62 protein-coding genes, 1 tRNA gene and 5 pseudogenes (2 of these 68 running past the window's edge) are annotated in these 53,826 nt (G+C 58.9%); 29 read left to right on the forward strand and 39 right to left on the reverse strand.

Annotated features, from left to right (window positions below; genetic code table 11):
- From C9383_RS24640 to C9383_RS28485, 3 genes are all read right to left on the reverse strand, one after another.
- Positions 1–355, reverse strand: partial view of a DNA/RNA non-specific endonuclease gene (locus C9383_RS24640; protein WP_090370333.1) — the 5' portion only. The gene continues 497 nt to the left of window position 1, outside the view; only the first 355 of its 852 coding nucleotides appear in the window; it begins with the start codon at positions 353–355; the stop codon falls past the left edge of the window.
- Between the two features lie 203 nt (positions 356–558).
- On the reverse strand, positions 559–792 hold the full coding sequence (locus C9383_RS24645) for a hypothetical protein (protein ID WP_081087044.1): 234 nt from the start codon (positions 790–792) through the stop codon (positions 559–561).
- A gap of 69 nt (positions 793–861) precedes the next feature.
- On the reverse strand, positions 862–1,299 hold the full coding sequence (locus C9383_RS28485; protein WP_090372375.1) for a hypothetical protein: 438 nt from the start codon (positions 1,297–1,299) through the stop codon (positions 862–864).
- On the opposite strand from C9383_RS28485, the gene C9383_RS28255 reads away from it, so the two are divergent.
- Positions 1,208–1,444, forward strand: coding sequence for a hypothetical protein (locus C9383_RS28255; RefSeq protein ID WP_159438935.1), 237 nt, complete (start codon positions 1,208–1,210; stop codon positions 1,442–1,444). The genes C9383_RS28485 and C9383_RS28255 overlap by 92 nt on opposite strands.
- Positions 1,445–1,497: 53 nt before the next feature.
- Here the strand turns inward: C9383_RS28255 and C9383_RS24655 are convergent, their stop codons facing one another.
- The 5 genes from C9383_RS24655 to C9383_RS24675 all read right to left on the reverse strand — a co-directional run bounded on the left by C9383_RS24655 (position 1,498) and on the right by C9383_RS24675 (position 3,996).
- On the reverse strand, positions 1,498–1,785 hold the full coding sequence (locus C9383_RS24655) for a hypothetical protein (protein WP_090370330.1): 288 nt from the start codon (positions 1,783–1,785) through the stop codon (positions 1,498–1,500).
- 126 nt (positions 1,786–1,911) lie between these two features.
- A complete protein-coding gene (locus C9383_RS24660) occupies positions 1,912–2,319 on the reverse strand; it encodes a DUF3224 domain-containing protein (protein ID WP_090370328.1) in 408 nt (135 codons plus the stop codon).
- 123 nt (positions 2,320–2,442) lie between these two features.
- On the reverse strand, positions 2,443–2,835 hold the full coding sequence (locus tag C9383_RS24665) for a RidA family protein (RefSeq protein WP_090372373.1): 393 nt from the start codon (positions 2,833–2,835) through the stop codon (positions 2,443–2,445).
- A gap of 171 nt (positions 2,836–3,006) precedes the next feature.
- Complete coding sequence (locus C9383_RS24670; protein WP_081087045.1) at positions 3,007–3,489, reverse strand: DUF2867 domain-containing protein; 483 nt, start codon at positions 3,487–3,489, stop codon at positions 3,007–3,009.
- A 165-nt stretch (positions 3,490–3,654) separates the two neighbouring features.
- Positions 3,655–3,996 (reverse strand): hypothetical protein, encoded by a 342-nt coding sequence (locus C9383_RS24675; RefSeq protein WP_060755600.1) that lies wholly within the window; start codon positions 3,994–3,996, stop codon positions 3,655–3,657.
- A gap of 183 nt (positions 3,997–4,179) precedes the next feature.
- On the opposite strand from C9383_RS24675, the gene C9383_RS24680 reads away from it, so the two are divergent.
- Positions 4,180–4,605, forward strand: coding sequence for a hypothetical protein (locus tag C9383_RS24680; protein WP_090370325.1), 426 nt, complete (start codon positions 4,180–4,182; stop codon positions 4,603–4,605).
- Positions 4,606–4,654: 49 nt separating this feature from the next.
- Here C9383_RS24680 and C9383_RS24685 read toward each other — a convergent pair whose 3' ends face one another.
- The 3 genes from C9383_RS24685 to C9383_RS24695 form a co-directional block, all read right to left on the reverse strand.
- The gene (locus C9383_RS24685; RefSeq protein ID WP_060755602.1) at positions 4,655–5,059 is read right to left on the reverse strand and encodes a YybH family protein; all 405 of its coding nucleotides are present in this window, start codon (positions 5,057–5,059) and stop codon (positions 4,655–4,657) included.
- 384 nt (positions 5,060–5,443) lie between these two features.
- A complete protein-coding gene (locus C9383_RS24690) occupies positions 5,444–5,953 on the reverse strand; it encodes a GNAT family N-acetyltransferase (RefSeq protein WP_090370322.1) in 510 nt (169 codons plus the stop codon).
- A gap of 353 nt (positions 5,954–6,306) precedes the next feature.
- Positions 6,307–7,119, reverse strand: coding sequence for a hypothetical protein (locus tag C9383_RS24695; RefSeq protein WP_143038205.1), 813 nt, complete (start codon positions 7,117–7,119; stop codon positions 6,307–6,309).
- Between the two features lie 382 nt (positions 7,120–7,501).
- On the opposite strand from C9383_RS24695, the gene C9383_RS24700 reads away from it, so the two are divergent.
- Positions 7,502–7,744 carry a hypothetical protein gene (locus C9383_RS24700; protein WP_090370318.1) on the forward strand — a complete coding sequence of 81 codons (243 nt, stop codon included), beginning with the start codon at positions 7,502–7,504 and terminating at the stop codon, positions 7,742–7,744.
- 369 nt (positions 7,745–8,113) lie between these two features.
- On the opposite strand, the gene C9383_RS24705 is transcribed toward C9383_RS24700, so the two are convergent.
- Together C9383_RS24705 and C9383_RS24710 are read right to left on the reverse strand one after the other, a co-directional pair.
- On the reverse strand, positions 8,114–9,166 hold the full coding sequence (locus C9383_RS24705) for a DUF1176 domain-containing protein (protein ID WP_090370316.1): 1,053 nt from the start codon (positions 9,164–9,166) through the stop codon (positions 8,114–8,116).
- Between the two features lie 252 nt (positions 9,167–9,418).
- Complete coding sequence (locus tag C9383_RS24710) at positions 9,419–10,411, reverse strand: PAS domain-containing protein (protein ID WP_090370314.1); 993 nt, start codon at positions 10,409–10,411, stop codon at positions 9,419–9,421.
- Positions 10,412–10,950: 539 nt separating this feature from the next.
- On the opposite strand from C9383_RS24710, the gene C9383_RS24720 reads away from it, so the two are divergent.
- From C9383_RS24720 to C9383_RS28490, 3 genes and pseudogenes are all read left to right on the forward strand, one after another.
- Positions 10,951–11,190: a hypothetical protein gene (locus C9383_RS24720; protein ID WP_090370310.1), complete on the forward strand. Its 240-nt coding sequence runs from the start codon at positions 10,951–10,953 to the stop codon at positions 11,188–11,190.
- A gap of 287 nt (positions 11,191–11,477) precedes the next feature.
- Positions 11,478–11,618: pseudogene (locus C9383_RS28770) on the forward strand (HNH endonuclease signature motif containing protein); the annotation flags it as partial.
- A 15-nt stretch (positions 11,619–11,633) separates the two neighbouring features.
- A pseudogene (locus C9383_RS28490) lies at positions 11,634–11,929 on the forward strand (hypothetical protein).
- Positions 11,930–11,956: 27 nt separating this feature from the next.
- On the opposite strand, the gene C9383_RS24735 reads toward C9383_RS28490, so the two are convergent.
- A complete protein-coding gene (locus tag C9383_RS24735; RefSeq protein WP_090370308.1) occupies positions 11,957–12,163 on the reverse strand; it encodes a hypothetical protein in 207 nt (68 codons plus the stop codon).
- Between the two features lie 104 nt (positions 12,164–12,267).
- Here C9383_RS24735 and C9383_RS28325 point away from each other — a divergent pair.
- Positions 12,268–13,050, forward strand: a pseudogene (locus tag C9383_RS28325) (nucleoid-associated protein).
- Between the two features lie 13 nt (positions 13,051–13,063).
- On the opposite strand, the gene C9383_RS28070 reads toward C9383_RS28325, so the two are convergent.
- Positions 13,064–14,266 carry an HNH endonuclease gene (locus C9383_RS28070; protein WP_143038204.1) on the reverse strand — a complete coding sequence of 401 codons (1,203 nt, stop codon included), beginning with the start codon at positions 14,264–14,266 and terminating at the stop codon, positions 13,064–13,066.
- Positions 14,267–14,353: 87 nt separating this feature from the next.
- Positions 14,354–14,530 (reverse strand): annotated as a pseudogene (locus C9383_RS28775) (DUF7662 domain-containing protein); the annotation flags it as partial.
- Between C9383_RS28775 and C9383_RS28270 the strand changes: the two are divergent.
- The gene (locus C9383_RS28270) at positions 14,464–14,997 is read left to right on the forward strand and encodes a hypothetical protein (RefSeq protein WP_159438934.1); all 534 of its coding nucleotides are present in this window, start codon (positions 14,464–14,466) and stop codon (positions 14,995–14,997) included. The pseudogene C9383_RS28775 and the gene C9383_RS28270 sit on opposite strands and share 67 nt — an antisense overlap.
- A 77-nt stretch (positions 14,998–15,074) precedes the next feature.
- Here the strand turns inward: C9383_RS28270 and C9383_RS24750 are convergent, their stop codons facing one another.
- Positions 15,075–15,557 (reverse strand): hypothetical protein, encoded by a 483-nt coding sequence (locus C9383_RS24750; protein WP_143038203.1) that lies wholly within the window; start codon positions 15,555–15,557, stop codon positions 15,075–15,077.
- A 68-nt stretch (positions 15,558–15,625) separates the two neighbouring features.
- On the opposite strand from C9383_RS24750, the pseudogene C9383_RS24755 reads away from it, so the two are divergent.
- Positions 15,626–16,250 (forward strand): annotated as a pseudogene (locus tag C9383_RS24755) (tyrosine-type recombinase/integrase); the annotation flags it as partial.
- A gap of 115 nt (positions 16,251–16,365) precedes the next feature.
- Here C9383_RS24755 and C9383_RS24760 read toward each other — a convergent pair.
- Positions 16,366–16,456 (reverse strand) — tRNA-Ser (locus C9383_RS24760).
- 153 nt (positions 16,457–16,609) lie between these two features.
- Between C9383_RS24760 and C9383_RS24765 the strand changes: the two genes are divergently transcribed.
- A complete protein-coding gene (locus C9383_RS24765) occupies positions 16,610–17,281 on the forward strand; it encodes a Bax inhibitor-1/YccA family protein (protein ID WP_060755618.1) in 672 nt (223 codons plus the stop codon).
- 59 nt (positions 17,282–17,340) lie between these two features.
- Here the strand turns inward: C9383_RS24765 and murB are convergent, their stop codons facing one another.
- From murB to C9383_RS24805, 8 genes are all read right to left on the reverse strand, one after another.
- Positions 17,341–18,360, reverse strand: a complete 1,020-nt coding sequence (gene murB, locus C9383_RS24770; protein WP_090370303.1) for a UDP-N-acetylmuramate dehydrogenase — start codon at positions 18,358–18,360, stop codon at positions 17,341–17,343.
- A complete protein-coding gene (locus tag C9383_RS24775; RefSeq protein ID WP_060755620.1) occupies positions 18,357–18,821 on the reverse strand; it encodes a low molecular weight protein-tyrosine-phosphatase in 465 nt (154 codons plus the stop codon). The genes murB and C9383_RS24775 overlap by 4 nt, the downstream gene beginning before the upstream one ends.
- Positions 18,821–19,585, reverse strand: a complete 765-nt coding sequence (kdsB, locus tag C9383_RS24780; protein WP_090370301.1) for a 3-deoxy-manno-octulosonate cytidylyltransferase — start codon at positions 19,583–19,585, stop codon at positions 18,821–18,823. Before kdsB ends, C9383_RS24775 begins: the two co-directional genes overlap by 1 nt.
- Complete coding sequence (locus tag C9383_RS24785; RefSeq protein WP_003174668.1) at positions 19,582–19,767, reverse strand: Trm112 family protein; 186 nt, start codon at positions 19,765–19,767, stop codon at positions 19,582–19,584. Before C9383_RS24785 ends, kdsB begins: the two co-directional genes overlap by 4 nt.
- Before the next feature lie 24 nt (positions 19,768–19,791).
- The gene (gene lpxK, locus C9383_RS24790) at positions 19,792–20,802 is read right to left on the reverse strand and encodes a tetraacyldisaccharide 4'-kinase (protein WP_090370299.1); all 1,011 of its coding nucleotides are present in this window, start codon (positions 20,800–20,802) and stop codon (positions 19,792–19,794) included.
- Positions 20,802–21,230 (reverse strand): ExbD/TolR family protein, encoded by a 429-nt coding sequence (locus tag C9383_RS24795; RefSeq protein WP_060755623.1) that lies wholly within the window; start codon positions 21,228–21,230, stop codon positions 20,802–20,804. Before C9383_RS24795 ends, lpxK begins: the two co-directional genes overlap by 1 nt.
- Positions 21,227–21,862 carry a MotA/TolQ/ExbB proton channel family protein gene (locus C9383_RS24800; protein ID WP_090370297.1) on the reverse strand — a complete coding sequence of 212 codons (636 nt, stop codon included), beginning with the start codon at positions 21,860–21,862 and terminating at the stop codon, positions 21,227–21,229. Before C9383_RS24800 ends, C9383_RS24795 begins: the two co-directional genes overlap by 4 nt.
- 109 nt (positions 21,863–21,971) lie before the next feature.
- The gene (locus tag C9383_RS24805) at positions 21,972–24,197 is read right to left on the reverse strand and encodes a DNA internalization-related competence protein ComEC/Rec2 (RefSeq protein ID WP_090370295.1); all 2,226 of its coding nucleotides are present in this window, start codon (positions 24,195–24,197) and stop codon (positions 21,972–21,974) included.
- 135 nt (positions 24,198–24,332) lie between these two features.
- Here C9383_RS24805 and C9383_RS24810 point away from each other — a divergent pair, with 135 nt between their 5' ends.
- Positions 24,333–24,848 carry a DUF2062 domain-containing protein gene (locus C9383_RS24810; RefSeq protein WP_090370293.1) on the forward strand — a complete coding sequence of 172 codons (516 nt, stop codon included), beginning with the start codon at positions 24,333–24,335 and terminating at the stop codon, positions 24,846–24,848.
- A 3-nt stretch (positions 24,849–24,851) separates the two neighbouring features.
- Here C9383_RS24810 and C9383_RS24815 read toward each other — a convergent pair whose 3' ends face one another.
- Positions 24,852–26,210, reverse strand: a complete 1,359-nt coding sequence (locus C9383_RS24815) for a sensor histidine kinase (RefSeq protein ID WP_090370291.1) — start codon at positions 26,208–26,210, stop codon at positions 24,852–24,854.
- Positions 26,197–26,925 (reverse strand): response regulator transcription factor, encoded by a 729-nt coding sequence (locus C9383_RS24820; RefSeq protein WP_090370289.1) that lies wholly within the window; start codon positions 26,923–26,925, stop codon positions 26,197–26,199. Before C9383_RS24820 ends, C9383_RS24815 begins: the two co-directional genes overlap by 14 nt.
- A gap of 205 nt (positions 26,926–27,130) precedes the next feature.
- Between C9383_RS24820 and C9383_RS24825 the strand changes: the two genes are divergently transcribed.
- The 4 genes from C9383_RS24825 to C9383_RS24840 all read left to right on the forward strand — a co-directional run bounded on the left by C9383_RS24825 (position 27,131) and on the right by C9383_RS24840 (position 31,846).
- Positions 27,131–29,884 (forward strand): response regulator, encoded by a 2,754-nt coding sequence (locus tag C9383_RS24825; RefSeq protein ID WP_060755629.1) that lies wholly within the window; start codon positions 27,131–27,133, stop codon positions 29,882–29,884.
- A gap of 59 nt (positions 29,885–29,943) precedes the next feature.
- Positions 29,944–30,933 (forward strand): 2-hydroxyacid dehydrogenase, encoded by a 990-nt coding sequence (locus C9383_RS24830; RefSeq protein WP_090370287.1) that lies wholly within the window; start codon positions 29,944–29,946, stop codon positions 30,931–30,933.
- 71 nt (positions 30,934–31,004) lie between these two features.
- The gene (locus C9383_RS24835; RefSeq protein ID WP_060755631.1) at positions 31,005–31,445 is read left to right on the forward strand and encodes a hypothetical protein; all 441 of its coding nucleotides are present in this window, start codon (positions 31,005–31,007) and stop codon (positions 31,443–31,445) included.
- A complete protein-coding gene (locus C9383_RS24840) occupies positions 31,442–31,846 on the forward strand; it encodes an META domain-containing protein (protein WP_060755632.1) in 405 nt (134 codons plus the stop codon). The genes C9383_RS24835 and C9383_RS24840 overlap by 4 nt, the downstream gene beginning before the upstream one ends.
- A gap of 151 nt (positions 31,847–31,997) precedes the next feature.
- Here the strand turns inward: C9383_RS24840 and C9383_RS24845 are convergent, their stop codons facing one another.
- Positions 31,998–32,459 (reverse strand): TlpA disulfide reductase family protein, encoded by a 462-nt coding sequence (locus tag C9383_RS24845; RefSeq protein ID WP_060755633.1) that lies wholly within the window; start codon positions 32,457–32,459, stop codon positions 31,998–32,000.
- 114 nt (positions 32,460–32,573) lie between these two features.
- Here C9383_RS24845 and arsC point away from each other — a divergent pair, with 114 nt between their 5' ends.
- The 3 genes from arsC to C9383_RS24860 are packed head-to-tail and all read left to right on the forward strand — an operon-like array spanning position 32,574 to position 33,932.
- Positions 32,574–32,927, forward strand: coding sequence for an arsenate reductase (glutaredoxin) (arsC, locus tag C9383_RS24850; RefSeq protein WP_060755634.1), 354 nt, complete (start codon positions 32,574–32,576; stop codon positions 32,925–32,927).
- Positions 32,924–33,538 carry an NAD(P)H:quinone oxidoreductase gene (gene wrbA / locus C9383_RS24855; RefSeq protein ID WP_060755635.1) on the forward strand — a complete coding sequence of 205 codons (615 nt, stop codon included), beginning with the start codon at positions 32,924–32,926 and terminating at the stop codon, positions 33,536–33,538. Before arsC ends, wrbA begins: the two co-directional genes overlap by 4 nt.
- Entirely contained in the window at positions 33,522–33,932 is a 411-nt protein-coding gene (locus C9383_RS24860; RefSeq protein WP_090370285.1) for a DUF2069 domain-containing protein, read from the forward strand. The genes wrbA and C9383_RS24860 overlap by 17 nt, the downstream gene beginning before the upstream one ends.
- Here the strand turns inward: C9383_RS24860 and C9383_RS24865 are convergent.
- Both C9383_RS24865 and ttcA read right to left on the reverse strand, forming a co-directional pair.
- The gene (locus C9383_RS24865; RefSeq protein ID WP_060755637.1) at positions 33,922–34,593 is read right to left on the reverse strand and encodes a DNA-3-methyladenine glycosylase I; all 672 of its coding nucleotides are present in this window, start codon (positions 34,591–34,593) and stop codon (positions 33,922–33,924) included. The genes C9383_RS24860 and C9383_RS24865 overlap by 11 nt on opposite strands.
- Positions 34,594–34,660: 67 nt before the next feature.
- Entirely contained in the window at positions 34,661–35,485 is an 825-nt protein-coding gene (ttcA, locus tag C9383_RS24870) for a tRNA 2-thiocytidine(32) synthetase TtcA (protein WP_060755638.1), read from the reverse strand.
- Between the two features lie 280 nt (positions 35,486–35,765).
- On the opposite strand from ttcA, the gene C9383_RS24875 reads away from it, so the two are divergent.
- Positions 35,766–36,368 (forward strand): Yip1 family protein, encoded by a 603-nt coding sequence (locus tag C9383_RS24875; protein ID WP_090370282.1) that lies wholly within the window; start codon positions 35,766–35,768, stop codon positions 36,366–36,368.
- Positions 36,369–36,497: 129 nt separating this feature from the next.
- The gene (locus C9383_RS24880) at positions 36,498–36,992 is read left to right on the forward strand and encodes a SprT family zinc-dependent metalloprotease (RefSeq protein ID WP_010567929.1); all 495 of its coding nucleotides are present in this window, start codon (positions 36,498–36,500) and stop codon (positions 36,990–36,992) included.
- A 94-nt stretch (positions 36,993–37,086) separates the two neighbouring features.
- Here C9383_RS24880 and C9383_RS24885 read toward each other — a convergent pair whose 3' ends face one another.
- Positions 37,087–38,268: a CaiB/BaiF CoA transferase family protein gene (locus tag C9383_RS24885; protein WP_090370280.1), complete on the reverse strand. Its 1,182-nt coding sequence runs from the start codon at positions 38,266–38,268 to the stop codon at positions 37,087–37,089.
- A 157-nt stretch (positions 38,269–38,425) separates the two neighbouring features.
- Between C9383_RS24885 and tusD the strand changes: the two genes are divergently transcribed.
- The 6 genes from tusD (at position 38,426) to C9383_RS24915 (ending at position 41,866) form a co-directional block, all read left to right on the forward strand.
- Entirely contained in the window at positions 38,426–38,818 is a 393-nt protein-coding gene (tusD, locus tag C9383_RS24890; protein ID WP_060755641.1) for a sulfurtransferase complex subunit TusD, read from the forward strand.
- A 1-nt stretch (position 38,819) separates the two neighbouring features.
- Entirely contained in the window at positions 38,820–39,170 is a 351-nt protein-coding gene (gene tusC / locus C9383_RS24895) for a sulfurtransferase complex subunit TusC (RefSeq protein ID WP_090370278.1), read from the forward strand.
- A complete protein-coding gene (tusB, locus tag C9383_RS24900) occupies positions 39,170–39,448 on the forward strand; it encodes a sulfurtransferase complex subunit TusB (RefSeq protein ID WP_060755643.1) in 279 nt (92 codons plus the stop codon). The genes tusC and tusB overlap by 1 nt, the downstream gene beginning before the upstream one ends.
- Entirely contained in the window at positions 39,445–39,780 is a 336-nt protein-coding gene (locus C9383_RS24905; RefSeq protein WP_060755644.1) for a TusE/DsrC/DsvC family sulfur relay protein, read from the forward strand. Before tusB ends, C9383_RS24905 begins: the two co-directional genes overlap by 4 nt.
- Positions 39,777–40,778: a glycosyl transferase family protein gene (locus C9383_RS24910; protein ID WP_090370276.1), complete on the forward strand. Its 1,002-nt coding sequence runs from the start codon at positions 39,777–39,779 to the stop codon at positions 40,776–40,778. Before C9383_RS24905 ends, C9383_RS24910 begins: the two co-directional genes overlap by 4 nt.
- 92 nt (positions 40,779–40,870) lie before the next feature.
- Positions 40,871–41,866, forward strand: coding sequence for a glutathione S-transferase family protein (locus C9383_RS24915; protein WP_060755646.1), 996 nt, complete (start codon positions 40,871–40,873; stop codon positions 41,864–41,866).
- Positions 41,867–41,973: 107 nt separating this feature from the next.
- Here the strand turns inward: C9383_RS24915 and cysG are convergent, their stop codons facing one another.
- From cysG to C9383_RS24945, 6 genes are read right to left on the reverse strand one after another with little or no spacing between them, the layout of a single operon-like run.
- Positions 41,974–43,368, reverse strand: coding sequence for a siroheme synthase CysG (gene cysG, locus C9383_RS24920; RefSeq protein WP_090370274.1), 1,395 nt, complete (start codon positions 43,366–43,368; stop codon positions 41,974–41,976).
- Positions 43,369–44,649, reverse strand: coding sequence for a serine--tRNA ligase (gene serS, locus C9383_RS24925; RefSeq protein WP_060755648.1), 1,281 nt, complete (start codon positions 44,647–44,649; stop codon positions 43,369–43,371). It abuts the gene before it with no gap.
- Between the two features lie 16 nt (positions 44,650–44,665).
- Positions 44,666–45,040 carry a fluoride efflux transporter CrcB gene (crcB, locus tag C9383_RS24930; RefSeq protein ID WP_060755649.1) on the reverse strand — a complete coding sequence of 125 codons (375 nt, stop codon included), beginning with the start codon at positions 45,038–45,040 and terminating at the stop codon, positions 44,666–44,668.
- Positions 45,040–46,362: a replication-associated recombination protein A gene (locus C9383_RS24935; RefSeq protein WP_060755650.1), complete on the reverse strand. Its 1,323-nt coding sequence runs from the start codon at positions 46,360–46,362 to the stop codon at positions 45,040–45,042. The genes crcB and C9383_RS24935 overlap by 1 nt, the downstream gene beginning before the upstream one ends.
- Before the next feature lie 27 nt (positions 46,363–46,389).
- Positions 46,390–47,013 (reverse strand): outer membrane lipoprotein periplasmic chaperone LolA, encoded by a 624-nt coding sequence (gene lolA / locus C9383_RS24940; protein WP_060755651.1) that lies wholly within the window; start codon positions 47,011–47,013, stop codon positions 46,390–46,392.
- 53 nt (positions 47,014–47,066) lie between these two features.
- Complete coding sequence (locus C9383_RS24945) at positions 47,067–49,475, reverse strand: DNA translocase FtsK (protein ID WP_060755652.1); 2,409 nt, start codon at positions 49,473–49,475, stop codon at positions 47,067–47,069.
- Between the two features lie 496 nt (positions 49,476–49,971).
- Between C9383_RS24945 and aat the strand changes: the two genes are divergently transcribed.
- From aat to infA, 3 genes are all read left to right on the forward strand, one after another.
- Positions 49,972–50,652 (forward strand): leucyl/phenylalanyl-tRNA--protein transferase, encoded by a 681-nt coding sequence (aat, locus tag C9383_RS24950; protein ID WP_090370272.1) that lies wholly within the window; start codon positions 49,972–49,974, stop codon positions 50,650–50,652.
- A gap of 56 nt (positions 50,653–50,708) precedes the next feature.
- Positions 50,709–51,416 (forward strand): arginyltransferase, encoded by a 708-nt coding sequence (locus C9383_RS24955; RefSeq protein ID WP_090370270.1) that lies wholly within the window; start codon positions 50,709–50,711, stop codon positions 51,414–51,416.
- A 100-nt stretch (positions 51,417–51,516) separates the two neighbouring features.
- Positions 51,517–51,735 carry a translation initiation factor IF-1 gene (gene infA, locus C9383_RS24960; protein WP_002553999.1) on the forward strand — a complete coding sequence of 73 codons (219 nt, stop codon included), beginning with the start codon at positions 51,517–51,519 and terminating at the stop codon, positions 51,733–51,735.
- Between the two features lie 193 nt (positions 51,736–51,928).
- Here infA and clpA read toward each other — a convergent pair whose 3' ends face one another.
- On the reverse strand, positions 51,929–53,826 hold the 3' portion of the coding sequence (clpA, locus tag C9383_RS24965; protein ID WP_060755655.1) for an ATP-dependent Clp protease ATP-binding subunit ClpA. It continues 373 nt past the right edge of the window; only the last 1,898 of its 2,271 coding nucleotides appear in the window; its start codon lies beyond the right edge, outside the window; its stop codon occupies positions 51,929–51,931.

A 53,826-nucleotide genomic window follows, 5' to 3' on the forward strand; every position in this document is an offset into this window, starting at 1 on the left:
CGACATTGGCGCCGTTGTAATCCACGGGGTCGAGGGTTTCTCCGGGCGGAATATCCGGGTCCGTCGCCCAATTGCGCGCCCGGCCGCTCGCCGGTGTGTTCTTGGTGATTCGGTACGACACCCAGTTGGCGAACTTGGTCGAGCCGTTGTTGTTCAGGGTGTATGCCTGGCGATTCAGCGTCAGCGGACTGCCGCCGGTGGGGCAGCCTACGCCACAGTTATCGAACGCCGGCACCTGCCCCGGCATCGCCTGGATGGCAACCGCAGGCTCGCGTGTTCTATCGGTGGTGGTACAGGCGGCAATCAGCGGGATCAACAAAAACGGCAGGTGCTTGAACTGCAGACTTCCTTGCATGGTGTAACTCCTTGTGGGTGAAGCAATCGTACCGATCATTCGGAAATCAGCTACAACGGTTCCTCCGTTGTCTGACGCACGCATTCAACCACAAGAAGGTTTCAATGTAAGGACTGTGACTGTCTCGGGGAGGGTATTTTCTTCGATAGTGCGTAGGAAATGGCAGCCTGTAACGCTACAGGCTGCCATCGACTGTTCAGGCGTCAGTCATCCCGATCATCGCGATCACGGCCGTGATTGCGGTCATACCGACGATCATCGTAGCGACGGCCTCGCCCCTGATCGTTGTCATCGCCCTGGTCGTAGTACCTGCGGTCATGATCGTAGTGCCTGTAATGATCACGGCCATACCCGCCGCCGTCGTCCCACACAGGCACACAGCCCCCCAGCAGGAGAAGGCCGGTGGTGGCCAAGAGTATTACTGCTGCGCGCTTCATTCTGAATGTCCTGAAAGCTGGATTCACAAACCCCACCCAACCTGCGGTCCGGTGAGTTGCGAACGCCAATTAGTGGGAAGTTGAGGTGCCGGCCTGACTCAGTCCCTTCAGGTTGTGATCCCCGGGCGTAGTCGCCGAGATCGCCGTGGCCTTGGATAGTCCCTGGGTTGTTTTGGAGTGCGCTACACCGGATGTGGCAAGCCCATGGCCCCGATCATTTTTGAGAGCGCGCCCAACATGATTGCCACTCACGCCGTGATCTCGAACCGCCCTGCCTTGATGGTCGGCTTCGTGACCTTCAGCGAGACCTTTACCCTCGGAGCCCGCCGCGTGCCCCGTGCCCGCATGCCCAGCCCCGCCGCCGTTACCGCCGCCACCGCCATGCCCGCCACCGTCTTTGGCATAGGCAGAGGCCATGACTGACAGTCCCGCAGGCAGCAGCGGTGCAGCCGCAAACAACATTGCGCACGACACAACGGCAACTAAGGATTTCTTTTTAAAACGCATGGAGGAGTCCATCGGGCTGGGGTTGAACTGCATGTCATATCTGACACACATTGTTACATCCAGTTCAATTCAAGCGACAAATGGATACGCAACAATCAATGCTGGCAATCGGGCAGGTCTGGGGCTAAACGGGGAGCGCTTTTAAGGTAAAAGCCAGTCATCAATGACTGGCTCGAGAGAAGACGCAGGGCAGCAAGCTCAGGTTGAGCGCCCTTCACTGCGGTTTTGTTGTTTTTTAACGCCTTTTCCGGTCTTTCGTTCGTATTGATGGTGAATGAACCAGGCGACCAGAAGCACGCCAGCCAAGGAAAATATGAAAAGCAACAGCTCTATTGCGGTACCTTCATGTGAAAACATGCTTCGTTCCTCGTCCTGAAGTCGCACGACCTGAAATTGATCGCGCCCTAAGCTGTTCGTAATATTTCGAACATTTTCAGGGTAGTCGGCAAAAGCGGGTGTGGCAACCCTGAATTGCTTCGCAACCATTGATCTAGACGGGTTGACGATTGAATCCGGGGATAAGGAGCGGTGGCATGGGTATGCATATGCGTCCGGCGTCAAACCTTGCTTGCAACTTATTCGGCAGAGGCCGGGACGCATCCAGCCGATATCTCAGGACTCAGGTTCAAACGAGTATTCAAATGACACTTGTGCCGGCTCCCCATGGCCTGCGACGTAGCTGCCATTACCGCCAAGCGCTACCAAGCCGCCGGTGCCCGCCCCCTTCACCACACTCCAAGTGCTGCGCGCCTGGCCCTGCGAAAACGATCCAAAATGCCGAACGACAAATGTCCCACTCTTACCTGCAACCACCGCACAGATTCGCTCAAACCCCACAAAACTAGCGGTACCATCATCGCTATAAGACATGAGGTAATCGACGCTGCTGGTTCCCTCGATGGCGCCGGCATAGGACTGCGTGACTTTGGCGTGAGAAAGTTTCGGAGAGCCCTCAAGTTCCTGGGACGGCTTTTCGTCCCAGCCAGTGATCTGAAACGTGCAGTTGACAGTGTTTTTCATGGGTATTTGGCTCTGCTTACGGGTTGTTAGTGAGAGTGATGTAGCGGTCTATGCGGAGCGAATAAAAGTCCATCGGCCGAACAAGCAATGAACTCGATCAACGACCGTACGAGACCTGAAAAATTATCGCTGCACCGCGATGCATTTGATCTCCACGAGAAGCCCCGGTCGAGCCAGCTCACTGATGCCTACGCATGTCCATGCACAAGTCCCTCTAGGAAAGACTTGATCCTTGACCCGTCTAAAGACAGGCATATGGCGTTGCATATCGACGTGATAAGTCGTCATATCGACGACATCCTCAAATTCGCAACCGCCCGCAGCCAAGACGAGCCTTAGATTCTCCCATGCCGCCAGGAACTGCTGCTCAGGATCCTCGATAACGGATAACTCCGGCGTCCGGCCCACCTGCCCAGCGCAGTAGAGCGTTTTTCCTACCTTTACCGCTGGCGCATAACCAGCTTGCTCGCAGAGCAGTTTCATGTCGCCTGGAACGATGATCTGACGATCAGTCATGGTGGTGGAGCCCAAGATATTAACGAATACGAAACCTAACCCGAGTGGCGAAGCGTCGTCCAATCGGGTCACCCTATTATCGACAAGTGTGCTAGACGCACACTTACTGCTCACGGCAATCCCGGCGACGTGGGTGATCGCATCCTTTGAAATCACCCTTAATGCAATACATCAGCCCTCTTCAAGCTTGCGCCTGAGCCGCTTCATATCGCTATTGATGATCAGCTTATGGACCGGACCTACCGGGAGCATATAAATGCGTCCAAACAGGTTATGCGTTACGACTGAAGAAGTAATCGTGAGAACGCGGTCAACTATGGAGAGGCAGATCATGACATCCAGGTGCCGGTCACGCTCAGTCAAAACCAGCATGTCTGGCGCACTATGCTCTACCAGGAAGAAATCCAGGTAATCCCCCTCAAGCACCGCCTCTCGACTTCGCCCTGAAAATCCGCCTATGCGCCTCACACCAAACAGCGAGGAGATCCTGTCTCGAATTCGAAAGGCCAGTTGCATTAGAGCCCCATGCCCTGCCGTAACGATGTTCCAAACCTCGAGGGCCGTGACTTCGCGAGGTAGTGGGGTCGACCTGACGTCGTAGTAATCAAGATCGGGTGGTGGGCGTAGCGTATGCACTGCGGATATAGCTACCAAGCGTTTCTCCCTGAATTGCCTCGACCGGCCACTCCGATTAGATGGGGTCGACCATCTGCTTTCATGCTGGTGATACGACCGCTATCAAAATCTGCATGTCGCTCCATCCCAGGTTTGGCGAAATAGCAGCATCGCCACGCACAGTGACTGCGATCCAATCAAAAATCAGCGTTGATCTATTTCAATCTTTTGCGTTGGGTCAGGGCTGTATCTTTGGCGCTTAAGTTGCGGGTCGCCCTTTGCCATGCAGAAGAAAAAAATCTCCGCCTCGCCGCAACCACCGTGCAATGCGCATTCACTCGCTTGCATATGATCCAGAAGAATCTCACGACCTTGCGACTCGCAGAACACGTTCGCCTCTTTAAGCGCCTGACCTTTTGCAGACGCCGGACCGCCCAACGCCACTCGGGTTGAAATCGTATAGGTATCAGGACCGACCTTTATCGGTCCGCTATCCGCACAACCGACGAGCATGATTGCCGCGATCAAAGGCAGCCAGACTTTCATTGTTATCCTCCCCAGGAAAACATCGACTGTAGCGCGTACCTGACCAGCCATCCAGCGTGGATGGAATGCCAGTCACAGGGGAACGGGTTTAGTCTTCCTAGTCTTGATTACACTGAACGGTTTATATTTTTCGCAAAGCCCATGGACACCCGGCAGCTTTCAGCCCGCGACAAGGATCAAGGAATGAGTTTGGCGAAAAAAAACGCACCACGATCCACTGACACATCCGTGGCCCTAATGGGTATTGCGCTGGGCCTCGCCGTTGCAGCCTACATAAGCCCTAAAAACGAGTATTTCCTGGATAATTTCGCGGGTTACTGGTTACCACAGGCGGCAGTTCTTTGCATCACGCTGCTATGCAAAGCGTCACGGGGGACGCTGGGCGGTATAGCTATCACCATGGCGCTGTACTTGTACCTTTTCGACATCTGGGCTACGGAAGCCATGGCTTGGCTTTTTTACCTCTTCAGCTTTCCGGGCATCCTCATCGGAGCATTGCTCGCCATAGCGACATCGTCGAGAAAAGCATATGAGGCGCCAATCGCTTTTGCTTGGGTGACGCTAGGCACAGCGCTTGGTCTGGTAGCCATTTGGCTTTGGGTTCGCTGAGATTTCGAAATACCAGACACAGAAAGCCCAGCGTGGGGATGCCCTACGATCAGACGACGCTATCCAGTAGCGCCGTCCCATAAGAATTGTCCACTACGCATAGCCACTGTTCCGAGAATTGTCGAAACACGTAGGTTGCCCTGCGCGAGATCTCGGTTTTCACACCGGCCTTATCCGTGGCCTGTAACAGGGTCTCCATGATAACGAGAGCGACGTCACCTCCCTGTATAACCTGCATTTCCCCCTGCGTGACAACGATACTGTGATTGAAGTGCTCCGCAATGGCGACAAATGCTCGGCGGATGCTGTCTTTGCCTGTGACTGTCAGCCCTGGTTTAACCACGAGACTTGCGTCATCCGCATAAAACTTCATCAGCTCTTCGAAGTCTTCGGCAGTGATGGCTCGATCAGCGGCTTCGATAGTTTCCTTGAGAGTTCGGGTCAGTGCGTCCATTCCTGTGCTCCTGAGTGAGCCTCGGAAGCAGGCATGAAAAACCCCGCATCTGAGGCGGGGTTCGGCAATCGTGCGCAGTCCCACCACCTAGGTGAAGGTGGTAATAATTGGGTTGGCGCAACGGAAACGGTGTCTGTTCATGGCATGAATTTGCCGTGTAAGACCGAAAAAATCAACCGATACGGCCTGATCGGAGTTTCCAAAGACTGGTAACGTCATTCACGGCGATAGGCATCAAGCTCTCGCCAGCAACCAAAGGCCTCACCCGATAACTCTGATTATTGTGCGCCCGCGCTCGAAACCCATACAGTGCATGAAGTTGCAGCCTGGGCAATCAGCCAGTCATGCTCGCCTTTTGCGAAGGGTTGAATCGCCCCGGATTCTCTAGACACCTTGCAGCGCTTTAAACACCAAACTCGGCGCTTTGCCAGGGACATCATCCAACCGCTCAAAGAGTTGCATCCCAATTTTCTCTAACACCCGGATAGACGCAAAATGATCTGGCCTGACTAGCCCGAAAACTTCGGGCAAACAAAGCTCTTCAAATGCATATTTCAATGAATCTCTTCCGAGTTGGGTTGCATAGCCCTTACCCCAGGCTTCGACAGCGAAGCGATAACCCAAGTTGACGCGCTGTTCAGCCAGGTAATCGTGGATGGAAATGCCACCAAACCCTATGACGTGCTCCGGCGCAGCAGCTCTTGCAATAGCCCAGGTACCGTACGAATGCTTGTCCCAATGCCTGATCCAGCGACTCAGTAAGTCCTGTGCTTCGACAAGGTCCTTCATTGGTCCCGCCGGGTTGAAAAGATGGGTTTGTGGGTCACCATAAATTGTGAAAAGCCGAGGTACATCAGAGGGTTGCGGCACTCTATAAATCAGGCGGTCCATCATGCTGAAACTCTCCAATACCGATCAAAATCTTCGCGACTTAAATTTTAAATAAGTCAGGTGGACACTAGAGCTACATCCCAGCTGCCAAACCAGCGCGACAGCGCAACGCTATTTTAAAAATCCAGTTTCATCCTGAAATGACGACTGTATCCCTTGCCTAGCCAGGCATCCAGCCCTATGAGGGGTAATGCAAAAAGCCCAGCGCGGGGCTGGCCTCTTTCACGATCGGTTTGATGGCAAACCAGCCTGGTTATCGGCGAAGGACAGCTGTCCCCCCCTGAAAGCTAACCAGAAAACCTGCAGTTGCATCTGTTTCAGGTGCTAGCGTTATTATGGGTGGGCCAAGACTGAGCTCAATGGCTTTTTCGATCCATGTGCTCGAACATGATATTGAGATTGACTGGATCGAGGCAGTCCGGCGCCTGATCTTTCACCTGCTTGAAATAGCTTCGTGCTGCCGAATTCTCGATATCACCCTTGAGCGCTAGCAGATAATAACCATCGGCACGAAACTGTTCCTGGCTCAGCAACACAGGGGTGTAGAGATCCCTCAGCGAGGTCAGCGGCTGCTGACGGTTGACCTGGGGTTCCTTCGACTCTTTGAAACAGTACGAATTTAACACTGGCAACGGGTAATGGTCGGAGTACGGATCTTGCCGCTCCAACGCCTTGAGTAGTTGTCCCCGAAGCCGCAGAAGTTCAGGGTCATTGAACTTGAAACGCTGATACGCTACGTCACAGTCGCGCAACTGCATTACCGCGCTGGCCAGCAGGCCTTGATCTGTGGCGCGCTGATACAGCGCACAGGCCTCTGTATGCTTCATTGCGTAGTCTTGGCCAATTGTCTTTCGGCCTTCTGTTAGGGTTGCCAGCAGGTAAGTGGCTACGCCATGACCCTCGCTGCTAGCTTTACGCAGTTCGCTCTCGAATGTCTCAGCTTTTTTAGCCGCTTCCTGGATTGCTTCAGTTAGCGCACGTTTGTCGATTTTGCCCTGTTGCTCCTGCTCGACAATCAGATCCATCTGTCGCTTGTTGTCTTCAGCAATATGCAGCGCATGCTGAAAGGTTGCTTCAGTCTCAGCCGTCGGCGCGGCCTGTACAGCGGCGCATAAGGCAAGACTGAGCAACAGTGTTGAATGACACAGTTTCAATCGTACTTCCTTCATGAATGTCCGGGCAGAATACGCAGACCGACCGGCCTTATCCTTCGGTTTGTGGAGCCTGTCAAGATGTCAGCGGGCAGTGGCATCTTGCGTTTTTATCTGGTCACTCGCAGCTCCAGAGCTAGTGTACTGGATCGTTGCAATGGACCACCTCCTGCGCCATTCCCGCATGACTCACCAACCGACCTCGAAGCCTCGCGTAGTGATAGTACGCCCTACTCCTTCGCCAGATGCAAAAAGCCCAGCGCGGGGCTGGGCTAGTTCAAAGACAGCTATCGGCCAGAGGAGGAAGCCCGGCCCACCACTTTTCCTCAGGCGAAGGCAGGCTAAAGAGGGTTTAAACTCGCTTCGCGGCACCCAAGCGTCAACATACGGAATCAGATTCGTGCAGATTCATATTATTTACATCCGAACAGTCATGTTGCTCTCCAAGCATCCTTACCAATCATGGATAGAAATTCAAAATCAGTACCCTGACTACATGACTTCGCTCGGCCCGTGGGAAGAAGATGCAGTCATTGAATACCTTGCGGATGAATACCCAGAGCTTTTCCCGCATCCGCAAGAGCAAGTCAATGCGTTCATAGCGGATACTCAAGAGGCAAGAGTGCTTACCTTTTCCACGTAAATCGTCTTAGCGACCATTCTCAGAAGCTCGCCCTCGACGTCCGCTTTGGGTCGTAGCTGCCTTTTGGTGGCAACTTTAGAGGTAACCAAGCAAATATTGATCCTGCTCGATTGGTGAGACGTCTACATCGGCCTAAAGACGCCGCTCGACGAGAAGGTCAGGGAACGTGTGTACGACAGGGTTTGGAGCCCAGGGCCCGTTTCTGAGTGTAAGTGACAGCTCATGTTTACCTCGTGGCTATTATTAGCCCGTCCCCCCATGGTGTTGAGCACGCTTGTTCGCTTCCTGAATAATGCCCCTATATCTGGTAGCCGGAAGATATCGGCACATTCCCGCCAGGCCACCTCTTTTATGGGATATACGCCAGCATCACCGATTTCCCTGGCTACGCCACAGCACAGGCCAATAAGCCTGATCCAGCCCCATGCACGGGATCATTTCAGCCGCATGCGTGAGCGTGAAACCGTTACCGTCGTAACGCCAGCGCAGCGTAGTCCCACAACCGCCCATCCTCATCGCCCTTTCCTGACTGCCAAGTTCACCCGTGGCCGGATCAAACTCTACGAAGCCCTGGGGTTCTCGTTCCGGCAGGTTGGGCACTTCGGCGATCAGCGCTGCACGCGCCTGCTCTGGGTGGTCCAAGGGTGCTTGGTAAATGCTGTAGAAGCAGTTGTAGCCCCCGCAGCCGGTTTCAATGATCACTAGTGCTTGATCTGAACTCAAGGCGTAGGCGTTGGCTTTTGGCGAGATGTCTTCATTCAGATCTTCTTGCCAGTCCTTGCGCGTGGCAATCACCACCGCATCCGCGATCTGTTTTGCATTGTCAGCAGTCAGCGCGGCAGGTGCCTGCCAAATTGGCGCTATCGGAGCGGCAGGGGCTGGCGGCACGCTGCTGGCGGGCGTCGGCCCCTTGGAGATCAATGCGTCCTGCGTGCCCACCCGGCCTTGAACCGAGTCCATCAGCAACAGCGCCGCACTCATCCCGCTTAGCGATGCGTACGATTTGCCATCCTTTACCGGCAGCACCAGGTAGTTCCCGTTGCGCAACTCTGTGAACAGGGCTTGGGCTGATGCACCATTTAGCGCAAAGACTTCCGGGGTATCGCCTTCTTTCAGTTCGCCAGGCTCAAATTGAGACTTCAGCGGTTTGTCATCAAGTGTTGGCTGGCCACGCGTTTCTGTATAGCTGAACACCCCAACATGCAAGGCGCCTTGCGGGCCAGCTTCACGTGTGACTCGTATGCTGAACGTTGAAAAATCAGTGTCATCGCGCTCCTGCACGGCACTGATGGCCGTGCATGTTCGTGTGTTATCACAGCCGATAATCCAGTCCTTGATGTCGCGCGCCAACGGGACTTTCTCGGCAGCATGAACACAGCCAATGCCTGCCACCAAAAGGAATATGAAAATGCTTCGTATCATTAGACAGACGCCTTTATACAAGTAAGCGCCTATTAAGACAGAGTTTTTTGCTGATACCTATTGAATGGCCGTCAGTCACAATAAAATCGCCGTATTCAACAATCGACACTGCATGCGGCAGCATGCAAACGGGGGAGATTCAAACAATAGTGAGTGTCCGCTTAGGGCTGACGGCGAACACACACCGCGTTTCTGTATCCTGTCCTGGCATTCAGCCCAGTGCGGGTAATGCAAAAAGCCCAGCGCGTTAGATTACGCTTTACCTAACGGAATCTTCAGTGAAACGTGCAAACCCGCTGGGTCCCAATTTCGTGCGATAGCACCGCCAGTCGACTCTGCCAATCGATCAATCATATGCGTACCAAACCCTTGCTTGGTCGGAATTGTTACAGCAGGGCCGCCGATCTCGCGCCACTCGATTGTTAGGCACTTTTCTTTAGTAAACCAGCAAACATGAACCTCTCCGTCAGCGCTGCTCAAAGAGCCATGTTTCACAGAGTTGGTTGCCAGCTCATGAAGGAATAGTGCGAGAGTCTGACAGAGTTCCTGAGGAACTTGCTGTTGCGGGCCTATAAACCTGCATTGCGAACCAAACGGGTTCAAGACTGACCCCGTGAACGCTTTCATATCAGAGTTCGACATTTCCGGGCCAGCCAACACAGACTCATAAGCGCGAGCTAATGCTCCCAGTTTATCGGTAAGAATTTTAGCCAACCCACCATCCCCACCGACGGACCGTGCTTCCCTATCGGACATCCTCACAACTGCGTTTACAACCGAGAAAAGATTTTTAATCCGATGAAGCATCTCGCCCGAAAGAAGTTGCTCTCGTTTGAGAGATCTATCTAGGTCTCGCCGCAACAACGTCTGTTCCGTAATATCCCGAGAAACGCATACGATCGAGCTCACTTTCCCCGTCTGATCAGCTGCGGGAGTTAATAAGTTATCCCAGTAAGTAACTTTTCCGGAGCACTCACTATACCCTGCAAAACGAGCGGTATTTCCACTTAGAGCTTGAGCTAAAGCTTCGGTGGCAGCGTCATGAACTGATGTGGGTAGAAGGGCCACCCAAGAACTTCCTTTAACCTGAGACTTTGTCACTCCCAACGCCAGACACCCAGCGTTACTCATAGCCAATAGCGTTCCGTTCAGATCGAGAATTTTAATGCAGTCAGGAGTCGCATCGAGCATTGCACTCTGAAGATCGGGGTGGGCGACAGGAATATCATCATCATGTTTATGCATCGTTTTCCAGCTTAGCCCCTAACCGTTGAGTCCAAGACTAGAGGAATTGAGAGGGTACTACAATCGTAAGGTCTGTTTACCCATCCAGTGTGGATGGAAAGCCAGTAACCCTGCAACCACCCCGGGTAGTAGCCTTCTGCCACGCGCAAGGATTTCCCAGTCCTACGCCTGCAAACCCAAGGACGGGGATAGCGCCAATATCGGCGCGTTTATGACCAGGAGGTCAATGTGACTCAACAATCTGTAACCCAAATCGATGACGCTGTTATGCAGCTTACCAACGGATTACTCGCGCTGACTCACGTCCTTGCTCAAGTAAACCCTGACCTAACTAAGGGTTTTCTGGGCATGGCAATGCACGGGTCCGTGCAAGCAGGAAATGGTGACAGCATACTCAAGGCAATTTGGGAAAAAGCGTTCCCCGGCGCACTACTACCTGTCGCTTTATCTCCGAAAGAATTCACTAAGCGATTCGGGGGCTCGAACTCTTAAAATCAACTGATACGGCGGCGTCTTTAACAGCCGATGGGTTGATGAGGATGCTGCCGTCAGGTGCAATCATCCACAAGGGCTTCACACCCAACCCGGAGATCAGCACCGGGCATCTGCATCACCAACCCCAACCGGAGATCACCATGCTCCAACTGTTCCTGATCGGCGCAGCGCTCAGCCATGCGCGGTCAGAACCGCCACCTGATGACGGCCTGCCAACCGGTCCATCGCGCTTCCATCGTGAGCGCTGGCGTTCTCGACAGGGGCTCTCGGCGTTCTGGCGCTGATGGCCCCGCCAAAAATCCTCGACTCAGAGCAATAACTGCATCGGTGAAAGCCCCGAACGTCCAACGGGGCTTTCTTTATTGCGACCTAGCAGATTGGAGGTGTGGATGAATACCAGCAGCTCCTACGTTGTTTGCTTGCTCGATTACGATCCTGCCAGCGGTGCCATGTACTGGAAGACCAGGCAGTCCCATCAGGTTAACTGCCTGAAATTCTTGATCTTCGGAACAGAAAGTACGCTGGCAAACGAGCTGGATCGTCGAACAGCGACGGTTACGAGGTGATACGAGTGGGCGAAAATCAGTTCCGTACCAACCGGCTAGCTTGGAAGATGCTCCACGGGCCTATCCCAGATGGAATGCAGATTGACCACATAAATGGCGATCGCCGGGATAATCGCGCCGCCAACCTGCGTGCCGTAACAATTACCGAGAACAACCGGAACATGAGGCTTTCGCACGCAGCATTAAAGATATGCCAGGAGCGTTACGACGCTCAGTTGCCTCCAAAGATCAGCGAGGCAGACGCGGAACAGGAGTGGTGGAGCATTCGGCGGAACAACTGGTGTGCGGGATGGATATCAGGTGGAAGCGCAGGTACCCACATTCATCGGGTGCCGAGAAGTCATCGCCACTTTTAGAAATTAAGCGCCACGGTTATGAGATATCCGAAAGCGTGGCGCGCAAATTACGGCAAACAGGTTTCGGTGAATCGCTCCAGATGAACGCCGAAGACGAGTGAACCAATAGACAAAATTTTGATTATAAATTACTTACTGGGCTCGAATTTCGCGAACATCATGCCGAAGACAAAACCTCCGACGATGGCCAGATAGACCGACTTGTAGCCTGCGACGTTATAGGCCAGCCAGTAGTTGACCGCAGTGATTACGGCGAAAACCAAGAAGAACTGCTTACGAGAAAAACGGCTGAGAAAACGATTTACTGACGCGTTTATTGCGTTGAGCTTGTTCATTCCGCTTCATCCTTGATAGACCGTCATAACTTTAACTTAAACCCCTGTTGCCCACCATGCTGCATCCGTTAACCGGGGGGCGGCGCTTACCTGAGGTAAACGCAATGCCCATTCGCCACAGTGTCATCCACAAGATCGACAAAAAACCCGACGGCAGCCCGGCCATTCTGTTCCTGGGCGCATCCGAGCAAGTCGAAAGCCAGGCCCGCGAAGACCTTATGAGCCAGCTCAACGAAAGCTACAACGCCACCGCCGGCAAGGGCTGGGGGTTCTTCCATCAAGAATCAGGTGCCTACCCATTCAGCGGCTGGCTCGGCAAGTACCTGGCCGGCGTTACCTACTTCCTGACGTTCAGCACCACTGCCGTCGAACACCTGACCAAACTAATGGAAGAGTCGAACCTCACCACCGGTGGGCACACCCTCTTCTGCCACTACTAGCAAGGCATGACTGATTACCTGGTGATCGCCCTGGTGCAGGAAACCGAAGCGGTCACCATGACCGAAGAGCTCGCACTGATGACGGTGAAGCGCCTCGACCTGGACCTCATCCGCCTTGCCGCACGCATCAACATCAGCGAATGGCAGACCAACCGCCAGTCGAAGCAGTACATCTCGTACCTGAAGGGTAAGCAGGGACGCAAGCTCAACGATTATTTCCGCGATTTCATTGGCTGTGTGAAAGATGGCGAAGGTTACTTTCGAGCAATCCGAGAAGACTTCCCGGAGCAATTTGAAGAGCTTTGCCGTGTCCAGGATGAACTTGGCCCAGGCTCATACCTGCATCGCGACCGCAAGACCAATAGCCGTTTCTCTCTACGTAACCTTCCGCCTGGTAAACCCCACCGAAACGAGATGCTACCAGCTTGCTCTTTTTTTGCGAGATAGCTGAGTCCAACTATCAACAGAGCACTGCGGACATAACGTCGGGCTCAGCGATAGCTGGTGTAGGGTGAACGATCTGAGCCTTCAATTTGCGATGCAGAACACGATGACAGTTGGCACACAGGCAGCGCAATTGATCGAGGGTTGTCTTGTGCTGCTCGCCCATATCTGCGACCTGTATCGCCTCATGATGAACTTCAATACAAGCCACACCAAAATCGCCATACGCTTCGATAGGATCTGTTCCGCACTCCTCGCAGAAAAGCCGGCCATGCTGCTTGATAAATGAAGCTTTCTTGGCTCTAGACAAACCCGGTGAGCGTTCACGTTTCAGGTGATACACCAGCTTAACTTGGCCCTCGGCCCACTCTCTATCCTCTGTGTCATTGGGTATTTCAAGCGCCTCAACTGGCTCACCTTTCGGGACAATTTTGTAACCCGCTGCTTCCAGCAGTTCGAAACAAACAGTTCCCTTGCCCGCGGTGAAGTGGCGAGGCTTGAGAGTGAACCCTAGAGCGGCTGTTGCAGCAAGTCCAAACACCTGCTTCGGTGCGAGTCGTTTCCCTTCATCAACCAACAAATCATAATCAATCGACGGCCAAAACTCCTCCGAGGTCGCGCCCTGGAGCAAACTTTGCACTGCCTCCCAAATATACTCAGGGGTTACACTGCGTAATTGCTCTGCAGGCAAACGGCGGCGATCCTCCCCTGGCACATTCACTTGTGACGGAGCTGTAACCCGAATTGTTGTCAACGCTTTCAAATCGCGATCCGCTACCAGACCCAGAATCACTCCACCTAATGTTGGAGAAATACTTGCGAGGTAACATCCCTGATTTCCATCGCCATTTTTCTGTAATGGGGAATGCTTCTCTGGCAGAAGGTCCGCTAAAGCATCTAAGTGTAATTTTGGAGAAATCGGATGATCCAACCTGGCCCACATGATCGGCACCATCCAGCCAAGAGCTTGCCAGTATTCAGCAGCCTGCCAATGACTGTCGGGGATAGGCTCTTCGCGGTGTGCATCCGAAGCAACGCCTACTGCCTTTATTAGCCCATCCGCATACGAAATTACTACGTCACCGGGACTCACGAGAGTGAGGTTCAGATACGTCTGGTTGGCCACACCATTACGCTTTTCTTTTGGAGACCAAATATATCCCCCAGCGTACTCATCTAGATGAGTTTGCTTATGATTAACCCACCAGTAGCGCCGCATGGGCTTTGCCGAGCGATTTGAGGTTCGGTGAAAAACTGCGGTTTCATTTGTCCTGTCAACCGACTCACATTCCCAGCCAGCAGCGATCCAAAGGTGAGCCCAAGTGTGGCTGTCCTCCGTACGCGAGTTAGCCCACCAAGCGTCATGGTTTCGTGCACTGGGTGGCAGCCCATTGACTAGCGCATCGATCTGACCGAATGAAAGTTGGACAGAGTCCTGGACCTGGGCTTTCAGATAGTCTGCTAAAGGCGCGTATTTACTCACTGCTCACCTCCTTGTTTGAAGGTGGAAGCATATTGACATCATCTACCAACCGCAACAGCCTCAGCGCGCCGCAATGGCAGCGCTGGCACCCGCCAACGCCCCCTGACGCTCCGAAGAGCGCCAATCACACGACGCCTAACCCCTTATCAGGTTGTGTTGTTTTGCTGCGAACGTTGAAAGGTTTGGTACGTCACCTGTTGCCCGATTGGTTGCAATCCAAATCCGTGTCGCCTCTACCTCGAGGCTCTGTTTATTTGCATCCAGCTCAGCCAGAAGAGTTCCAGATATCCGATACCGGCCACATCCGGCGCAGTTCCAATCCTGATAATCGCCAAGTGGAGCAATGTCCTCAGCTGGTTCATTGCAAATTCGACATGCCATTTTCTGAACTCCTTGTGAATGACCATTCAACTCTAGCTGATCCCTCACCACACGCCACCGCCCGGGCATGGCCCGACGATTACTAACGTGGAAACTAAAATGCTCGTTTTTTTATCCGAACACTGTGACCTTCATCAGATTCTTCTGAGTAGATATCGAAGACCTAAACGCCTTTTAGGCCACTTACCTTTCTATAACTAACTTCAAGTTCATATTTTTGAAAAATGCCACTCAAATCATCCAAAAAGAACCCTCTAACAACATCCCTGTGTAGGGGCTCTAAATGCATAGGATATCTATCAACACCATCACTACTCAGGTGAACAACTACTCCATCACAATAATTTCCAAAGTTTCTAATTTCAAAATTCTCCATCCAGTCCCCTTGTATCTGGAGGGCACCTAAATATTTAAGCTCCAATAGAGGTTCAAGCGATCGTTCGTAATGGCGCAAATTTTCTTGCTGTGCTTCGACAAGAGCCTTCTGTTGGTCGACTGAATCTTTCAATTCAGTCGCCTGCATTTGGAGCGCTTTAGAGCTTATTTTTAGTTCTCTACCCTGCTGTACGTAACCCAAAACCAACCACAGAAAAGCGACTGGACCAAACACCCCAGCTGACAAATCCCCGATTGCATTCAATTCCAACTTTATCAGCTCATCGAATCGCGCCCCCATAATCAAAATTGCGCCGCCTATATATAACGCTGTGAATCAACATAGCCCGGGAGTGGGGGCTCACCCAGCGCGAGAACCCCTGTCAGGGGGTAAGAAAGAACAAGGAGACGCCACGCGACTACTATGCCAATGCCGTGGTTTGGGATGCGGTGTACGGGATGGCTGGGCCTGAACTCAGGGAAGCGATGGATCTGGGCTACCTCACCGGTCAACGCCCGGCTGACGTGATCGCCATGCGCAGTGACGACGTGGATGGTGATTACTTCCTGGTCACACAGGGAAAAACGGGGCTTAAGCTCAGGATCTTGATGCGCACAAAGGAAGGGGAAAACAGCCTGGGAAGGCTAGTTCGGGAAATTTCAGAGAGGAATGCCGCCCACCCTTCAAAATATCTGCTGATCAACAAGCATGGGAAAAGGATGACGAAGGGGATGTTGCGCCTGGGATAAGGCACGAGAGATGGCTTGCGAGAAAGCTATCGAACAAGGAGATCCGACGCTCGCTGCAAAGATCAGTGGGTTTCAGTTCCGAGATATTCGACCCAAAGCGGCATCGGAAATCGTGGATATCGGCGACGCAAGCCTGCTGCTTGGTCATAGCAATCAGGAAATCACAAAGCGCGTTTACAGACGGCTCGGCGCCACTGCGAAGCCGTCAAAATAGAAAAGTTCTGGAACGGTTCCATAATAGTTATGGAACGCCGAGCAAACACCAGCCCGCGACAGCCAACGCCCAGAAACACAAAAGCCCCGCTTTCGCGAGGCTTTCGTCTGAATGTTGGCGGGAAACCAGGGATTCGAACCCTGGGAACGCTATTAACGTTCGCCGGTTTTCAAGACCGGTGCATTCAACCACTCTGCCAATTTCCCTTTTGCGCCACAGGAACAATAGTAGCCCTTCCTGCGTCAGCGGGCGCCATAATACCCGAATGAAACACACTGTCAAACTCTCGCCATAGCTTGTTACAGAGCGTCTGTTATGATCTTTGCGACTGAACGTTTCAAAACTGAAGGAGTGTCGCCATGCGCGAACAGAATTACGCAGTGAATGGCAACGCGCAGGCTGAGCAGCTTGAAGTCAGCCGCGTGTTGCGCAACACCTATGGCTTGCTCGCCCTGACCCTCGCATTCAGCGGCGTGATGGCGTATGTGGCGCAGCAGATGCGGGTGGGTTACCCCAATATCTTTGTCGTGCTGATCGGCTTCTATGGCCTGTTCTTCCTGACCAACAAGCTGCGTGACTCGGCCTGGGGCCTGGTCTCTGCGTTTGCCTTGACCGGTTTCATGGGCTTTATTCTCGGCCCGATCCTGAACCGTTACCTGGGCATGGCCGGCGGCGCTGAAGTGGTCAGCTCGGCGTTTGCCATGACGGCTCTGGTATTTGGTGGTCTGTCGGCCTATGTGTTGATCAGCCGCAAGGACATGAGTTTCCTGGGTGGTTTCATTACCGCAGGTTTCTTCGTGCTGCTGGCGGCCGTGGTAGCGGGCATGTTCTTCCAGATCAGCGGCTTGCAACTGGCGATCAGCGCAGGTTTTGTGCTGTTCTCCTCCGTGTGCATCCTGTTCCAGACCAGCGCCATCATCCACGGCGGTGAGCGTAACTACATCATGGCGACCATCAGCCTGTATGTGTCGATCTACAACCTGTTCATCAGCCTGTTGCAGATCTTCGGCATCATGGGTCGCGATGACTGATTGTTAGCACCCAAAAAAATGCCCCGTATCGCAAGATACGGGGCATATTTGTTTCAGGCTCAATACTGGTTGGGTTCCATCTCCAACTCGACCTTGAAGCGTTCAGCAATATCCTGCTGGATACGCAATGCCAGGTTCGCAATGTCCTGTCCGGTGGCCGTGCCATAGTTGACCAGCACCAGCGCCTGCATCTTGTGCACGCCCGCATCGCCCTCCCGAAAGCCCTTCCAGCCGGCTTTGTCGATCAGCCAGCCGGCGGCGAGCTTCATCTGCCCATCGGCCTGGGGGTATGCCACGAGGTCCGGGTAGCGCGCTTGTAGCTCTGCGGCCAATGCCTGGGACACCAGCGGGTTCTTGAAGAAGCTGCCAGCGTTGCCAAGCACCGCCGGGTCGGGCAGTTTCTCGCGGCGAATGCTGCAGATCGCACGACTGACGTCACTGGCCGTGGCCTCGATGATCCCCTGCGCGGCCAGGCGCTGTTGCACTGGGCCGTAGTCGAGTTTCAGGTGCTGGGTTCGGCTGAGGGCAAAACGCACTCGCAAGATCAGCCAGCGCCCGGTCTCGTGCTTGAACAGGCTGTCGCGGTAGGCGAAGTTGCATTCGTCCAGACTGAACTCCCGTAGTTCGCCGGTATGACGATCCAGGGCCGTCAGGCCGGCAAATACGTCCTTGATCTCCACGCCGTAGGCGCCGATGTTCTGCATCGGGGCCGCACCGACGGTGCCAGGGATCAGGCTGAGATTTTCCAGGCCGCAAAAACCCTGCTCCAGGGTCCACAGCACAAAGGGGTGCCAGACCTCCCCGGCCTCGGCTTCCACCACCACGTGCACACCGTCATCGTGCAACACCCGGATACCCTGGGTCGCCATACGCAAGACCAAGGCAGGAATGTCGCGGGTCAACAGCAAGTTGCTGCCGCCACCGATCACCAGCAACGGCACCGCGTGCGCGCCAGCATAGGCCAGTGCTTCACGGACATCCGCATCGCTGCGGGCTTCGGCAAACAGTTGCGCACGCACATCAATGCCGAAGCTGTTGAATGGCTTGAGCGATACCTGCGCAAGCACTTGCAAGGTCATAACCGCCCCTTTAATTCAATGACCAATAAATCGCAGGCTCGCTCGATCAGGTCCAGGACCCGTTCAAACCCTTGTTCGCCTTCATAGTAAGGATCCGGTACTTCATCGACCTCGGCGCCATACCGGCGCAGGAACAAATCCACTTGCGCCCTGCCCTGGCCCGGTTGCAACAGGTTGAGGTTGCGCAGGTTGCTGTGGTCCATGGCCAGGATCAAGTCATAACGCTCAAAGTCGGCGCGTGAAACCTGCTGGGCACGCTGGGCCGACAAGTCATAACCCCGTGCCAACGCCGCGCGCTGGCTACGCTGGTCAGGGGGATTGCCCACATGCCAGTGGCCAGTACCGGCCGATGCCACCTCAACCTGCCCTGCCAGCCCCGCTTCGCGCAATTTGTGGCGCAGTACGCCTTCGGCAGTCGGCGAGCGGCAGATATTGCCCAGGCAGACAAACAGAACTTCCATCACGCCCCCAGCAGGCGACGGACGCGCTCAAGATCTTCAGGGGTATCGACACCAGCAGGCGGTGCTTCCAGGGCATCGCCCACATGGATGCGCACGCCATGCCAAAGAGCACGCAGTTGCTCCAGGGACTCGGTGTTTTCCAGCCAGCACGGGCCCCAATTGACGAAGTCATGCAGGAAACCGGCACGGTAGGCGTAAATGCCAATGTGGCGACGGTACGGCACGCCCTGCGGCAATACATCCGGCTGCCGGGCGAAGGCGTCGCGTGCCCAGGGCAAGGTCGAACGGCTGAAGGTCAGTGCCAGGCCATTGATATCGCTGACCACTTTCACCACGTTCGGATTGAACAGGGTGTCGATGTCTTCAATGGGTTCGGCAAGGGTGGCCATGCGGGCTTCGCCATGGGCTGCCAGGTTGGCCGCCACCTGGTCGATCACACTGGGCGGAATCAACGGCTCATCACCTTGCACGTTGACCACGATGGCATCGGGCGCAAGGCCAAGCTGCGTGGCCACTTCGGCCAGGCGGTCGGTGCCGGAGTTATGGTCTTCGCGGGTCAACACCGCTTCGGCGCCAAAGCCTTGGCAGGCCGCGATGATACGCGGGTCGTCGGTCGCCACCACCACGCGTTCGGCGCTGCTTTTACTGGCCTGTTCCCATACCAGCTGGATCATCGGTTTGTTGCCGATCATTTGCAGCGGCTTGCCCGGCAGGCGGGTCGATGCATAACGCGAAGGAATGACAACGGTAAAGGCAGTGGTCATTTATCCAGGCGCTCATCGGTCGTCAGGGTGCGGGCTTCGCTTTCCAGCATGACCGGGATGCCATCACGGATCGGGTAAGCCAGGCCAGCACCTTTGCTGATCAGCTCGGTTTTGTCGGCGCTGAGCTTGAGCGGGCCTTTGCAGATCGGGCAAGCGAGGATGTCGAGCAATTTGGTGTCCATGAAGGTTTCCTGGAAAGAAGCGTTTTAAGGCAAGAGACGGTCGGGCAGCAGGCGCATCAGTTGCGTGTCGAACCAGGCGACAAACGCCGGCGACGGCGCCGCATCCACCGCAAGGTACCACCAGTCAGGCTGGGCAAAGGCGCGGCACTTCACCGCGTCCTTTTCGGTCATGACCAGCGGCAATGACGGCGTAAAATTCAAAACCTCGGCGCTATAGGGCGCGTGGTCGGCAAATGCATGGGGTATCGGCTGCCAGTGTAGCGTTTCAAGGGTATTGAAGAAACGTTGCGGATTGCCGATGCCGGCGACCGCGTGCACCGCCTGGCCCGGCGGAAAATAATCGATCGGCTGGCGTTCGCCTGTATTCAGGTTGATCAACGTGGTGGGCATCAGGCGGAAGGCAAAGCCGTCGTCACGATCCGCCACGGCGCCGTTGTAAAGCAACGCATCCACCCCCTGCAGACGCTCCACGGGCTCGCGTAACGGCCCGGCAGGCAGGCAACGGCGGTTGCCAAGCCCCCGCGCAGCATCGATCAAAACCAGCTCCAGGTCGCGGGCCAGGCGGTAATGTTGCATTCCATCGTCTGAAAGGATCAGGTCCAGGGTTTCACTGGCCAGTAACGCCTTCACGGCGCGACTGCGATCAGGGTCGATCATCAACGGGACGCCGCACCGCTGCACGATCAACAACGGTTCGTCACCCGCCACCTCGGCGCTGTGGCCGGCGTCGACCCGCCAAGGCAATTGCGGCGGTTTGGCACCGTATCCACGACTGACGACCCCCACGCGCAAACCACTGCGCCGACAGTGCTCGATCAGCCACAGGATCAACGGCGTCTTGCCCGTGCCGCCCACGGTGATATTACCGACCACCACCACCGGCACCGGTGATTGGTAGATGTCGCCCTCACCCGCCAGGAACCGTGCACGCTTGCGCTGCACCACTCGGCGATACAAGGACTCCAGCGGCCGCAACAGCGCGAGAGCCGGATGGCCCTCGTACCAGGCCTTGAGCAATCGATCGGATAAAGGCATCAGGGTGCGCTCGCCGCCTCGACGGTGGACATGCGCAAATGGCTGAAGCCCAATTTGCCGGCAGCATCCATCGCTGTGATCACCGCTTGATGCTGGGTCTTGCCATCGGCACTGATCGACAGCGGCATCGTGGTGTCGCCACCGGACTCCTTCTGCAAGGCTTCCATCAGGCTGTTGAGGTCGTTCTTTTCCAGCACCTGGTTATTCACCGAAAACACCCCATCGGCGCTGATGGCGATATCCAGTTGCTTGACCTGCTGATCTTCGGCCGGCGAGCCGCTGACCGCTTCCGGCAGATCGACCCGCAGCTCGGTCTGCCGGGTGAAAGTGGTGGTGACGACAAAAAACAGCAGCAGGATAAACACCACGTCGATCAGCGACGCGAGGTTGATATCGACATTTTCCCGTTGCTTGCGGCGAAATTTCACGCTTTGCCCTCAACCAGGTCCACATCGCGGTCGCCCTGCACCACTTCCACCAGCTTGATGGCTTCCTGCTCCATGCCGACCACCAGTTCATCGATGCGCCGTTGCAGGAAGCGGTGGAAAAACACCGATGGAATACCGACCATCAGGCCCGCTGCCGTGGTGATCAACGCCTTGGAAATACCACCGGCCAACACCGCGGCGTTGGTGGTCATGCCCGAGCCCATGAACGAGCTGAAGATGTCGATCATACCCAGCACCGTCCCCAGCAAGCCGAGCAACGGCGCCATCGCGGCAATCGTACCGAGGGCATTGATGTAGCGCTCCAACTCATGAATGACCCGGGCAGCGGCTTCTTCGATGCACTCTTTCATGATCTCGCGACCATGCTTGGAGTTGGCAAGGCCGGCGGCGAGGATTTCCCCCAGGGGCGAGTTGGCGCGCAGCTCCTTGAGTTTTTCCTTGTCGAGTTGCTTGTTCTTGATCCAGCCCCAGACCTGCCCCAGCAAGTGCTCGGGGGTGACGCGGCTGGCGCGCAAGGTCCACAGGCGTTCAGCAACGATGCCGAGTGCGGCGATGGAGCTCAGAATGATCGGCAACATCATCCAGCCACCGGATTTGACCAATTCCCACACAGTGAATGTCCCCTCGAAAAAGTGCGCCACTTTACCATATAGGTTCAGCGGCGGGGTTCGTCGCCCCGCGACCCGTCCGTCGCAGGTGCCGGTCGTTGATAACACTGGGCTAAGGTAACGGTTCGCGCCAGAAACGGCGTTGACTGCGCGCAACCACCGGTGGCTTGAAGGCGCCCAATTGCACACGCACCGCGCCCTGTTCGGCGCTGTCGTAGACCCGACTGCCCATGGCCCGATAACGTTCCATTACCGACGCATGAGGGTGGCCGAATGCATTGCCCCACCCTCGGGAGATCAGTACCGACTTGGGTGCCAGCCGTTGCACGAAAGGCCAGGAGGAAGAACTGCGGCTGCCATGATGGGGGGCTTGCAGCCAGTCGGTGGGCGTCGCCAGCGGCGTGTCGAGAAAAGCCCGTTCTGCCGCACGGTCGATATCGCCGGTGAGCAGCATGCGCTCACCATTGGCCTGTACCTGTAACACACATGACCTGGGGTTACCGTCGAGCGCACCCGGCCATTGCCATAACGCGAACGACACACCGTCCCACACCCATGCCTCGCCGCTGATACAGGGCTGAGCCGCGAGAACATCCGGCAACCCTTCGGTCTCGCCACCCACTACCCGGCCGACGGGCAGCCCCTCGGCCACCGCGACCGCACCGCCGGCATGGTCGGCGTCGGCATGGCTGAGCAACATCATGTCCAACCGCTCGACCCCGAGTTTCTTCAGCGATGGCAAGACCACTCGCGCCCCTGAATCAATTATCCCGGATCGAGGGCCGGCATCGTAGAGCAAGCTGTGATGACGGGTGCGCAGAATCAATGCCTGGCCCTGGCCGACGTCCAGTTGCACCACGTCAACCTGCCCATGGGGCACCGGGTCCCTGGGAGGAAACACTGCCAACAGAAGCATCGGCCAACCCAGCAAGCGGAACGGCACGCCCTTGGGCAGCAGCAATACCACGGTACCCACGAGGCTCACCAGCCAATACCCCAACGGCACTTCGGCCGGTATCCAGGCGGGCACGCGCGCAGCCAACAGTGTCAAACCCTGGAACAGTCCATCCAGTGCCCCACCGGCCAGCCACAGCAGGTTCTCCCCGACAAATGGCACCCCTAGCAGCGCAGTGCCCAGCAGCGCCAGGGGCAAAACCACCAGGCTGACCCACGGTACGGCAAACAGGTTGGCGACCGGCGCGCTGAGGCTGATGGGCAGGCCGAGCACCAGCAACACCGGAAACAACCCGAGGGCGATCAGCCATTGGGGCCGGGTCCATGCCTGCCAGACGCTCCAGGGCCCCAGACGTGCACCGAAGGCCAGCACCAGCACCGCAACCGCGGCAAACGACAACCAGAACCCCGGCTGCAGGCTGGACAAGGGCTCGAACACCAGCACCGCATTGAATGCCAGCAACAACGGCCACCAGCCGCCCAAATGCCGGAAGCGCAGGCGCCACAGCAACACCAGGGCGACCATCATGCAGGCCCGCTGCACCGGCACACCCAACCCGGCGAGCAGGCCATAACCCAGCGCGGCGGCAAACGCCAAACCGCATGCCCATGGCAGCCACGGCAGCGCATGGGGCCAGCCACCATAGCGCGCCAACCCGGCCACCAGGCCGTAAATCAACCCTGCCAGCAAACCGATATGCTGGCCGGAAATCACCAGCAGGTGCACGGTCCCGGTGTCCTGCAGCACCCGCCAATCCTGCGCATCCAAGCCGGAACCGTCCCCCAGCACCAACGCCGTCACGGCGCCTTGGCGATTTTGCATGTCCACACTCATCAGCCGCTGGCGCAGGCGATCGCGCCACGCATCGCGAGCCGGCGCCAGGCGCTGGCCGTCCTTGACAGACGCAATGGCGCCAATGCGCTGGGCCAGCAACCACGCCTCATAGTCAAAACCGTGAAAGTTGAGCAGGCCGGACGGTCGCTTGAGCGTCACCGCCAGGCGCCAGCGTTCGCCACTGCGTACCGCCGGGCCACCGTGCCAGGACACCCGGATACGCTTGGGCAAACGCGCATGGCGCGACCGACTGTCGCTGAGTTCGAAGCGCACGCCGCTGCTCGTCTGCTGCGGCAGCCCGGTGACACGGCCCTCGACCCAGCGGGTCTGCCCGTCCAGCGCGGGTAGCAATCGATCATTCAGCGCCCACTGCGCGCTGATGCAAGCCCAGCTCAGGCCCAGCAGAAAGAACGCCAGTGGATAGCTGCGCCACGGCAATAACATCAAGGCCAGCACCAGCATCGCCAACACCCCGCCGACCGGTGGCAGTGCCGGCAACCAGCGCAACGTCAGCAAACCGAGTGCGAGCGCGAACATCCCTGTTCTCATGGATCATCCTTTTCCAGTGATCCACTCAGTCTTAGCTGGGTGTCCGGCGCAGCCTATGATGTTTTGTCACAAAGTCTGAATTTTCTGTTTATAGAATGCGCGCATACTTGCCCCTCGAATTGACCGGGACCCCTTATGCCACGGCGCTTATTCAAACGGTACATGCCCGATCCCAGTAGTATCAGGGAACACAAGTCCTTACGATTTCTCGGCACGTTGCTGCATGACCCCAACCTCTGGCACCTGAACCGACACTCCGTCGCACGTGCCATGGCGGTTGGCCTGTTTGCCGCGTTTATTCCGATTCCCTTTCAGATGCTGTTGGCGGCCGCCCTGTCCATCAGCGTGCGCGCGAATATGCCGATCGCTGTCAGCCTGGTGTGGCTGACCAACCCGATCACCATGCCGTTTGTATTTGTCGGTACTTACCTGACAGGCGCCTGGCTGATGAACGTGCCGCCACGCAGCCTGCCCGATAACCTGACCTGGGAATGGATCAGCGGCCAGCTCAGCACGCTGTGGCAGCCGTTTCTGTTGGGTTCAGTCGTGTGCGGGCTGTTGTTGGGAGCTCTGGCCTATTGCCTGACGATGCTGTACTGGCGCTGGTGGGTTGGCCACCAGTGGAAAAAGCGCAAACAGCGACGCACCTGAAGGCTAGCGGGCCAGCAGGCGCAGATGTACACGCAGGCCCTGCTCGGTATTTTCCGCCCATAAACGCCCGCCCTGGCGCTGCACGGCGTTGCGGGCGATGCTCAAGCCAAGGCCGAAACCGCCGTCGCCAGGGCGTGAGCCCTCCAGACGGGTAAAGGGCGCAAAGATCCGCTCCACGTCTTGCTCATCAATGCCGCCGCCCTGGTCTTCCAGCCAGAGATGCCAGTAGTCTCCTTCGCGATAGCCATCCAGTTGCACCACCCCGTGGGCAGGCGAATGTCGTATCGCGTTGCGCAGGATATTTTCCAACGCTTGGGCCAGTGCATTCAGGTTGCCGCGCACCCAGCAGTCATCCACCAGGCGGCATGGCAAGCGCGATGCCGGCCAAGCGCTTTCATAGCAGGCGTTTTCGCGCAGCATGTCCCACAACGCCTGGATCTGGATATCTTCGTTGGGCAACGGCGTGCGCTCACTGTCCAGCCAAGCCAGTTGCAGGCTGTCTTCCACCAGGCGCTGCATGCCGTCGATTTCGCGGCTTAACCGCTCACGCAGTTGCGCCAGGTCTTGTTCACTGTCGCAGGCTACGCGCAGGCGGCTCAAGGGTGTGCGTAGCTCGTGGGACATATCGCGCAGTAACTGTTGTTGTATCACCACAGTGCCCTGCAAGCGCTCGGACATATGATCAAAGGCCCGGCTCAACTCGCCCAGCTCATCCTGGCGACTGGTGGCGTCGCGGGACATGCGCGTATTCAACTGGTCAGCACGCCAGGCGTTAGCCTGCTCACGCAATTGATTAAGGGGCATGATCAGCAGCCGATAGAGGCCCACGCACAACAGCAAGGTAAACAAACCGGGGATCACGCCATTGGTCAACACCCGCCAGAGCAGCTGATAACGCCCGGGCATGAAGCGTTGCGGCAGCTCGATCACCAACGAGCCTGCGCCGGGGTCCACCGGAAACGGAATCTTGAGCCAGGGCAGCCCTTTGACATGTCGGCTGACCGGCCACTCCAGGCCCCGCAGAAACGTCAGGCGCTGGCTCTCCTTGTCGCTCAAGGGTGTGCTGCTCAGGGACTGCAAATCCTTGCCGATCACACCGATCCAGGTGGTCTCGCGCGTGGCCATCAGTTGCAGCCACGCGTCGACACCGGCATGGCCTTGCGTCTTCCAGGCCAATTCGGCACCCGCCGCGTAACCCCGCAGGACCTCGCGGGACTCTTCAGCCACATTGGCGCTCTGCTCCTCCAGATACTGGCCCCAGGACCAACTGAGCCAGATCATCAGCAAACAGAAGGCGATCAACAGGCAGGCGAGCTTCCAGAACAGCGAGTGCTTGCCGGGCAAGCGTTCAAAGCCCTTCATCAGCACCGCTTAATACGTAGCCCTTGCCCCAAACGGTGCGCACTTCACGCTCGCTGTAGCCAATTGCCTTGAGCTTGCGACGAATCTGGCTGATATGCATGTCCAGGCTGCGATCGTGCGGGGCATAGCCGCGCTGTAGCACATGCTGGTAAAGGAAAGCCTTGCTGAGCACCTCTTCGGTATTACGGTGCAGGGTTTCCAGCAGGCGGTACTCACTGCGCGTCAGCCCGCCCCATTGCTCCCGGTGAAAGACATCGCACTGTTCATCGTCAAAGCGCAGGGTCTGCACGTCTTCACGCGCTGGTATCAGGGCCGGCTGCGGGCGCCGGTCCAGGGCGACCCGGCGCAGGATCGCCTCGATGCGCACGCGCAACTCGATCATGCTGAACGGCTTGGGCAGGTAGTCGTCGGCTCCCAGGCGAAAGCCGCTGATGCGATCCGCCTCGGCGCCCAGGGCCGACATCAGGATGACGGGCACCGCATGGCTCTGGCGCAAATGCGTGAGGATCGACAAACCGTCCAGGCCCGGCAGCAGGATGTCCATCAACACCACATCGAACGCCTGGTCACGGGCCATCTGCAAACCTTGCCGGCCATTCCGGCACCACGTCACCTGGAAACCGCAACGTCCCAAGTGCTCATGCACATAGGCGCCCAATACAGGGTCATCTTCGATGGTCAGGATACTGGGTGGGCCAACGGCTGCGGGATTCATTAGCGTCTGCAAGTCATTCTCAATGACTGATTATTCAAGATTAAACGGTGCCAGGCAATCGCCAGCCGGCGACGAATGGCCCGAAGATTGCCCTCTGTCATTAATTTACGAGAATCCACCCGGCGCAAATGGCTACACTGCGCAGGTGGCGCGGGCCGGATGCCTGCGTGAATGATTGATATCAATGTGGTAGCAGGAGAGTGGCGTGCTTAGAAAAATGGGGATCAAAGGCCGCGTACTGTTGCTGACCTTATTACCGACCAGCCTGATGGCCTTGTTGTTGGGAGGCTATTTCACCTGGATGCAACTGTCGGAACTGCAGACCCAGTTGTTGCAACGCGGCGAGATGATCGCCGAGCAATTGGCGCCGCTGGTGGCACCACCCCTGAGCAGCAAAAACACTGATCTGCTGGAACGCATCGCCACCCAATCCCTGGAACAACCGGACGTGCGCACCGTGTCGTTCCTTGCACCGGACCGCTCATCCCTGGCCCACGCCGGCCCGACCATGCTCAATCAGCCACCTATTGGCAACAGCTCGCACCTGTTGCAGCGCACCGGCAACGACGCCACGCGCTACCTGCTGCCGGTGTTCGGCCGCCATCGCAACCTCGCCGGCGAACTGATCCCAGATGAATCCGACCGCCTGCTGGGCTGGGTCGAGGTGGAACTGTCCCACAACGGCATGTTGCTGCGCGGCTATCGCAGCCTGTTCGCCAGCTTGCTGTTGATCGCCATCGGCCTGATCTGCACCGCCGCCCTGGCACTGCGCATCAGCCGCACGATCAATTCACCCATCAGCCAGATCAAACTGGCCGTGGCCCAACTCAAGGACGGCAACCTCGAAACCCGCTTGCCACCGTTGGGCAGCCAGGAACTGGACCAGTTGGCCTCAGGCATCAACCGTATGGCCGAAACCCTGCAAAATGCCCAGGAAGAACTGCAACACAGCATCGACCAGGCCACCGAAGACGTGCGCCAGAACCTGGAGACCATCGAGATCCAGAACATCGAACTGGACCTGGCGCGCAAGGAGGCCCTGGAAGCCAGCCGCATCAAATCGGAGTTCCTGGCCAACATGAGCCATGAGATCCGCACCCCGCTCAATGGCATCCTGGGTTTCACCCACCTGTTGCAGAAAAGCGAGATGTCGCCACGCCAGCTGGATTACCTGGGCACCATCGAAAAATCCGCCGACAACCTGTTGGGCATCATCAACGAGATCCTCGATTTCTCGAAGATCGAGGCCGGCAAGTTGGTGCTCGACAGCGTGCCCTTCAACCTGCGGGACTTGCTGCAAGACACCCTGACCATCCTCGCGCCTGCCGCCCATGCCAAGCAGTTGGAACTGGTCAGCCTGGTGTACCGCGACACGCCATTGGCGTTGGTCGGCGACCCGCTGCGCCTCAAGCAGATCCTGACCAACCTGGTCAGCAACGCGATCAAGTTCACTCGCGAAGGCACCATTGTCGCCCGGGCGATGATCGAGGACGAACAGGAAGACAGCGTACAACTGCGCATCAGCGTGCAAGACACCGGCATCGGCCTGTCCAACCAGGATGTACGCGCACTGTTCCAGGCATTCAGCCAGGCCGACAACTCGCTGTCGCGCCAGCCAGGAGGCACCGGATTGGGGCTGGTGATTTCCAAGCGCCTGATCGAACAGATGGGTGGTGAAATCGGCGTTGACAGCACGCCGGGTGAGGGTTCGGAGTTCTGGATCAGCCTGAACCTGCCCAAGACCCGCGACGACGTTGAAGACCTGCCCGCCGCGCCATTGCTCGGTCGCCGGGTGGCCGTACTGGAAAATCACGAGCTGGCGCGCCAGGCCCTGCAACATCAGCTGGAAGACTGCGGGCTTGAAGTCACGCCGTTCAACTCCCTGGAGAACCTCACCAACGGCATTACCAGCGCGCATCAGACCGAGCAGGCCATTGACCTGGCGGTACTCGGCGTCACCGCCAATGACATCCCTCCCGAACGCCTCAACCAGCACCTGTGGGACCTCGAACACCTGGGCTGCAAAGTGCTGGTGCTGTGCCCGACCACCGAGCAGATGCTATTCAACCAGTCGGTGCCCAACCCCAATAGCCAATTGCAGGCCAAGCCTGCCTGTACGCGCAAGCTGCGCCGGGCGCTCGCCGACCTGATCAGCCCGCGCCCATCGCGCAGTGAACCGGGTGAACCGCTGTCCAGCCGAGCACCGCGTGTGCTGTGCGTGGATGACAACCCGGCGAACCTGTTGCTGGTGCAAACCTTGCTGGAAGACATGGGCGCCAAGGTGCTGGCAGTGGAAAGCGGTTACGCCGCCATCGATGCGGTGAAACAGGAAACTTTCGATCTGGTGCTGATGGACGTACAAATGCCCGGCATGGACGGCCGCCAGAGCACCGAGGCGATTCGCCAGTGGGAAAGCGAGCGCCACGGTACGCCATTGCCGGTGGTCGCCCTCACCGCCCACGCCATGGCCAATGAAAAACGCGCCCTGCTGCAAAGTGGCATGGACGATTACCTGACCAAACCCATCAGCGAACGGCAACTGGCCCAGGTGGTGTTGAAGTGGACCGGCCTGGCCCTGCGCAACCAGGGGCCGGAGCGCGCCCCTGACGGCTTGGCCCCCGGCGTGCGACTGCAAGTGCTGGACCACGAGGAAGGCTTGCGCCTGGCCGCCAACAAAGCCGATCTGGCCGCCGATATGCTGGCCATGTTGCTGGCGTCGCTGGAAGCCGACCGCCAGGCCATCACCGCCGCCCGCGAAGCCAATGACAACAACGCCTTGATCGAGCGCGTTCACCGCCTGCACGGCGCCACGCGCTATTGCGGTGTGCCGCAACTACGTGCCGCCTGCCAGCGCGCCGAAACCCTGCTCAAGCAGGACGACGCCAAGGCCATGACCGCACTCGACGAGCTGGACATGGCAATTGCCCGCCTGGCCAGTGAAGCGCGGGTCAGCGCCTGATTGACAGGAACCCGTATGGGAGGCATTTCCAACTCGCAAATGACAGGGAGCTCCATTTGATGCGCGTCATTCTTTTCAGCAGCCAGCACTACGACCGCGACAGTTTTCTCGGTGAGCCGCTGCCCGCCGGCGTTGAGCTGCACTTCCAGCCCGCCCGCCTCAACCTCGACACTGTGGCCCTGGCCGAGCATCACGAGGTGGTGTGTGCCTTCATCAACGATGACCTCAGCGCCCCGGTGCTGGAACACTTGGCCAACGGCGGTACGCGCCTGATCGCCCTGCGTTCGGCCGGCTACAACCATGTCGACCTGGCCGCCGCCAAGCGCCTGGGACTGGCCATCGTCCGCGTCCCGGCCTATTCGCCCCACGCGGTGGCCGAGCATGCGGTGGCGTTGATCCTGGCCCTCAACCGCCGTTTGCATCGTGCTTACAACCGCACCCGCGACGGTGATTTCAGCCTGCACGGGCTGACCGGTTTCGACCTCGTCGGCAAGACCGTCGGCGTCGTCGGCACCGGGCAGATCGGCGCGGCATTCGCCAGGATCATGGCCGGTTTCGGCTGCCGGCTGGTGGCCTACGACCCCTTCCCCAACCCCCAGGTGCAGGCCCTTGGCGCCCGCTACACGAGCCTGCCGGAGTTGCTGGCCGAGGCGCAGATCATCAGCCTGCACTGCCCGCTCACCCACGACAGCCAACACCTGATCAACGCACGGTCCCTGGCCCTGATGCAGCCGGGTGCGATGCTGATCAATACCGGGCGCGGGGGGCTGGTCGACACACCGGCACTGATCGATGCACTCAAGCAGGGGCAACTCGGTTATTTGGGGCTGGATGTGTACGAGGAAGAAGCCCAGCTATTCTTCGAAGACCGCTCCGACCTGCCCTTGCAAGACGATGTGCTTGCACGCCTGCTGACCTTTCCCAATGTGATCATCACCGCCCACCAGGCGTTCCTGACGCGCGAAGCGTTGGCGGCGATTGCCGGCACGACGCTGGCTAACATCGCTGCCTGGGCCGAGGGTCTGCCACAGAACCTGGTGGAGGGCTGATCAGCGGTCACATACCAGGCTCATGATAGGCCGGCACCCGTGATAGGATGCCGCGCCTAATTGGAGGACCCATGGCCGAACACGATTTCCGCTTCAGCTTGCTGAGCCCGCAACACACCCTGATCGAATGCCGTGCCCTGGTGCCGGGCCGTTATCAGGTCACCGGCAACGGTGGTTCGATCAAGCATGGCGACGTACTGATCGTCACCCTGCGCGGCAGTAAAACCCTGTCGATGCGCCTGACCGTCGAAGGTGACGCGCGCTATTCCATCCGCCCGGCGGGCCAATGGGTCGCCATGGCCCAGGGGCCGAAATTCGGCGAGCTGGAGATTCACACCTGGAAGGTCAACTGCGACAGCTGCGAGAGCGTGCTGGAGTTCGAATTTGCAGTGGAAACCAAGCTGACCAAAGAGCCACTCCCCCAGGCCGCCAACGCGCGCATCAAGGAATTGGGCTGGGCCGGCGAAGGCGACAAGCACCGCTGCCCGAAATGCCAGCAGGCCGCACAATGAAAGCCCCGCTGCTGCTTGCCGCCATCGGCATCGGCCTGGGCGGCTGCGCCAGCGACACGGCGAAGCTGGAGCAGGATCACAGCTACGTGGTGGAGTGGATTGGTGAGCGGCCCTTGATGGACTACGCGCACCTGACCGTGACTCTGGGTGCCGATGGTCGCGCCTATGGCAATGGTGGCTGCAACCACTGGTTTGCGCCGTACACCGTCGATGGCCAGAAACTCAGTTTCGGCAAGCTCGGCAGCACCCGCAAGCTCTGCGCCGAGGCCTTGATGGAGCAGGAACACCGCTTCTTCCAGGCCCTGCAAGGCGTTGAGCGCTGGGATATCTCGCCGATCGAACAGACCCGCTTCTGGCCGGCCGAGGGCAAGCCGATCCGCCTGTGGCTGGAAGAAGGCTGATCCGCCGATCTGTGGACTGATGAGACCCAATTGTGGGAGGGGGCTTGCTCCCGATAGCGATGTGCCAGTCAATACATCAGTTGACTGACACACCGCCATCGGCAGCAAGTCGAATCATCACAGCGGCCCACACTTGCCCTGAGTCGTCGCTTTACCCGCGCAAAGCCTTGAGCTTGGCCAGCACCCCCTCTGCCGTCTGCTCGCCCATCAACTGTTCACGCACCTTGCCCTTGTCATCGATGATGTAGGTCACCGGCAATGCCTCGCTGCGCGGGATATCGAAGATCCCTTCCGGGTTCTGCGCCAGGACGGTGAACTTGATCCCCAGCTTCTCGCTGGCCGCCTTGAGTTCCTCACCCTGCACATTGTCGAAATTGACCCCGAACACCCCCACATTCTGCGCTTTCAACTGCTCGGCCAAGGCATTGAGCTGCGGGATTTCCGTGCGGCACGGGCCACACCATTCAGCCCAGTAGTTGACCACCACCCACTGCTTGTCCAGACGTTCGGCCGCCACCTTCTGGCCGTATTGGTCAACGCCATAGTCATTGCCGCAGCCACTGAGCAGCAGGGTTGTGATGATCGCCAATGCACCGATCAGTCGCCTAGTCATGGGGTAATCCTTCGTAAAATGAACATTGTCTGCGACCGATCGCCTCTTACGGTTTAAGAGCGAGCCGCAGCGCAGGTAGAATACCCGCCACCTTACGCAAGATGCGACCCGCACATGACCGATCTGACGCTTTATCACAACCCGCGCTGCTCGAAATCCCGCGGTGCGCTCGAACTGCTGGAGGCTCGCGGCCTCGCCCCGACCGTCGTGCGCTACCTGGAAACCCCGCTGGACGCCGCGCAACTGAAGGCTCTGCTGAGCAAGCTCGGCATCAGCGCACGCCAATTGCTGCGCACCGGTGAAGACGAATACAAAACGCTCAACCTGGCCGACGCCGGCCTCAGCGAAACGCAATTGATCGCCGCCATCGCCGCACACCCGAAGCTGATGGAACGCCCGATCCTGGAGACCGCCGACAAAGCCATCATCGGTCGCCCGCCGGAGAACGTATTGGAGATCCTGCCGTGACGACTCCGTATGTGCTGGTGCTGTATTACAGCCGCAATGGCTCGGTCAGCGAGATGGCCCGGCAAATTGCCCGGGGCATCGAGCAAGCCGGCCTGGAGGCGCGCCTGCGCACGGTGCCGGCGATCTCTACCGAGTGCGAAGCCGTAGCGCCGAGCATCCCGGATGAAGGCGCGCTGTATGCCAGCCTCGATGACCTGAAAAACTGCTCGGGCCTGGCCCTGGGCAGCCCGACCCGCTTCGGCAACATGGCCGCGCCGCTCAAGTATTTCCTCGACGGCACCAGCAACCTGTGGCTGACCGGCGCCCTCGTCGGCAAACCCGCTGGGGTGTTCACCTCCACCGCCAGCCTGCACGGCGGCCAGGAGACCACGCTGATGTCGATGCTGCTGCCCTTGCTGCATCACGGCATGCTGATCACCGGCCTGCCCTACAGCGAACAGGCGCTGCTCGATACCCAGGGCGGCGGCACACCGTATGGCGCCAGCCACCATGCGGGGCCGGATGGCAAGCGCATGCTTGATCAACATGAAATCACGCTGTGCCGCGCCCTGGGCCTGCGCCTGGCAAACACCGCCTTGCTGCTGGAGAACGGCCGTGGCCAGAAAGCCTAAGGTCCTGCCGTCGCAAGCGTGGCTGGAACCTCGGGTCAAGGTGGCACGGGCGCTGAGCCTGCTGGCATTCCTGGGTCTGGTGGGATTGCTGTGCGTGTACTACCTGTTCGTTGCCGACCTGCATGGCGCCCGTCCCTGGGTGATCCTGCTGATCGAGTTGGTGCCGTTGCTGGTACTGGCGCCGGGGATGCTGCTGGGCAGTGCCCGTGGGCATTCGTGGATGTGCTTTGTGGTAAACCTGTATTTCATCAAGGGCGCGCTGGCCGCGTATGACCCGAACCGGCAAGTGTTCGGGGTGCTGGAGATGCTGGCGAGCCTGGCGGTGTTTTGCACCGCCCTGCTCTATGTGCGCTGGCGGCATCAGCTCGATCGGCGCTACACACTCAATGATTGACGGTGTAGGCCAACATCATCGACAACTGGCACATCGGCCGCCCGCTTTCGGCATGCCACTGGTTGAACGCAGCCTGCACCGCCGCCAGGTCGCGCAGGCTGGTCGGTGCCTTGTCGACGATCTTCTGCGCATTTAAAGCCGCCACCACGTCATCGCTCGGCACAAAGGTATCCTTGCCCACCATGCGCAAAAAGCGCGGTGCCGACAGGCCGCCCAGTTGGTGGCCGTGCTTGCTCAGGTACTTCCACAACCCAACGATGTCGGTCACCGGCCAGTCGGCGATGAATGCGCCGAAGCTGCCCTTCTCCTGCTCGATGTCGAGGATCATCTGCGCATTGCGCGGCACACTTTTGAGTTTACCCAGGTGACGGATGATGCGCGTGTCCTGCATCAAACGCTCCAGGTGTTCGGCGCCCATCAGCACGACCTTTTCCGGGTCGAAGCCAAAAAACACCTGCTCGAAGGCCGGCCACTTGGCGTCCACCACACTGTGTTTCAAGCCCGCGCGAAACACGCGCAGCGCCAGGGTCGACAGGTAACGGTCATCACTGATCTTGCGCAATTGCGCCGCGGTCTTGGGCACCGGCAGGTGGGCGTCCAGCTTGGCCGCTGAACCGAAGCGGTTCAGACAATATTCGTGCAGCCACTTGTAATCGCGCATGCCCTCTCCTGGCAATCGAATTGAAAACGGCGCCCGTGAGCGCCGTGTGTCAGAGCGTTGAAATGGCTCAGAGGTTCACTACATTGACGAAGCGCGAAGCCGCCGTCTCGTCGATCGTCAGGCTGGTGAAGTCGAACAGGCTGCGGTCGGCCAATTGCGACGGGATCACGTTCTGCAGGCTGCGGAAGATGCTTTCGGTTCGGCCAGGGGTCTTGCGTTCCCAGTCCACCAGCATTTCCTTGACCACCTGACGCTGCAGGTTCTCCTGGGAACCGCACAGGTTGCACGGGATGATCGGGAATTGCTTGAGGTCGGAGTAGGCCTGGATGTCCTTCTCGCTGCAGTACGCCAGCGGACGGATCACCACGTTGCGCCCATCATCGGCGCGCAGCTTGGGCGGCATGGCCTTGAGCGAGCCGTTGAAAAACATGTTGAGGAAGAAGGTTTCGACGATGTCATCACGGTGATGACCCAGGGCCATCTTGGTCGCGCCAATCTCATCGGCAAAGGTGTAGAGCGTGCCACGGCGCAGGCGCGAGCACAGCGAACAGGTGGTCTTGCCTTCCGGGATCAACTCCTTGACCACCGAGTAGGTGTCTTTTTCCACGATGTGGTACTCGACGCCCAACTCTTTGAGATAGGCCGGCAGTACGTGCTCCGGGAAACCCGGTTGTTTCTGGTCCATATTGACGGCGACGATCTCGAACTTGATCGGAGCGACCTTCTGCAGGTGCAACAGCACGTCGAGCATGGTGTAGCTGTCTTTGCCGCCGGAGAGGCAAACCATGACCTTGTCGCCGTCCTCGATCATGTTGAAATCGGTGACCGCTTCACCGGCCAGGCGACGCAGGCGTTTTTGCAGTTTGTTCTGGTTGACTGTAAGAGTGCCCATGGCGCTTGGATCCGCTAGAAGTGTGTGACGAAAAGCGCAGCATTTTACCGATGTCGAGTGCCGACATTCAATGTGGGAGCGGGCCGCGTTCCTATCAACAGACCCCGCCGCGATTAGGGCCAATGTTTACAGTGCGATTTGCTCTAAAGCCTTACAGTTTTTCGGGTCATCACTTCCTATACTGCGACTTGAGGTCGCATATCTATCCAGACCTTTGAGGCCATCTGGCCCGTAGGCGCTCCGATGGGGGGCGATGGTAATAACGACAGGAGTGACTGGCATGATCCATCACGTCGTGGGGCTGTTTACCCATCCCGACCAGGAATGGCGGGAAATCCGTGGCGATAAGGAAGAAAGCATCGGCCACATGTACCTCACTCACACCCTGATTCTCGCGGCGATCCCCGCCGTTTCCGCCTTTATCGGCACTACCCAGGTTGGCTGGGTCATCGGCAGCCGCGCGCCGGTGATGCTGACCCAGGAAAGCGCGCTCTGGATGACGATCATGTCGTACGCAGCCATGCTCGGCGGCGTGGCGGTAATGGGCGCGTTCATTCACTGGATGGCCCGCACCTATGACGCCAGCCCCAGCATGTCACGCTGCGTGGCCTTTGCGACCTACACCGCGACACCGCTGTTTATCGGCGGGTTGGCGGCGCTCTATCCGCATATGTGGTTGGGCATGATGGTGGGCACGGCAGCCATTTGCTACACGGTTTACCTGCTGTATGTGGGATTGCCGACCTTCATGAACATCGACCCGGATGAGGGTTTCCTGTTCTCCAGTTCGGTGCTGGCCGTGGGGCTGGTAGTCCTGGTGGCGATCATGGCGTTTACCGTGATCGTCTGGGGCCTGGGCGTCGGCCCGATTTATACCAACTGACCCGCTTATCGACCTGGGCAAGGCCACCGCAAGGTGGCTTTGTGCTTTATGCGTGACCATTCGGCGCCTGACAGATTCGGAAACACCCAGCTTTGCGGCATACTGGGCGTCTCTGGAGATATGTACAGCATGCCCGAGCAACTCAATACCCGCGTCGAAGAGTGTTTCCTGCTAGCCGAATCCTTTTTCAAACGAAGTTTCAAACGCCCCCAGGTCAGCCTCAAGCTGCGGGGCCAGAAAGCCGGTGTCGCGCATTTGCACGAGAACCTGCTGCGTTTCAACCCCCAGTTGTACCGAGAAAACAGCCAACACTTCCTGAAACAGACTGTGGCCCACGAAGTCGCGCACCTGATCGCCCACCAGTTGTTTGGCGAGCGCATCCAACCCCATGGCGAAGAATGGCAATTGATCATGCGCGGGGTTTACGAACTGCCGCCGGATCGTTGCCACACCTATGCCGTGAAGCGCCGGCAAGTCACCCGCTATATCTACCGATGCCCGTGTGCCGACAGTGACTTTCCGTTTTCGCCACAGCGCCACGGCATGGTGGCCCAGGGCAGGCGGTATCTGTGTCGGCGGTGTCGGCAGACCCTGGTGTTCACCGGGGAAACTCGGGTGGAGTGAGGGCCTCATCGGGAGCAAGCCCCCTCCCACATTTTGACCGCGCCGCCTGTCAACTGTGGGAGGGGGCTTGCTCCCGATAGCGCCCGTTCAGGCACTACCCAACCACGTTGGCACCCCGCAACTCGGCTATCCGCTGCGCACTGATCCCCAGCTCCGTCAGCACCTCGTCACTATGGGCACCGACCGCCACCCCGATATGTCGAGGTGCCGGCAAGCCCTCTGAAAATTTCAACGGGCAGGCGATTTGCGCCTGGGTCGAGCCATCGGCCCTTGGCACCTGGCACACCAGCTCACGGGCTTTCAACTGCGGATGCTGCACCGCCTCACTCAAGCTGAGCACAGGCTCCACACAGGCATCCACCCCGGCAAACAACTCACACAGCTCATCGAAGCTGCGCTTCTCGAACTCGATCTGCAGCGCCAGCTTTAGGGCCTTTTGCTGCTCCGGCCTGGGTAACAGGCCCTGGGCCGCCAGCTCCGGCCGTCCCAAGGCCACGCATAATTGCTGCATAAACCCCGGTTCCAGGCTGCCGACCGACATCCAGCGCCCATCTCGCGTGCGGTAGTAGTCGTAAAAGCTGCCGCCATTGAGCACATGATTCTCGCGCCCCGGTTCCACCCCACAGGCCAGGTAGCCCGCACCGGCCATGGCGTTCAGGCTGAACGAACAGTCGGTCATGCTCACATCCAGATGCTGGCCGACGCCGCTCTGCTGTCGAGCGACGACCGCCGCCAGCAGCCCGACCACCGCGTGCAGCGAACCCCCAGCCACATCCGCCAACTGCACGCCCAGCGGCACTGGCCCGCTGTCCTGGCGCCCGGTATGACTGGCCACGCCCGCCAACGCGAGGTAGTTGATATCGTGCCCGGCGCGGTCCTTGTAGGGGCCGGTTTGGCCGTAGCCGGTGATCGATACGTAAATCAGCCGAGGGTTGATCGCCTTCAGCGCCTCGTAGCCCAAGCCCAGGCGCGCCATCACCCCTGGGCGGAACTGTTCGACGAGGATGTCGTAGTCCTTGACCAGTTCACGCACGATCTCCAGTGCTTCGGCGCGTTTCAGGTCCAACGCGAGGCTGCGCTTATTGCGGTTGAGGTACGCATGGCTCGCCGAGGTCCCCTGATCATGGGGCGGCAGCACGCGTAACAGGTCCTTGCGCGTGGACGACTCGATGCGCAGCACTTCAGCGCCCATGTCCGCCAGCATCAGCGAAGCAAAGGGGCCAGGCAGCAAGGTGGAAAAATCCAGCACTTTGAGGGACGCCAAGGGACCAGACATGGAGACTCCGTTTGCACTTCGAATGCCCCTAGACTAGGCAGCCTTGCGCCTACCGGCAATCGCCGGAACGATCAGCGACGGTGACCGTTTTGATCACGGCGGGCTTTTTCGCGGCGGCGGCTTTATCATTGGCCCACGTTTGCTGGCAGAGTGTCCCATGAAGTTCGCGATAGCGCTGTTTTCCGCCGCCCATGCGCCCTCCTCACGCCGCGCCTTGCTGTTCGCTCAGGCGGCGCTGGCGGCCGGGCATGAGATCGTGCGGCTGTTTTTTTATCAGGATGGCGTCTATAGCGCCTCCAACAACGTGGTTGCGCCCCAGGATGAGCAAGACATTGCGCGCCAGTGGCGCGAATTCGTCAGCGCGCACCAGCTCGACGGCGTGGTGTGCATTGCCGCCGCCTTGCGCCGTGGCGTGCTCAACAGTGAAGAGGCCACGCGCTACCAACGCAGTGCCGTGAACCTGGAGGCACCGTGGGCACTCTCGGGCCTGGGGCAATTGCACGACGCCGCCCAGGCGGCCGACCGCCTGATCTGCTTTGGAGGGCCATGACATGTCCAAATCTTTACTGGTGATCAGCCGCCAGGCACCGTGGTCCGGGCCGAGCGCGCGTGAAGCGCTGGATATCGTGCTGGCCGGCGGCGCGTTCGATCTGCCCATCGGTTTATTGTTCATGGATGACGGCGTGTTCCAGTTGGCGCCGCATCAGGACGCCATGGCCGTGCAACAAAAAGACCTGAGCGCCAACCTGCAGGCGCTGGGGCTGTTCGGCATCGATGAGGTCTTCGCCTGCCAACACAGCCTCGCCGAACGTGGGCTCACGGTGCCAACCAATGCCGAAGCGCTGGGCAATGCACAAATCTCCCAGTTGATTGACCGTTACGACCAGGTGATCACCCTCTGATGTCGACTCTCCATGTGGTATCTCACTCCCCCTTCACCGACAGCCGGCTCGCCAGTTGCCTGCGCATCTGCGCTGCCGATGACGCGATCCTGCTCTGCGGCGACGGCGCGTATGCGCTGCATAATACAGCCCTGCAAACCAGAGGGCTGAAGGTCTGGGTGCTGGCCGAAGACCTGCAGGCGCGTAACCTGCCCCTGCCGGACTGGGCCGACAGCGTCGACTATCCAGGCTTCGTACAACTGTCGATCGACTACGACAAGGTCAACACCTGGTTATGAACACGCTGACCGTGGGTTCGCACACCCTCGAACTGGACAAGGACGGTTACCTGGTCGACCTGAACGCATGGTCCGCCGAGGTCGCCAACGCCCTGGCCGCCGCCGAAGCGTTGGCGCTGACGGCGGAGCACTGGGAAATCCTCGAACTGCTGCGCGGCTTCTACGCCGAGTTCCAGCTGTCCCCCGCCACGCGTCCGCTGATCAAGTACACCGCCTTGAAGCTGGGCCCGGAAAAGGGCAACAGCCTGTACCTCAACAAACTGTTCAACGGCACTCCCGCCAAACTCGCCGCCAAGCTGGCGGGCCTGCCCAGACCGACGAATTGCCTATGACCGACTTTGCCCCGCTGACCCTCGAAACGCCTGCCGAGCACCCGTTTGCACAGTTCGTACGCATCCTGGGCAAAGGCAAGCGCGGCGCGCGCAACCTCACCCGCGAAGAGGCCCGCGAGGCCATGGGCATGCTGCTCGACGAACAAGTCGAAGACACCCAGCTCGGTGCGTTCCTGATGCTGCTGCGCCACAAGGAAGAAAGCCCGCAAGAGCTCGCCGGCTTCACCGAGGCCGTCCGCGAGCGTCTGCAGGCTCCGGCGCTGAACGTGGATATCGATTGGCCGTCCTATGCCGGCAAGAAACGCCACCTGCCCTGGTTCCTGCTGGCGGCCAAATGCCTGGCACAAAACGGTGTGCGCATCCTCATGCACGGGGGTGGCGCCCACACGGCAGGCCGGCTGTACACCGAGCAATTGCTGGAAGGCTTGCAGATTCCGCTGTGCCGCAACTGGCACCAGGTGGAAGCGGCCTATGCCCACGGCAACCTGGTGTTTATCCCACTGGGTGACTGGGCACCGCAACTGCAACGCATGATCGACCTGCGCAACACCCTGGGCCTGCGCTCGCCGATCCACTCCCTGGCGCGCCTGCTCAACCCGCTGAATGCACGCCTTGGCCTGCAAAGCATTTTCCATCCCGGTTACCAGGGTGTGCACCGTGATGCCAGCGGCCTACTGGGCGACAATGTGATCGTGGTGAAGGGTGACGGCGGCGAAATCGAGATCAACCCCGACGCTGCGAGCCACCTCTATGGCACCACTGGCGGCGAGAGCTGGGATGAAGAGTGGCCCGCCCTCTCCACCCAGCGCCACGTCAAACCGGCCACACTCGAACCTGAACACCTGAAGGCGCTGTGGCGCGGCGACGTCGAGGACAGTTATCCGCAACTGGCGTTGATCGCTACCATGGCTCTGGCCTTGCGTGGCCTGGGGCATCCCCGCGAGCAGGCATTCGCGTTGGCCCAGCAATACTGGGATGCTCGGGATAAATCGATTTAGTCGATCATTAACGCCCGGTCTTTGCGCTTTTAAATCGAACTCAGCCCTTTAAACTGGCCTCCAACGCTTACTTATTAGTCGAGGAGCCAGTCATGGGCTTGCTGATCAAAGGACATTGGAAAGACCAGTGGTACGAAAGTAGCGCGGACGGTGCGTTCCAACGGGAACAGGCGCAACGCCGCAACTGGGTCACCACCGACGGCAGGCCTGGCCCCAGTGGTGAAGGTGGCTTCAAGGCCGAGGCCGGACGCTACCATCTGTATGTGTCGCTCGCCTGCCCCTGGGCTCACCGCACCTTGATCCTGCGCAAGCTCAAGGGTTTGGAAAGCCTGATCGACGTGTCGGTGGTCAGCTGGTTGATGCTGGAAAACGGCTGGACCTTCGACAAGGCCCACGGTTCTACCGGCGACAAGCTGGAGGGTTTCGAATTCATGCACCAACGCTATACCGCCGACACCGCCGACTACACCGGCCGCGTCACGGTGCCGGTGCTGTGGGACAAGCAGCTCAAGCGCATTGTCAGCAATGAATCGGCGGAGATCATCCGCATGTTCAACAGTGCGTTCAACGAACTGACCGGCAACACGCTGGATTTTTACCCCGAGGCCCTGCGCCCCACTATCGATGCGCTGAACGAACGCATCTACCCCGCCGTGAACAACGGCGTATACCGCGCCGGTTTCGCCACCTCGCAGCAGGCGTACGAAAGTGCATTTGATGATGTGTTTGCCGAACTCAGCCACCTGGAACAGCACTTGGGCGACCATCGCTACCTGGCCGGCGAATACCTGACCGAGGCCGACGTGCGGCTGTTCACCACGCTGATTCGCTTTGACGCGGTGTATTACAGCCATTTCAAATGCAACCTGCGCCGGATAGCGGATTATCCGAACCTGTCAAACTGGCTAAGGGAAATGTATCAGTGGCCGGGCGTGGCCGAGACAGTGGATTTCGAGCATATCAAGGGACATTACTATGCCAGTCACCGTACGATCAATCCGACGGGGATTGTGCCCAAAGGCCCATTGCAAGCGTTTGATGCCGAACATGATCGCGAGCGATTAGCCGGTCAAGGTGTTTGGAGCTGATCCGGATAATGGGCTGCGCTTGAGGGCCTCATCGGGAGCAAGCCCCCTCCCACACTCTGGAATGCATTCCAATGTGGGAGGGGGCTTGCTCTCGATGCTCTTGAGGCTTAAAGCTGTTCCTGAGCGCCCTCGAACCACTTGAGTTTTTCGCGCAACACGACCACTTCACCGACGATGACCAACGTCGGCGCATGCACTTCATGCTCCGCCACCATGCGTGGTAAATCGGCCAGGGTGCCGGTAAACACGCGCTGGTTGGACGTGGTGCCCTGCTGGATCAGCGCCGCCGGGGTGTCGGCCGAGCGCCCGTGCTTGATCAACTGCTCGCAGATGATCGGCAAGCCAATCAACCCCATGTAGAACACCAGGGTCTGCGACGGCCCTACCAGGTCCAGCCAAGGCAGGTCCGAAGTCCCGTCTTTGAGGTGCCCGGTGATAAAACGCACCGATTGCGCATAATCACGGTGCGTCAGGGGAATCCCGGCATACGCCGCGCAACCACTGGCGGCCGTGATCCCCGGCACCACCTGGAATGGAATGCCATGGGCTGCCAATTCCTCGATCTCTTCGCCGCCACGGCCAAAGATGAACGGGTCGCCCCCTTTGAGACGCAGCACGCGCTTGCCTTGCTTGGCCAGGTCCACCAGTTGCTGGTTGATCTGGTCCTGCGGCACGGCATGCTCGGCGCGACGCTTGCCGACATACACGCGCTCGGCATCGCGACGGCACAGTTCGAGAATCGCCGGTGCCACCAAGCGGTCATACAGCACCACATCGGCTTGCTGCATCAAGCGCAGGGCGCGGAAGGTCAGCAGGTCGGGATCACCTGGGCCTGCGCCCACCAAATACACCTCGCCCGGTGCATCGGGCGGTGCACCGTTGACCTTCTCGATCAGCAGGCGCTCGGCTTCAGCGCCCTGCCCGGCCAGCTGGCGGTCGGCAATCGGGCCTTGGAAAACCTCTTCCCAGAACGCCCGGCGTTGCTGCACATCCGGGTACAAACCTTTGACCTGCGCACGAAAACGCGCCGCCAACCCGGCCAACTGGCCGTAGGTGGACGGAATCCAGGTCTCCAGCTTGGCCCGGATCAACCGCGCCAGCACCGGCGCATCGCCACCGCTGGAGACGGCAATCACCAGCGGCGAGCGGTCGACAATCGCCGGGAAGATCACGCTGCACAAGGCCGGCGCGTCCACCACATTGACCGGCACGCAACGGCGCTTGGCATCGCTGGACACTTGCGCGTTCAGGGGCTCGTCGTCAGTTGCCGCGATGATCAGGGTGCAACCGTCGAGGTCGACCTCCTGATAACCGCGCAAAATCAGTTCCCCGCCAATGCCCAGCACCAGTTCACGCAACTGGTCTTCGATCTGGGGAGCAACCACCCGCAGCAACGCACCGGCGTCGGCCAGCAGCCGGGATTTGCGCAAGGCAATCTCCCCGCCACCGACGACCAACACTCGACTGCCGCGCAGGTTATGAAACAGCGGCAGAAATTCCATTTAGGCGATGACCTCAACGCCCGCCATGTACGGCTTGAGCACCTCAGGCACGCGGATCGAACCGTCAGCCTGCTGGTAGTTTTCCAGCACGGCCACCAGGGTACGGCCTACCGCCAGCCCCGAACCGTTGAGTGTGTGTACCAACTCCGGCTTGCCGGTTTCCGGGTTACGGAAACGCGCCTGCATACGACGGGCCTGGAAGTCGCCACAGTTGGAGCACGACGAAATCTCGCGATATTTGCCCTGGCTTGGCACCCACACTTCGAGGTCGTAGGTCTTCACTGCACTGAAGCCCATGTCGCCGGTGCACAGCGCCAGTACGCGGTACGGCAGTTCGAGCAGTTGCAGGACGCGTTCGGCGTTGGCGGTCAGGCCTTCCAGGGCGTCCATCGAGGTCGACGGCTCGACGATCTGCACCATCTCGACCTTGTCGAACTGGTGCTGGCGGATCATGCCGCGGGTGTCGCGGCCCGATGCACCGGCTTCGCTACGGAAGCATGGGCTGTGAGCCACGAACTTCAACGGCAGTTGCTTGGCGTCGAGGATCTCGCCGGAGACGATGTTGGTCAGCGACACTTCGGCGGTCGGGATCAGGTACAGGTCGGCCTCGCCTTCGCGGCTGATCTTGAACAGGTCCTCTTCGAACTTCGGCAACTGGCTGGTACCCATCAACGCCGGAGCCTGCACCAGGTAAGGCGTGTAGGCTTCCTCGTAACCGTGCTCGGCGGTGTGCAGGTTGATCATGAACTGCGCCAGGGCGCGATGCAGGCGGGCCACCGGGCCACGCAGCAAGGAGAAACGCGCGCCGGACATCTTGGCGGCGGTTTCGAAATTCAGGCCGCCGGTCAGTTCGCCCAGGGCAACGTGGTCCTTGATCTCGAAATCAAAGGCTTTTGGCGTGCCCCAACGGCGCACTTCGACGTTGCCGTCTTCGTCTTCACCGACCGGCACCGACTCGTGCGGGATGTTAGGGATGCCCAGCAGGATCGAATCCAGCTCGGACTGGATCTTGTCCAGCTCGACCTTGCCTTCGGACAGCTCAGTGCCCATCCGCTCGACGTCCGCCATCAACGGCGCGATGTCTTCGCCGCGCTGCTTGGCCTGACCGATGGATTTGGAACGCGCATTTCGCTCAGCCTGCAGTGCTTCGGTGCGGGTCTGGACGGTCTTGCGCTGTTCTTCCAGCGCTTCGATGCGCGCAACATCCAAGGCAAAGCCACGGGATGCCAGGCGGTCCGCTACGTCCTGAAGGTTGCTACGTAACAGTTTGGAATCGAGCATGTCGGTCTCTCGTTTATCAAAGTTTGGTCAAGGACAGGCCGGCCCAGGTGGCGAGCAGCCCGCCGAACACGCTGATGCCCAGGTAACCGAAGGCTACCAGGGCCTGCCCGCTTTCCAGCAGGCGCACCGTATCCAGTGAAAAGGATGAAAAGGTCGTCAGACCGCCTACAAAGCCGACAATCAAGCCGGCGCGAATTTCAATCGGCACTTCCGGGCGCAACAGGAACCAGCCGTACAACAGCCCGATGATCAGGCAACCGACCAGGTTGACCGCCAGCGTCGCCATGTAAAAATGCTTCGGCCAATTGGCGCTGACCCAGGTACCCGTGGCGAAACGCAATAATGTACCAGCGATGCCGGCAACGGACACGGCAAGAATCGTCTTGAGCACTACTTTCTCCGCTGCCTGGGGCTGAGTCGATCGAGTTGAGCGAGGTGATTGAGCTTTTCACCGATCTTCAGCTCCAGGCCCCGGGGCACCGGCTGGTAGAACGGCTGCGGGTCCAGCGCGTCGGGGAAGTAGTCTTCACCGGCGGCATAGGCATCGGGTTCGTCGTGGGCGTAGCGGTATTCGTCGCCGTAACCCAGCTGCTTCATCAGCTTGGTCGGCGCATTGCGCAGGTGCAGCGGCACTTCGAGCGAGCCATGTTCGGCGGCGGCGCGCAAGGCCGACTTGAACCCCATGTACACCGCGTTGCTTTTCGGGGCGCACGCCAGGTAAGTAATGGCCTGGGCCACGGCCAGTTCGCCTTCCGGGCTGCCGAGGCGTTCCTGCACTTCCCATGCAGCGAGGCACAGGCTCAAGGCACGCGGGTCGGCGTTGCCGATGTCCTCACTGGCCATGCGCACCACGCGCCGCGCCAGGTAGAGCGGGTCACAACCACCGTCGATCATGCGTGCAAACCAATACAACGCGCCATCGGGGTTGGAGCCACGCACCGACTTGTGCAGCGCGGAGATCTGGTCGTAGAACGCCTCGCCGCCCTTGTCGAAACGACGGCGGGTGTCACCTAGCAGGCTTTGCAGCAGCTCGACGCCGATTTCGTGGCCGTCCTCGGCCAGGTCGGAGGCGTTTTCCAGCAGGTTGAGAAAGCGTCGGCCATCACCGTCGGCGGCGGTCAGCAAAATCTTGAAGGCTTCGTCGCCAACCGTCAGTTGACGCTTGCCCAGGCCCTTGTCTTCGCTCAAGGCTCGGTGCAGCAGCTTTTGCATCGCCGCTTCATCCAGGCTCTTGAGCACGTAGACCCGCGCCCTCGAGAGCAACGCATTGTTGAGTTCAAACGATGGGTTTTCAGTGGTAGCGCCGATAAAGATCAGCGTGCCGTCTTCGACATACGGCAGAAACGCATCCTGCTGCGACTTGTTGAAGCGATGGACTTCGTCAACGAACAGGATGGTGCGCTTGCCGTACTGCCCGGCCTGCTGCTTGGCGACTTCCACCGCCTGGCGGATCTCCTTGACCCCGGCGAGTACCGCCGAGACCGTTTCGAAGTGAGCATCCGAGACTTTTGCCAGAAGCCGCGCCAGGGTGGTCTTGCCCACCCCCGGCGGCCCCCAGAAAATCATCGAATGCAGCGCACCCTGCTCCAGGGCTTCACGCAATGGCTTGCCGCGAGCGAGCAGGTGTTCCTGCCCGACGTACTCGTCCAGGTTGGTCGAGCGCAAGCGCGCGGCCAGGGGCTGAGCAATCGGGTCACTTCGAAACAGATCCATGGGCAGCGTTTGAAACCTCTGGGAGATTTATTCCTGGATCACGTCGGCACCCTTGGGGATGTCGAACTTGAACTTGGAAGCAGGGACAGGCTGGTTGGCCTTGACGCCGGAGAACAGGATATCGGTGCGCTGGCCAACACTGTCGACCAGGCGCATGTTGTTGATCACGCCATTGCCGAATGACAACGACAGCGTATCAAACAGCGTGTCCTTGGATTTGGGCTTGAGGGTGAACTCGATCACGTTGCTGGTTTGCTTGGACGTGATATCGAAGCTGTCGTTGATTTTCGATACGTCGCCCGACAGCAGTAGCGCCGGCGTCTGGTTCAGGCGCGGGTCGAGCTTCTTGATGGTCGCCTGCTCCAGGTCCGGGTCCCACAGGGTGACCTTCTGGCCGTCGGAGACGATGGTCTGCTCAGACTTGCCTTCCGTATGCCAGTAGAACAGGCCAGGACGCTGCACGGCCATTTCGCCTGCGGTTTCCTGCAACTGGGTACCACCGGCATCCAGGGTCAACTGGGAGAAGCGCGCGGTCAGGGTCTGGGATTTGTCCAACAGGTTCTTCAGGCTGGCGACGGAGGCCGGGTCAGCGTGAGCCGAAACAGCGGTCAGGGCCAGTGCCGGCAACAACAGCATGCGGATAAGACGCATGGGAGTCCTCATTGAGTGTCAGGGCGCGCCGTGTGTGGCCACACGGCGCGGGATCAGTCGCGCATCTGCCCGGGGGCGATGACTTCACGCGAGCCGTTGGTATTCATTGCGGTCACGACACCGGCCATTTCCATGGCTTCGATCATGCGGGCGGCGCGGTTGTAGCCGATTTTCAGTTTGCGCTGCACGGCAGAAATCGAGGCGCGGCGGCTTTCCAGTACGAACGCCACGGCTTCGTCGTAGAGGGCGTCGGTTTCAGCATCGTCGTCTCCCCCGCCGCCGCCGTTCTCAAAGCCGCTGCCGGCTTCTTCGACGCCGTTGAGGATGTCGTCGTTGTACTCGGGAGCGCCACGCAGTTTCCAGGCCTCCACCACGCGGTGCACTTCATCGTCGGAGACGAACGCACCGTGAACCCGGATCGGCAGGCTGGTACCCGGTGGCATGTAGAGCATGTCACCGTGACCCAGCAGTTGCTCGGCGCCGCCCTGGTCGATGATGGTACGCGAGTCGATCTTGCTCGAGACCTGGAACGCCATGCGTGTCGGGATGTTGGCCTTGATCAGACCGGTGATCACATCCACCGAGGGACGCTGGGTCGCCAGGATCAAGTGAATACCGGCCGCACGAGCCTTCTGGGCGATACGGGCGATCAGCTCTTCGACCTTCTTGCCGACGATCATCATCATGTCGGCGAATTCGTCGACCACCACTACGATGGTCGGCAGCTTGGTCAGTTTCGGCGCTTCGTCGTGAATGCTTTCACGCTTGTAGAGCGGGTCATCAATGGTCTCGCCGCGCTCCTGGGCTTCCTTGATCTTGGCATTGAAGCCCGACAGGTTACGCACGCCCATCTTCGCCATGAGCTTATAGCGGCGCTCCATCTCGGCGACGCTCCAGCGCAGGGCGTTGGCGGCGTCCTTCATGTCGGTGACCACCGGGCACAGCAGATGCGGGATGCCTTCGTAGATCGACAGTTCCAACATCTTCGGGTCGATCATGATCAGCTTGGCGTCGTCCGGGCCGGACTTGAACAGGATCGACAGGATCATCGCGTTCACACCCACCGACTTACCGGAACCGGTGGTACCGGCCACCAGCAGGTGCGGCATCTTCGCAAGGTCAGTGATCACCGGCTTGCCGCCGATGTCATGGCCGAGGGCCAGGGTGACCGGCGACTTGAAGTTGTCGTATTCCGGCGTCGACAGCACCTCGGAAAAGCGCACGATCTGACGGTCTTCGTTAGGAATCTCGATACCCACGGTCGTCTTGCCCGGGATCACTTCCACCACACGCACACTGGTCACGGCCAGGGAGCGGGCAAGGTCCTTGGCCAGGTTGGCGATGCGGCTGACCTTCACGCCGGCGGCCGGCTGGATTTCGTAGCGGGTAATCACAGGGCCTGGGTGGATGGAGTCCACCGCCACTTCCACGCCGAACTCCTTGAGCTTGATTTCCAGCAGGTGGCCGACGGCCGCCAGGGATTCGGGCGAATAGTTGAGTTGTTTCTTTTCGGCCGGATCGAGAATCGAGATCGGCGGCAAGGTGCCTTCGATCGCGCTGTCGATAAACAACGGTGCCTGTTTCTCTTTTTGCACACGATGGCTGGGCTCGGGCGCCTTGACGGGCGCAGGAGCGATCACCGGCGGCACCTGTTTCTCGCGGTCCGACATGTGCTTGCTCAGCGCCTGTTCGCGTTCGATCAGGCGCTCCTTGACCTTGGCCTGCTCGCGGCGGTCCGGCGTGCTCGGGGCCACGACTTCGTTGACGCGGGTATCGACCTCGCGCAATTGCGCAACCATGCGCTTGCGCTCGACCCGAGCCGCCCACCAGCGGTTGGCGGCGCCCTGGAACAGTTCGAACAGGTCCAAGGTGATCTTTCCGGTCACGTCCATCACCTTGAACCATGAAAGGTCGGTGAACACGGTGAGGCCAAACAGGAACAAGGCGATGAACATCAGGGTGCTGCCCTGGATGTTCAAGGTCCTGCGCGCCAGGTCGCCCAGGCTCTCACCCAGCGCCCCGCCCGCGCCGGCCGGCAGGCCGGTGGGTGCATGAAAATGGATATGGGCCAGCGCCGCGCCGGACAGCACCAGGAAAACCAGGCCGATCAGGCGCCAGGAGAACAGCCAGCCGCTCCACTGCCAAGGTTCATGGCGTTGACGGAAGATCTGCCAGGTCTTGATCGCCAGCAGCAACGGGAAGATGTAAGCGAAGTAACCCAGCACCATGAACAGGATATCGGCGCTGTAGGAACCGGCCGGGCCGCCGAAGTTCTGCACGTCTTCGATCTTGCTGTTGTGACTCCAGCCCGGATCGTCCTTGCCGTACGTGAGCAAGGCCATCATCAGGAACAGGCAGAGCGCGCCGATGGCGATCAGCGCACCTTCCTTGAGTCGATAATGCAGGTGCTGGCGCCAGGCCGGCACGACTGCTGCTTTAGGTGTTGCGGCGGATTTCTTCAAAACGGGTCTATTCCTGCGCTTAAGCGCGTCCATCTGTTGAATAACTGTAAATACTGCCCAATCCGAGCAGCTGAAAAATGAACGAACGTCGTTGAATCTACTTTTAACACCGAGCGGTGGCTGGATGAAACGGCGATAACGCCACAATGCCCGCATTGTACGGGTTTGTGTGCTTGATGCCACGCCCTTGCCCGTCGCCGAGCGGCACCGCCAATCCAAGTGTCACGGCATGTTCAATTTGAGCACGCATTGTCTTTGCTGACAAAGGCTTATGAGGTGTTTTTATTAATCCAGGCAAGCTTGGCAATTGGCCTGCAGGGCTCAGACCCGATTACGACCACACCTCACGCACAGAGTTGCAGAAACACCCGCTTACGCCAAACCACGCCAACGCCCGATTCGGGCTGGCCCCGCAGCGCTGCGTCGATAATAATCCCCCCTTGCGCGGCAGGCGCACGGCCTGCCACTCCCCTCCCCTACCGTAAGCCTGGATGCCATGCTGACCTGGTTGCAACGCGACTCCCTCACATTTCCGCCGCTGGCCAAGGCCATGCGCGAACCCAATGGCCTACTGGCCGCCGGTGGCGACCTGTCGGCCGAACGGCTGATCCAGGCTTATCGCCACGGGTGCTTCCCCTGGTTCTCGGAAGGCCAGCCGATTCTCTGGTGGTCGCCGGATCCGCGCACGGTCATATTCCCTGACGAGCTGCATGTTTCTCGCAGCCTCGAAAAGCTGCTGCGCCAACAGCGCTACAGCGTGACCTTCGACCAGGACTTCGCAGCCGTCATCCGGGCCTGCGCGGCGCCTAGAGCCTACGCCGACGGCACCTGGATCACCGAGGGCATACAAAGCGCCTACCTGGCGCTGCATCAGCGCGGGATCGCGCATTCGGTAGAGGTATGGGACGACGGCACACTGGTCGGCGGCCTGTACGGCCTGGCCATGGGCCAACTGTTCTTCGGCGAATCCATGTTCAGCCGCGCCGATAACGCTTCGAAAGTCGGCTTTGCAACACTCACCCGGCAATTGCAGGCCTGGGGTTTTGTACTGATCGACTGCCAGATGCCCAACAACCACCTGCACAGCCTGGGCGCCCGTGCCATACCGCGCAGCGAATTTGCAGCCTTCCTGCGCAACCATCTGGATCAACCCAGCACTGGCCCGTGGGTTTCCTAGGCGACTTCCTCGCACCTGGCTTACACTTATTTCAAAGCTTATCCCGAGGGTTGATCATGACCGAGCTGGCGCGCTTGAAGTTTTATGCCACTCAAGCTCACTCTTGCAGCTATCTGCCCGATGAGCAGGCCACCACGCTGTTCCTCGACCCCAGCCAGCCCATGGATGTGCATGTGTACGCCGATTTATCGGAAATGGGCTTTCGACGCAGCGGCGACCACCTGTACCGACCTCATTGCCAGAACTGCAATGCTTGCGTACCGGCGCGCATCCCGGTTGCGCAGTTTTTACCCGACCGCAATCAGAAGCGCATCCTCAAGCGCAATGCCGACCTGTCGGTAAAGGCCACCACGCCACGCTATACCGAAGAATATTTCGACCTTTACCAGCGCTACATCGAGCAACGCCACGCCGATGGCGATATGTTTCCGCCCAGCCGCGATCAATTTTCCACGTTCCTGGTGCGTGACCTGCCCTTCTCGCGTTTCTATGAATTCCGCCTGGATGGCCGCCTGCTGGCCGTGGCCGTAACCGATCTGCTGCCCAACGGCCTGTCGGCGGTCTACACCTTCTATGAGCCAGGCGAAGATCGCCGCAGCCTGGGGCGCTTCGCGATCCTGTGGCAAATCGGCGAAGCCTTGCGCCTGGAACTGGAGGCGTTGTACCTCGGGTACTGGATAAAAAACTGCAAAAAGATGAATTATAAGACCCAATATCGGCCGATTGAGCTGCTGATTAATCAAAGATGGGTCACGCTTAACTAGAACCCCTTGGCGGGAACACCCTTTTTCGGGCACAATGCACGCCGCTTTTGCCTGGCGCAGTTGCACCGGGCCATTCACTGGACACCGAGGGCTTTACTGCATGTCGAAAGAAGACAGCTTCGAAATGGAAGGCACTGTCGTCGACACCCTGCCCAACACCATGTTTCGCGTGGAGTTGGAAAATGGGCACGTCGTAACCGCGCATATCTCCGGCAAGATGCGCAAGAACTACATTCGTATTCTTACCGGTGACAAAGTGCGCGTCGAGCTGACGCCCTATGACTTGAGCAAAGGGCGCATCACTTACCGCGCTCGCTAAGCTAGTCAATACAAAACGCCCGGTTATGCCGGGCGTTTTTGTTTGCATAGAGTTTTGCCGAGATCACAAAACCCATGTGGGAGGGGGCTTGCTCCCGATAACAATGGACCAGGCAACCAATCTGTTGCTGAACCACCGCTATCGGGAGCAAGCCCCCTCCCACAAGGTGCTTTTGCGCTGCTGCAGTAAACTGTCAGGCCATTTCAGCCGTGGTTTCGAACTCGAAGGTCAATTCGCCGTCCTTCAGATCGATATGCACCACGCCACCATGGTCGGACAATTCGCCGAACAGGATTTCTTCAGCCAACGGCCGCTTGATCTTGTCCTGGATCAGACGAGCCATTGGGCGAGCGCCCATTGCCGCGTCGTAGCCACCTTCGGCCAGCCAATTGCGCGCCGCGTCCGTGACATCCAGCTGCACGCGCTTGTCTTCCAGCTGCGCCTGAAGCTCGGTGAGGAACTTGTCCACCACACTCTTGATGACCTCATGGCTGAGGCGACCAAACTGGATAATGGTGTCCAGGCGGTTGCGGAACTCCGGTGTAAAGCTCTTCTTGATCACTTCCATGGCATCGGAAGAATGATCCTGATGGCTGAAACCGATCGAAGCCCGCGCAGCCGTTTCGGCACCGGCGTTGGTGGTCATGATCACAATCACATTGCGGAAGTCCGCCTTGCGCCCATTGTTGTCGGTCAGGGTCCCGTGATCCATGACCTGCAACAGCAGGTTGAAGACTTCCGGGTGGGCCTTCTCGATTTCGTCGAGCAGCAATACGCAATGCGGCTGCTTGGTGATCGCCTCAGTCAACAGGCCGCCCTGGTCGAAACCGACATAGCCCGGAGGCGCACCGATCAGGCGCGACACAGTGTGACGCTCCATGTATTCGGACATGTCGAAACGCACCAGCTCAATGCCCATGGCCTTGGCCAACTGCCGCGCCGCTTCGGTCTTGCCGACGCCGGTAGGGCCGGCGAACAGGAACGAACCTACCGGCTTGTCCGGTGACTTGAGCCCCGCACGGGACAGCTTGATCGCCGTGGACAACGAGTCGATGGCCGCATCCTGACCGAACACCGTCAGCTTGAGGTCGCGCTCCAGGTTACGCAGCAGCTCTTTATCGGAGCTGGTGACGTGTTTTGGCGGAATCCGTGCGATTTTCGCCACGATATCCTCAACCTGAGGCACGTCGATGCGTTTCACACGTTTCTCGACCGGCTGCAGGCGCTGAAAGGCACCCGCCTCGTCGATCACATCGATAGCCTTGTCGGGCATGTGCCGGTCGTTGATATAACGCGACGCCAGCTCAGCCGCCGAACGCAGCGCCTCATCGGTATACTCGATGCCGTGGTGCGCCTCGAAACGCCCCTTGAGGCCGCGCAGAATGCCGATGGTGTCTTCAACCGACGGCTCGGACACGTCAACTTTCTGGAAGCGGCGTGCGAGCGCGCGGTCTTTTTCGAAGATGCCGCGAAATTCCTGGAACGTCGTCGAGCCGATGCAACGGATATCACCCGACGAAAGCAACGGCTTGAGCAGGTTGGACGCATCCATCACGCCACCGGATGCCGCACCAGCACCAATGATGGTGTGGATTTCATCAATGAACAGGATTGCCTGCGGGCGTTTTTTCAGTTCGCCGAGCAGCGCCTTGAAACGCTTCTCGAAGTCGCCACGGTATTTGGTCCCGGCGAGCAATGCCCCCAGGTCCAGGGAGTAGACGACGCTGTTGGCCAGCAGGTCAGGCACCTGGTTATCGACGATGCGCTTGGCCAGGCCTTCGGCAATCGCGGTTTTACCCACGCCGGCCTCGCCGACCAGCAACGGATTGTTCTTGCGACGACGCGCAAGGATCTGCGCTACACGCTCAACCTCCAGCTCACGCCCCACCAGCGGATCGATCCGCCCCTGGCGCGCCAGCTCATTGAGGTTGCTGGCATAGGCATCCAGCGGGTTGCTTGAAGAAGAAGACTCACCGCCCTCGTCGTCCTGCATATCCTGCTCACCTTCGGAATGATCGCCGTGCCCAGGCACTTTGGAGATACCGTGGGCGATGTAGTTGACGACATCAATACGGGCAACGCTCTGCTGCT

The organism is Pseudomonas palleroniana, assembly GCF_003031675.1.
Classification (GTDB): domain Bacteria; phylum Pseudomonadota; class Gammaproteobacteria; order Pseudomonadales; family Pseudomonadaceae; genus Aquipseudomonas; species Aquipseudomonas palleroniana.

What these genes read in the sequence shown, in the direction of transcription:
- C9383_RS24645 (WP_081087044.1), bottom strand. Translation starts at nt 792, where the DNA reads ATGAAGCGCGCAGCAGTAATACTCTTGGCCACCACCGGCCTTCTCCTG.
- C9383_RS28255 (WP_159438935.1), top strand. Translation starts at nt 1,208, where the DNA reads ATGACTGACAGTCCCGCAGGCAGCAGCGGTGCAGCCGCAAACAACATT.
- C9383_RS28485 (WP_090372375.1), bottom strand. Translation starts at nt 1,299, where the DNA reads ATGCGTTTTAAAAAGAAATCCTTAGTTGCCGTTGTGTCGTGCGCAATG.
- C9383_RS24655 (WP_090370330.1), bottom strand. Translation starts at nt 1,785, where the DNA reads ATGGTTGCGAAGCAATTCAGGGTTGCCACACCCGCTTTTGCCGACTAC.
- C9383_RS24660 (WP_090370328.1), bottom strand. Translation starts at nt 2,319, where the DNA reads ATGAAAAACACTGTCAACTGCACGTTTCAGATCACTGGCTGGGACGAA.
- C9383_RS24665 (WP_090372373.1), bottom strand. Translation starts at nt 2,835, where the DNA reads ATGACTGATCGTCAGATCATCGTTCCAGGCGACATGAAACTGCTCTGC.
- C9383_RS24675 (WP_060755600.1), bottom strand. Translation starts at nt 3,996, where the DNA reads ATGAAAGTCTGGCTGCCTTTGATCGCGGCAATCATGCTCGTCGGTTGT.
- C9383_RS24680 (WP_090370325.1), top strand. Translation starts at nt 4,180, where the DNA reads ATGAGTTTGGCGAAAAAAAACGCACCACGATCCACTGACACATCCGTG.
- C9383_RS24685 (WP_060755602.1), bottom strand. Translation starts at nt 5,059, where the DNA reads ATGGACGCACTGACCCGAACTCTCAAGGAAACTATCGAAGCCGCTGAT.
- C9383_RS24690 (WP_090370322.1), bottom strand. Translation starts at nt 5,953, where the DNA reads ATGATGGACCGCCTGATTTATAGAGTGCCGCAACCCTCTGATGTACCT.
- C9383_RS24695 (WP_143038205.1), bottom strand. Translation starts at nt 7,119, where the DNA reads ATGAAGGAAGTACGATTGAAACTGTGTCATTCAACACTGTTGCTCAGT.
- C9383_RS24705 (WP_090370316.1), bottom strand. Translation starts at nt 9,166, where the DNA reads ATGATACGAAGCATTTTCATATTCCTTTTGGTGGCAGGCATTGGCTGT.
- C9383_RS24710 (WP_090370314.1), bottom strand. Translation starts at nt 10,411, where the DNA reads ATGCATAAACATGATGATGATATTCCTGTCGCCCACCCCGATCTTCAG.
- C9383_RS24720 (WP_090370310.1), top strand. Translation starts at nt 10,951, where the DNA reads ATGCTGCCGTCAGGTGCAATCATCCACAAGGGCTTCACACCCAACCCG.
- C9383_RS24735 (WP_090370308.1), bottom strand. Translation starts at nt 12,163, where the DNA reads ATGAACAAGCTCAACGCAATAAACGCGTCAGTAAATCGTTTTCTCAGC.
- C9383_RS28070 (WP_143038204.1), bottom strand. Translation starts at nt 14,266, where the DNA reads ATGCGGCGCTACTGGTGGGTTAATCATAAGCAAACTCATCTAGATGAG.
- C9383_RS28270 (WP_159438934.1), top strand. Translation starts at nt 14,464, where the DNA reads ATGAAAGTTGGACAGAGTCCTGGACCTGGGCTTTCAGATAGTCTGCTA.
- C9383_RS24765 (WP_060755618.1), top strand. Translation starts at nt 16,610, where the DNA reads ATGCGCGAACAGAATTACGCAGTGAATGGCAACGCGCAGGCTGAGCAG.
- murB (WP_090370303.1), bottom strand. Translation starts at nt 18,360, where the DNA reads ATGACCTTGCAAGTGCTTGCGCAGGTATCGCTCAAGCCATTCAACAGC.
- C9383_RS24775 (WP_060755620.1), bottom strand. Translation starts at nt 18,821, where the DNA reads ATGGAAGTTCTGTTTGTCTGCCTGGGCAATATCTGCCGCTCGCCGACT.
- kdsB (WP_090370301.1), bottom strand. Translation starts at nt 19,585, where the DNA reads ATGACCACTGCCTTTACCGTTGTCATTCCTTCGCGTTATGCATCGACC.
- C9383_RS24785 (WP_003174668.1), bottom strand. Translation starts at nt 19,767, where the DNA reads ATGGACACCAAATTGCTCGACATCCTCGCTTGCCCGATCTGCAAAGGC.
- lpxK (WP_090370299.1), bottom strand. Translation starts at nt 20,802, where the DNA reads ATGCCTTTATCCGATCGATTGCTCAAGGCCTGGTACGAGGGCCATCCG.
- C9383_RS24805 (WP_090370295.1), bottom strand. Translation starts at nt 24,197, where the DNA reads ATGAGAACAGGGATGTTCGCGCTCGCACTCGGTTTGCTGACGTTGCGC.
- C9383_RS24810 (WP_090370293.1), top strand. Translation starts at nt 24,333, where the DNA reads ATGCCACGGCGCTTATTCAAACGGTACATGCCCGATCCCAGTAGTATC.
- C9383_RS24815 (WP_090370291.1), bottom strand. Translation starts at nt 26,210, where the DNA reads ATGAAGGGCTTTGAACGCTTGCCCGGCAAGCACTCGCTGTTCTGGAAG.
- C9383_RS24820 (WP_090370289.1), bottom strand. Translation starts at nt 26,925, where the DNA reads ATGAATCCCGCAGCCGTTGGCCCACCCAGTATCCTGACCATCGAAGAT.
- C9383_RS24830 (WP_090370287.1), top strand. Translation starts at nt 29,944, where the DNA reads ATGCGCGTCATTCTTTTCAGCAGCCAGCACTACGACCGCGACAGTTTT.
- C9383_RS24835 (WP_060755631.1), top strand. Translation starts at nt 31,005, where the DNA reads ATGGCCGAACACGATTTCCGCTTCAGCTTGCTGAGCCCGCAACACACC.
- C9383_RS24840 (WP_060755632.1), top strand. Translation starts at nt 31,442, where the DNA reads ATGAAAGCCCCGCTGCTGCTTGCCGCCATCGGCATCGGCCTGGGCGGC.
- C9383_RS24845 (WP_060755633.1), bottom strand. Translation starts at nt 32,459, where the DNA reads ATGACTAGGCGACTGATCGGTGCATTGGCGATCATCACAACCCTGCTG.
- arsC (WP_060755634.1), top strand. Translation starts at nt 32,574, where the DNA reads ATGACCGATCTGACGCTTTATCACAACCCGCGCTGCTCGAAATCCCGC.
- C9383_RS24865 (WP_060755637.1), bottom strand. Translation starts at nt 34,593, where the DNA reads ATGCGCGATTACAAGTGGCTGCACGAATATTGTCTGAACCGCTTCGGT.
- ttcA (WP_060755638.1), bottom strand. Translation starts at nt 35,485, where the DNA reads ATGGGCACTCTTACAGTCAACCAGAACAAACTGCAAAAACGCCTGCGT.
- C9383_RS24875 (WP_090370282.1), top strand. Translation starts at nt 35,766, where the DNA reads ATGATCCATCACGTCGTGGGGCTGTTTACCCATCCCGACCAGGAATGG.
- C9383_RS24880 (WP_010567929.1), top strand. Translation starts at nt 36,498, where the DNA reads ATGCCCGAGCAACTCAATACCCGCGTCGAAGAGTGTTTCCTGCTAGCC.
- C9383_RS24885 (WP_090370280.1), bottom strand. Translation starts at nt 38,268, where the DNA reads ATGTCTGGTCCCTTGGCGTCCCTCAAAGTGCTGGATTTTTCCACCTTG.
- tusD (WP_060755641.1), top strand. Translation starts at nt 38,426, where the DNA reads ATGAAGTTCGCGATAGCGCTGTTTTCCGCCGCCCATGCGCCCTCCTCA.
- tusC (WP_090370278.1), top strand. Translation starts at nt 38,820, where the DNA reads ATGTCCAAATCTTTACTGGTGATCAGCCGCCAGGCACCGTGGTCCGGG.
- tusB (WP_060755643.1), top strand. Translation starts at nt 39,170, where the DNA reads ATGTCGACTCTCCATGTGGTATCTCACTCCCCCTTCACCGACAGCCGG.
- C9383_RS24905 (WP_060755644.1), top strand. Translation starts at nt 39,445, where the DNA reads ATGAACACGCTGACCGTGGGTTCGCACACCCTCGAACTGGACAAGGAC.
- C9383_RS24910 (WP_090370276.1), top strand. Translation starts at nt 39,777, where the DNA reads ATGACCGACTTTGCCCCGCTGACCCTCGAAACGCCTGCCGAGCACCCG.
- C9383_RS24915 (WP_060755646.1), top strand. Translation starts at nt 40,871, where the DNA reads ATGGGCTTGCTGATCAAAGGACATTGGAAAGACCAGTGGTACGAAAGT.
- cysG (WP_090370274.1), bottom strand. Translation starts at nt 43,368, where the DNA reads ATGGAATTTCTGCCGCTGTTTCATAACCTGCGCGGCAGTCGAGTGTTG.
- serS (WP_060755648.1), bottom strand. Translation starts at nt 44,649, where the DNA reads ATGCTCGATTCCAAACTGTTACGTAGCAACCTTCAGGACGTAGCGGAC.
- C9383_RS24935 (WP_060755650.1), bottom strand. Translation starts at nt 46,362, where the DNA reads ATGGATCTGTTTCGAAGTGACCCGATTGCTCAGCCCCTGGCCGCGCGC.
- lolA (WP_060755651.1), bottom strand. Translation starts at nt 47,013, where the DNA reads ATGCGTCTTATCCGCATGCTGTTGTTGCCGGCACTGGCCCTGACCGCT.
- aat (WP_090370272.1), top strand. Translation starts at nt 49,972, where the DNA reads ATGCTGACCTGGTTGCAACGCGACTCCCTCACATTTCCGCCGCTGGCC.
- C9383_RS24955 (WP_090370270.1), top strand. Translation starts at nt 50,709, where the DNA reads ATGACCGAGCTGGCGCGCTTGAAGTTTTATGCCACTCAAGCTCACTCT.
- infA (WP_002553999.1), top strand. Translation starts at nt 51,517, where the DNA reads ATGTCGAAAGAAGACAGCTTCGAAATGGAAGGCACTGTCGTCGACACC.